The following is a 47,468-nucleotide window of genomic DNA, read 5'->3' as shown; positions in this document are numbered from 1 at the left end:
CTTCTAAAGAGATCCTAATAGTCGTAATCAGACCTTTTTCAAATAACATCATCAGTACAGAAACCAATGATGTTTGCTATAATGAAAAACCGGCTCCCCTTACAGGCACTACTCCTGAAGAAGGAATAAAGCCTTATAAATATCAATGGGAAGTGAGCTTTGATAATGTTACTTATAATATAATTCCAGGTGCCACAGCAGAAAGCTATCAACCGGGAGAGCTGACTACAACTACTTGGTTTAAACGTACTGTGCTTGCTGAAGAAGTATGCGGTAAAGACCTTGCAAGTAACGCATTAAAGATACATGTAGATAAGCCAATTGCAGGAAACGACATACTAACAGCAAGCAGTGTGACTTGTAGCGGTACACAGCCTCTTTTACTACAAGGTTCTGAACCAGCGGGAGAAACTGCAGGCTATACTTACCAGTGGCTTTACAGTACAAAAGGTCCTGATAAAGGCTTTTCGCCAGCTCCTGGTGTAAACACACTCCCAGACTATCAGCCACCTGTACTTTACCAGACTACCTGGTATAAGCGCGTTGTTAATTCAGGCTTTTGCCAACAGGACACCAGTTCAGACATTAAAGTAGAGGTTATACCTCTACCTGCAACGCCACAAAGCTCTAATAGTACCAGTACAGTGGTTGTTTGTGCAGGCAACACTGTTACCTTAGGAGCGGATGTGTCACAAAATGAAAAAGCAGAATGGTATGATGCTCCTCAGGGAGGCCAACTACTATATACTGGTACAAACTTTACTACGCCTAAACCATTATGGTCTGATGCCACATATTATGTTCAGGCTGTAAACACCCAAGGCTGTAGCAGTACTGAGCGCGAAACATTTAAAATACATGTGGTTACTCCAAAGGCCGTTGCCAGTGAGGATGCCACTATTATAGAAGGAAAGCAAATACAATTAAGTGCCAAGGGAGGAGAAACTTATTCATGGTCACCTGCCGTGGGCCTGTCAAGCTCAACCAGTCCAAGACCTATGGCCAGCCCAACCCAGACTACCACTTATACTGTTACCGCTACCACACCCGAAGGCTGCTCAGCCACAGACCAGGTAACTATTACAGTAATCCCCAGAATTATACCAGCCAATGTTATCACAGCCAATAATGATGGATATAACGATAGGTTTATCATTAAAAATATAGAGTATTACCCGGAGTGCTATGTTGAAATTTATACCCGCTGGGGCGAAAAGATATTTGAATCGCACGGATACAAAGAGGCCTGGGACGGTACAAAAAATGGTAAACCTATGCCTGTGTCTGCATACTACTATATCATCCGTCTGAACAACCAGGAGGAGCCTGTCTCCGGAAGTATAACCATAATCAAATAACAGCAAAGTGTTTATCTATATGAAACGTTTCTTACTAAGCGCTATCGTATTTCTTACTGCACTTGGGGCTGTTATGGCACAGCAGCGACCTCAGTATACACAATATCCGCTGAACAATTATATTATTAACCCTGCTGTGGGAGGTATAGAAGATTACGCAGATCTTAGAATGGGTTACAGAGCCCAGTGGGTAGGTATAGAGGGTGCTCCCAGGAGCTTCTATGCTTCCGTACATGCCCCTATTGGGAAGTACAATGTTGCCCGAGCTACTGGCAAAGAATCCCTGAACCGCTATGGCTTCTCAAGTATAGACAAATATAAGAAGGCTAAGCCCCACCACGGTGTAGGTGCTATGGCACAGGTTGATAAAGCAGGATTGCTGCAAACCTCCACGCTTAACCTGAGTTATGCTTACCATCTGCCTTTAAACAAGTACCTGATGCTATCGAGTGGCATCTACGGCGGCTTTACACAATTTAAAGCTAATACAGAAGAGGCTATTGCTTTTGATCCTAATGACCCTTACCTGGCCGGAAATATCATGAATTCATCTAACCTGGATTTGGGAGTAGGCTTCTGGCTTTACAGCCCTGACTTCTACATTGGAGTGTCGGGTGCCCAACTGGCAGGTAAGAACAGGGACTTTATTCAAAATGAAGAAACAGTTGAACCTTATAACAGGCAACAGCCACACTTATACACAACAGCTGGCTTACGCCTTCAGCTCACCCGCGACCTCAGCTTCACCCCTTCGGTTATGGTGAAAGCAACCCAATCGGCATCTCCTTCTATAGATGTAAATACTAAAGTAACTTATAATCAACAACTTTGGGGTGGTGTTTCCTACCGTCATAAAGACGCAGTAGCTGTTATGGCAGGTATCAACATAAACTACCTGCTGGATGTTGGCTATACCTATGATGTGACTACCTCAGGATTAAACAAAGCCACCCGAGGCAGCCATGAGGTAGTAGTTGGCATCAAATTAGGTAATAAAGATAAAGTTATCTGCCCACAGTGGCTGTGGTAAGTTCCTAAAGCCACTACTGATTTATATTCATCAGCTTTCGGATAAAGAAATCCATAGTAGCGTTTCCTGCTTTTAAAGAATTTGCATGCCGCATCCAGTGATGCGTGTCATCCACAATTACAAGCGTTTCCAGCGGCACTTTCTTTGCTTCCAGGCGTCTTACCAGATCTGTGCTTTAGCTAAATGGCACATTCCGGTCATCATCACCATGAATAATCAAAACAGGTGAGGTCCAGGTATCAACATAAGCAACCGGAGAAGATTGCCATGCTACCTTAGTTCCTTCGTCAGCGTCGGGTGCACGCTCAAATTGATCTGGAGAAACAAGGCTTTGTATGCGGTTTATGGTACGATCATGTACACCATGAATATCAACTCCTGCGGCAAACAGTTTTGAATCGCGCCCTAATGCCATAGCCGTTAAATAACCACCATAAGAGCCTCCATAAATGCCAATACGTTTAGAGTCGACCTGCTTCTGACTTGCAAGCCACTCCCCTGCTGCTTTTACATCCTGATATTCAGTAGCTCCACTTGTTCCTCCACCTTTTGCCTGATGAAAATCATACCCATATCCAATGCCAAGCCTGTAGTTTACCGATAGTACGACAAAACCTAAACTAGCCAGGTACTGGTTTTGCGCATAAGCGTTAGCATAGTAATCAGAGTAGTTCCAGCCTAAGAGCATCTGGCGAGGTGGGCCACCATGTACATAAACAATAGCTGGCTTTTTAGATGGTCCTCCTGCAGCCTCAAATAACTGCCCGTGTATGGTAACTCCGTCAGGTGCTTTAAAAATAACCTGCTTCGGTGTAACCAGTTGCTTTTGCGGAAACTGTGCAGGTATCAGGTTCTCGCCCAGCAGCTTTAATTTTCCCTTTGCAAAAGGCATTACGGCTGCAAGAGGAGGACGTTGAGCGGTGGTACTTATCATGGCTATGTATAAACAGGTGCCCATTTCATGCCTGAACCTGGTGTAAGCACTTCCATAGCAGCCTTACCTACCGGAACACGCACCACGTGGCGCCTGTCAACATCCAGTTTATCAGGCCCAGTGTTAGCACTAAATATTACCCATTTACGGTCAGGGCTTAGGCGTATGTGTTCTGCCATAAACGAACCGGAGGTTAGCAACAATGGCTTTCCTCCAGTCGAAGGCATAGCATATAAGTGAGGCCACCCATCCTGATAGGAAAGAAAAATAATGCGTTCATTGGCTGCCCAATGCAGGTTAGTTCCGCCATGAGTGGTAGGCACAGAGCCTGCCAAAGTTTCTGGTGCCTTCCACTTCCACAGCTCAGTCGCTTATCCTGAAGTTACTTCCGCTGCCCAGATAGCCCAGGGCCGATGCTGCCGCACTAATACACCACCATCACCTGGTGTACGGACAAACACAATCTTTCTCCCGTCAGGTGAGCGATCTCGTGCGAAGGAAGGTGCAAGCCAATTAATGGCCGCTTCTTTGTTTGTATATACGCCCACCAGAGCATGGTCTCCCCTGTTCGATACAAAAGCCAGCTGAGAACCATTTGGCGACCATTCTACAGCACTGTTTGTTCCTCTTGTAGTGAAAAGAATTTCAGCCGTCGACGAAGCATCCAGAGGAGAAGCCCAGACCTGGCCGCTCTTAATAAAGGCGACCTTATCGCTGCTTGGAGAAATGACTGGTTCATCGCCTTCGGCTATGGGCCTTGGGCTCACCACCTGCAAAAGGAACACTCCATATTTGCACCTTTGGTGGTACAGGACTAAATACAGCATTGGCAGGTACATTATCGCTCCAGTTAGACCCATGATCTCCCCCTCTTACATAAACAACCCACTGCCCATCTGCAGATATAGATAAACTGGTTATCTCCTGACCGTCATCATCATTATAATTAGTGAGCTTTCAGGTCACAAACTCCGGTCCTTCTGCTACGTAGATGTTCCGTTTCCCTTGTTCGTTAAGTGCCCACGCGAGCTTTGATCCACTTGCATAACTTGTTAGATTGGTAGGAAAAGGATAGCTCATTACATCCTCTAAAGTAAAATTTTGTGCTTGAACCTCGATGTAGTGCGTTAAAAAGAAATTAATGAGCAAGCAGGTAGTTAAAAGTTTTTTCATTCTGTCTTGGTTAAAGCCCACGTAAGCATAAACAGTATAAAGTTGATAATCTCTTTTTCTTCAGCACATGCAATCCTGCTCCTTATAGAATACTTTAATACATACAAGATATATCATTTATAAATACAATAAATTAATAGATCAAATTATAAAAATTTATCAATAAACATATACTGTTTATCCTTTTGTAGCTTATGTAACAGATCTATGTTATCTTCGTTTTATAAAAATGTTAAATATAAAAGTTAACAGAGGCTTAACAAGTGCAGACAGAGGAGTTAATAAAAGAAACGGCTAAGAACGTTTTCTTTCAGAAAGGGCATCTAAGAGCAACTACGCAGGAAATAGCAGATGAGGCAGGCGTGAACCGTGCACTTATCCACTACTACTTCCGTAGCCGCAACCAGTTATTTGACACTGTGCTGCAGGAAACGATGTCTGAACTTATGGGCAGAATTATAGGCGTGTTTAAATCAGAAGCTACTTTTAAGCAAAAGATCTGCAGTTTTATAGATCTTTTCATAACTTCTCAGTATCCTTACCTGCAGACCTTTATTGTGACCGAAATGGTGAAAGACCCCGAAAAAATGAAACTGTTTCACCCAAAGGATCTGGATGAAGTGCTTACATCTTTCAGAAAACAACTGGCAGTTGAAGTGAGAAAAGGCACCATAGCACCCGTAAGTATGGAGCAATTAATTGTTAACATTATGTCTTTAGGCAGTTACCCTTATTTGGCAAAGCCTATTATCCAGACTGTTTTTATTTTAGATGACCAGGCTTATGAGAACTTTCTGAAAGAGCGTAAGAATCTTATATACAGAAGCATTTTTAATGAAGATATACAGGAAGAATAATTTTTTTGCCTACACTTTAACAAAAATGTTAAACAAGAATGGTGATAAATAGGCCTTTCAATAAAATGACCGTAAACCTACAGAAGCAGAATAAGTTATGCGTATGAAACAGTTCGCCATTATCCAATTGCTTTTCTTGCAGTTGCTTCTCCTATTCTCCTGCCATTCCTCAGATACCACCGAGGGTAAGGCCATAACTGAAAACACAGCAGGCACAACAGTAATAGTCACTCCGGTAAAAGAAAGCCTTGAGCCACAACAAATTCAACTAAGTGGTTCGACAGAGGCTGAAACCTCTGTCGATTTAGGATTTATGGTTAGCGGAAAGGTTAACCAAGTAACCGTGCAGGAAGGAGAACAGGTAAAAGTAGGGCAGTTGATAGCCAGCCTCGACCCTACTGATTACAGCATAGGTGTAGACATTGCCAATGCAAACCTATCCAGGATTGAAGATGAGTATAACCGCCTGACTATTCTGAACGAACGCGGCAGTATTACTCCAGCAGATTACAAAAAAGCTGAAACGGCACTGCAGGAAGTAAGAGCCAGACAGAAGTTAGCCGCAAAAAACCTTCGTGAAACAAGACTATATGCACCAATTTCAGGTACAGTTGCACGCAGGGGCACCGACCCTGGAGAAATTATTTCACAGGGAATGCCGCTTTTTTCCATTGTAAATACACAACCTATCAAAGTACGGGCCGCTGTGCCGGAATCCGAAGTAGGGCAGGTGAGCATTGGGCAGGAAGCTGAGGTTTACATCACAGCACTTGACTCCACCTTTAGTGGCACTATTTCCCTGATTGGCGCTGTGGCAGACCCGGCTTCACGCACTTATACCGTTAAAATAGATTTGCAGAACCAAAACAAAGTGATTCGGCCTGGTATGGTGGCAGAAGCCAGTATAGCATCCGAGACAAGAGCCCCTGCTTTAGTAGTGCCCATAGCAGCCGTTCAGCATGATACAAACCAGCAGAGTTATGTGTTTGTGGTAGACAGGCAAAAGAACCAAGCATTTAGACGCACAGTTACTGTAGGCCGCCTGATTGGGAATAATATAGAAATCATTTCAGGCCTGAACCAAAATGATTTAGTGGTAACTGGTGGCCAGCAACGGTTAACTGACGCTTCCCATGTTCAAATTAAAGAGATACAGCAACCATGAACATGATCAAATCCTCCCTTAAATTTCCACAGATAACGCTTTCTGTATTATTCCTGGTTGTGGTGATAGGTGTTTATTCTCTATTAACGATGCCGCGCCGTGAGGACCCCAAAATTACTATTCGCCAGGGACTGGTGCTGGCCTATTATCCAGGAGCCAACTCAGCACAGGTAGAAGACCAGGTAACAAACAAACTGGAGCAATACCTCTTTCAGTTTGCCGAAGTCCGCAAAGACAAAACTTACTCTACTACGCGCGATGGTGTTGTAGTCGTAAACGTAGAACTGGAGGAGTGGGTAGAGACGCCGGATGTATTCTGGTCAAAGCTTCGCCACGAAATGAATTTGGCAAAAGCATTAGATCTGCCTCGGGGCGTGCAAGGCCCTATTGTGAACACTGATTTTGGAGATACTATCGCCATGCTCATCGGGGTTCAGTCAGACAGCTTGAACTATAGCGAACTGCGGAACTATGCACAAAGAATAGAAGATGGGCTCAGAACTGTAAATGGTGTTTCCAAGATAAAACGCTACGGAGAGCGGAAAGAGCAGATTGTTATATCATCCCGCTCCGAAAAACTGGCCCAGTATGGTATTAAGCTGACACAGGTAATTCAGGTGCTGCAGGCACAAAATGCTGTTGTTCCGGCAGGAAATGTAGATACCGACGAGGCCGAAGTTCCACTATACGCCCAGGGCTACTATAATACCGAAAAAGAGATCAGCAACCAGATCGTGGGGACTTCACAGACAGGGCAGGTAATCCGTGTAGGTGATGTAGCCCATGTTCAGCGGGAATATGCCGAGCCAACTACCGAACTGGCTGTATCTGGTCATAAAGCCATGATGATCTCAGTTGAGATGCAGGAAGGTAACAATATAGTTAAGTTCGGGGAAGAGGTTCAGGAAGAGTTACAGCAAATATCCCAAAACCTCCCTAGTACCATCACCCTTACCACCATTGTAAACCAACCCGATGTGGTGGATGAAAGCGTCAGCAACTTTATTCATGAGTTTATGCTGGCCATTATTTCAGTTGTTATTGTGACGGTACTGCTGCTGCCCTTTCGCATTGCTGCCGTAGCTGCTATGGCTATTCCGGTAACCGTTGCTGTTACCTTTGCCCTGCTGCATGCTTTTGGTATAGAGCTTCATCAGGTTTCGCTTGCTGCTCTTATTGTAGTGCTAGGTATGGTTGTGGATGATGCTATTGTAATTGCAGATAATTATGTAGAGTTGCTGGACGAAGGGGTGGAACGCTGGACTGCCGCTTGGCGCAGCGCCAGCGATCTGGTTGTACCTGTACTAACCGCCACAGCCACTATTATTGCAGCCTTCCTGCCTATGGTTATCTTAACCGGCTCTACTGGTGAGTTTATTTTTGCCTTGCCTGTTACCGTTACTATTGCGCTGGCTTCCTCATTTGTGGTAGCCATGTTTCTGACACCTTACTTATGCTACCGTTTTATCAAAAAAGGACTACATAACCCTAAGGCACAGGCAGAAGCAAATAAAGAGGAGCGTAAAAAGAAATCGCTGCTGGACCGCATGCAGAACGTTTACGACAACGCTTTAGACTGGTGCATGCGGTATCGTAAAACAACCATTGTTGCCTCCCTCCTGTCTATAGTGCTGGCGGGAGTGTTTTTTACTCTTCTGAAACAAAAGTTTTTTCCGGCTGCGGAACGGAGCCAGTTTGTGGTAGAACTGTGGATGCCGACAGGCACTAAGCTGGAAAAAACGGCAAGTGCTACACAACTTATCGAACAGCAACTGCAATCAGACAGCCGTGTGGTAAATTACGCTACATTTTTAGGAACGAGTGCCCCCAGGTTTTACTATAACTTTGCCCCAGAGCCACCGGTAACAAACTTTGCTCAAATACTGGTAAATACGCACACTAACGAAGAAACCGAAGAACTGGCGGCAGACCTGTACCAGGTGGTAAGCGACCTTGTTCCGGAGGGGCAGCCACGGGTCAGGCAAATGCAGCAGGGCGCTCCTACCGTTACACCTGTAGAAGTAAGAATAGTAGGCAATAACCTGACAGAACTAAGGCGCATTGGCGAACAGGTAACGCAGATTATAGAGGATGCACCAGGCAGTTCGCTTGCTTATTCCAATTTTCGGGAAGACTACTATGGTGTTGGCATTGCTTTGAAAGATGAGGCTAACCGCTTAGGTTATACAACTTATGATGTGGCTTCTGCCATTAACACAGGTTTTACAGGTACACCAGTTTCTGTAATGTGGGAAGGTGACACTCCCGTTAATATTGTGTTGCGTCTGGATGAAGAAAGCCGGCAAAACTTCAATGATTTAAAGAACACATTCATTACCTCTTCTGTAACAGGGGCACACCTACCCCTTCGACAGCTGGCAAACCTGCAACCGCAGTGGCAAACAGGGCGCATTGTACATCGCAATGGTATACGCACACTTACTATTCAGGGCGAAGTAGCACCAGGTGCCCTTGCCTCTGAAGTCCTGAAGAATATACAGCCAAAAATAGCGCAACTTTCCTTACCAGCCGGTTACCGTATTGAGTATGGCGGAGAGATCGAAAATCAGCGTACCACATTTAGCCAGATGGTAGTAGCACTGGGCATAAGCATTGTGACCATCTTCTTTATTCTGCTATTCCAGTTCCGCAATTTAAAAGAAGCATTGCTGGTAATGGCCTCTATCCCCTTAAGCTTATTTGGTGCGTTGCTGGGACTTATCCTTACGGGCAATCCTTTTGGATTCACGGCCTTTATCGGTCTTATCAGCCTTTCAGGTATTGTGGTGCGCAACGCTATTATTTTGGTGGACTATGCTAACGAGCTTATCAGGCACGGTATGAATATTCCTACTGCGGCTGCCGAGGCAGGTAAACGCCGTTTAAGACCCATTTTCCTTACCGCAATGGCCGCTGCCATTGGCGTACTCCCAATGATTCTCTCTGGTTCGCCGCTGTGGAGCCCGCTGGCAAGTGTGATTGCGGTTGGTGTGGTGTTTTCTATGGTAATGGCCCTACTGGTAGTGCCAGTGCTATTTGCCACCTTCATAAAGCCCAAAGATAAAGCAGACCTTGTTTCAGCCAGTCATTCGTAAATCCGAAACAGAAGAAAAACATGAAGCAACTACTTTCTATACCGTTCAACATCTTCTTTTCAGAAAATAAAAAAAAGGAAAGCTCCGGTAAACTTTATATGCTTAGCCTGCTTATCCTACTGCTGGCATTTCATTCAGCAGCCTTTTCTCAGAATACCCGCACTATTTCTTTACAGGAAGCCAAAGAACTGGCCCTGGAACAGAATCGCCTGCTCAGCATTGCCCAGGAAAAAGTAGAAGAAAGTGAACTGAAAGTAACAGAGGCACGAAGCAGACAGTACCCGCTAATCTATGCGAACGGAGGCTATGTGTACAATGGTTTTAGTAAGGATGTGACACTTCCAAGAGGATCGTTGGGTGTCTATCCAGACCAGAATGTTGTTGTTCCGCAATACGATTTTCCCCTTCTGGAAAGCAGGCACAGCTTGATTGCCGCCAACGTAGTGGCACTTCAACCTATCACACAATTAGGCAAGATTAAAGCCGGGGTTAGAGTAGCACAAAGTGATGTAGCCATTGCCGAAACAGAAGTAGCTAAAGCTGAGCAACAAGTAAAACAAGGGGTGGAACAGTTGTATTATGGTTTACTGATCACGCAGAAAAGACAAGAGGAAGCCCAGGCCAATATTCAACTTACGGAGGCCAGGTTGTATGATGTAGAAAGTGCTTTACTGGCAGGTAAGACCGATGAAGTAAACAAAATAGGACTTCAGGCAGAACTGGCCAGCCAGCAACAAAAGCTTTTGGAAATAAGCAATCAACTGGAAGACTACACTTTTGACCTAAACGAAACGCTGGGCCTGCCTGCTAACACAAAGCTGAACCTTACAGAGGTGCAGGAAACTACCACTGCGCTACAACCTGTAGAAGTTTACCTGCAACAGGCACAAAAATCAAATTACGATGTACGCTTAGCTGAGGAAAACACACAAAAAGCTGCGCATGGTGTAGAAGCCGCCAAGCAGGATTATATTCCTAGTGTAAGTGCTGTAGGAGGATATATGTACCAGAGTGTGGTCTCCATTCTTCCTGAAAACAATTATTTCCTTGGTGTGCAGGCTAATTGGAACATACTTACTTTCGGAAGGAGAAAAGCTGTTTTAAACCAGCGGCGATCGCTGCAACGGCAAGCTGAAATAAACTTAGACCGAACCAAAGAACAGGTAGAAGGACGTATAGCAAAAGCGTATCGGAAAATACGCCAGGCACAAGCTATGGTTTCTGTTGCCCAAAAGGCAGTGCAGTACAGAAGGCAGGAGCTTAAACTAAAAGAGGATCGTCTGGCTGCTGGCCTTAACCTTAAAAAGGATCTGCTGGAAACACAGGCAACACTTGCAAAAGCAGAAGCCGATTTCTACAGCGCTCAACTAAACTACAATTTGGCTCTATCAGAACTGGAATCTGCTACAGGAGCAGCAGAGTAACCTATGAAGTACTGTATCTTCATAGGTACCAGACAAACGAAATTCGGGTACAAACGAGACAGAGAATTTTATAAGAATAATCTATGAGTATTCAGGCAAAGTTAATTAAAGCATAACTTCATGCTATTGACGCAAAGAGTAAACTGGCTGATAAAACTACTGAAGAGTTACAGGAATATAACGTACCTGATCCTCCTAAAGACATATAGGAACAATTAACTTGTGAAAAAATAGACATTGATGGCTCCTTAGGTTACTGGATAAGCTAACCTAAGGCAGCAAAACATTACAGGCCCGTTAAAAGCTCAATGGAAACCATTACCTTTACTCCCCAAATCCTGAATAAAAAAGAAAAGCATGAGTGCCAAGAGCTTTGAATTACTTGTAGAACAAGCCTATGCCCCGGAAATGCCAATTGCCTTTGGGGCTAGTACAGCTACTATATATAAAAAGTTTGAAGAGGAGTTTAAACTCACCCTTAAAAAAGGGGGAAGACCATCTGATGAGTTAAACTTTCGTTTCGAGAGACTTAGACTCGGTATTGCCTTGGCATTTGTAAAAGCTTACTCACGCCTGTCTGATAATGAAGGTGTAAAAGAGGTGCTGGCACTACTACAGGAAGCACTACAAGCTAAAAGCACCCGGGAAATTGACAAGATCATTCAGAAAAAGATAGCTGCTTTTGACCACCTGTACCACGAAATATTTGTAAATGAGCAACGGGAACAACTACTGGCACTTTTTGAGCAAACCATAGATGCGGGCTCTAAAGAAGAACTGGATGAATTGATTATGCAAGGGCTGGAACTGTTACAGGAGATTGATTTTAATGCAGCTTCTGAAGATGAGGACGATGAGGACTCCATTGATGAAGATTTTATCAAAAGCATTACGTAAATCCTTAAATGGCTGACGCTGTATGGAACTGACTCTAACAACTCCCGGGCTGCTTTTCCCGGCACTTTCGCTCTTACTACTGGCCTACACCAATCGCTTTTTATCATTAGCCAGCCTGATACGAGGGCTGAAAGACCGTTATGCCACAACGCACAGCCATCTTGTTTACGGTCAGATTCAAAACCTGCGCACCAGGCTGGTGCTTATCCGGAACATGCAGGCTTTTGGTATAGCCAGTTTGTTTGGCTGTGTGCTGTGCATGTTTGTACTTTTTGCCGGCTACAATACCATTGGTAAATATGTCTTTGGGTTTAGTTTAATACTCCTGATGATATCACTGGGCCTGGCCCTCCGCGAAATTCAAATCTCTGTTAATGCACTAACACTCGAACTAAACGACCTGGAGGGAGCTGAGGAGCAGCAGAAATAATATACCTTAACAAGAACTTGGAAGTTAAAGCGCAAGCTGCAGGCCTTGATTTTCGTGCGGTAGAAATCAGAAATACTTACCGCACTGGCACAACCGAGTATGAGCCAGTGTTCATTAATATAAAAGACTTACAATATTACAATCAGAGATATTGGAGCAGGCAACGAAACAACACTACATATAACATCTGATCATTCATACCTCAAACGTATTTTACATGAATAATGAGATATTGCTCAGCAACATCTCAAAGGCCTTTTCCCTTTCAGTAAACTGACACAGATGAAAAGCAATGCTAACCAACAGCAGTCCCAATAGTACACTTCTGACTTCCGCACAAACCCTTACTTTTTAAAATAACTGCATTACCTTTGCATGATAATTCGATTTATCATGATGACCAATCCCAAACAGCTGGCTATAAAGGATTTTGTGTACGAGCTGCCAGACGAGCGAATTGCCAAGTATCCGTTACCGGAACGTGACCAGTCTAAGCTATTACTGTACCGCCAGGGCAATATAGCTGATCATCATTTTACAGACCTGCCGCAGTTGCTTCCGGCTCAAAGCTTACTTGTTTTTAACGACACTAAAGTAGTGCAGGCAAGATTGCTTTTTCAGAAAGAGACAGGAGGCATTATAGAAATATTCTGCTTAGAGCCTGTAGCTCCACACCGGGAGGTACAATTGGCTATGCAGCAAACAAACAGCTGCACCTGGAAGTGCTTAATAGGCAACAACAAGCGCTGGAAAAGCGGTTCGTTAAGTTTACACTTTGAAGGTGGCACACTTACGGCAGAACGGGAAGCTCAACAGGAAGGGCATTTTCTGATTCGGTTTAGCTGGCAACCTGCTGCCCTTACGTTTGCCGAGGTGCTGGAGCAATGTGGCAAGCTACCACTCCCCCCTTACCTTAACCGTGATCTTACACCTGATGACCGTACCCGTTACCAGACAATCTATGCCCACCAGGAAGGTGCCGTGGCTGCCCCTACCGCAGGTTTGCACTTTACTGAGCGGGTATTGGAAAGCCTGAAACAACAGGAAATAGACATTGCTTACCTCACGCTACATGTAGGGGCAGGTACTTTTAAGCCTGTGAAAGCAGACGTAATGGAAGCACACGAAATGCACGCAGAGCAACTGTATGTAACACGACCTCTTATAGAACGCTTGGTTGCTCAGTCAGGAAAGCCCATAATACCAGTGGGCACAACCAGTATGCGCTCTTTGGAAAGTTTATATTGGTTGGGTACAAAGGTTCTGGAACAGCCTAAGCTGCCTTTGCAGGAGCTTTTTGTAAGCCAGTGGCAGCCTTATGAAACTACCAGCCCTCCGGATTCGGCAGATGCTTTAAAGGCCCTTTTGCAGTATATGGACCAGAACAAGGCAGATCACCTTCATGCCAGCACACAGATTATTATTGCTCCAGGTTATAGCTTTAAAATCTGCAGTGGCTTAGTTACAAATTTCCATCAGCCAGAAAGTACGCTGCTGCTATTAGTTTCTGCCCTGATTGGAGAAAGCTGGCGCAAAGTGTATCAGCATGCCATGGCGAATAGTTATCGCTTTTTGAGTTATGGCGATAGTTCGTTGTTGCTGCCGTAGCTACAAACATTATTTTGCTTAAGCATCTGTTTATACAACTTAAAATGTCTTTAACTCCCAAAGCCACATTAGAAATTGTTAAACAAAAACGCCTGCCTTGGTTATACAAGGCAGGCGTTTTTGTTTAATGTTTAAACTATTATAAACCGTATTCAGAAATCAGGTAAACCAAAGAAGCCATACCGGCAGCGCCTAACTGCATCTCGCGGCGGTTTACATTTTCAAACACATCAATTTTTGTGTGGTGATAGTCAAAGTAGCGTTGTGAATCTGGCTCATAACCTATCAGAGCTACATTCCCTTGTCCTTTAAGCGGTCCTATGTCGGCACCACCGTGGCCGTAGTCTATGTCGTGAAGGCCGTAAGGAGCCAGCAGTGGCTTCCAGGTTTGTAGCTTTCTAAGCTGCACATCACTTCCTTCCAGACCGAAACCACGTGGCGTAAATCCACCCATATCAGATTCTATGGCTGCGACGTGCTTCTCGCTGTTTTCCTTAGCCATTTCGGCATATTTTGTACCTCCACGCAAGCCATTCTCCTCGTTCATGAACATTACGGCACGAATCGTTCTTTTAGGTTTGATTCCTAAATCCTTAAACAGGCGAAGCACCTCTATAGACTGTACGCAGCCAGTACCATCATCGTGCGCACCCTCTGCCAAGTCCCAGGAATCTAAGTGACCGCCCACCACAATTATTTCATCCGGTTTTTCGGAGCCTTTGATCTCTCCTATCACATTATAAGAAAGCACATCTGGCAAGGTTTCACAGGTCATACGCATATAGAGCTTCAGCTTTGCATCGTTCTTCAGCAACTTACTTAAAGTTTCGGCATCTCTGGTGCTTATAGCAGCCGCTGGTATTTTCTCTACACCCTCCTGGTAACGGGTACCACCAGTATGCGCCACATCCTGAATGTCGTTTGTCATGGAACGCACAATAACGCCTACAGCACCAAGTTTAGCTGCTGCCACAGGGCCACCACCACGCTGGTCTACCGCACCACCGTAAGCAGTTCCTGTGTTTATCTGCGTATTATCGAACGGTCTGTTAAAGAATACAATTTTCCCTTTTACATTCTTCTTACCCAGTTTCTCCAGTTCTTCAAAATTATGCACTTCAACCACTTCGGCACTTAGCCCCTGATCGCCTGTGCCTACAGAACCACCTAGCGCCACAATATTTACATCTTCAGAACCAATCTGCTTGGAGTTATAAATACGGGCTTCTTCTTTATCGCCACGCACCCAATGAGGCACCATTACCTCTTGCAAGTAAACACGGTCCAGGTCCATTTTATCCATTACCTGCTTACTCCATTCTACAGCCGCAGCCGCTTGTGGAGATCCGCTCAGGCGGCCACCAATGTTCTTGGTCAGGTAGCGCAGGTTATCATAGCTTTCGTAGCTGGTAAGGGCATCATCATAAATCTTTTTGATAACAGCAGAATCAGAAGCAGCATTTTGCTGTGCCATGGCAGGCAAAGCCACTATTGCTGCTGCCACCACTGTTAGTTTTCGTAGTTTTTGTGAAAGTTGCATTTCAGGTGGTTGGTATGTTAGATTAGTTTGAGGCCATGAAGTTAATAAATCATTTTCAGAAGAAGCACGGACTTCAGCTTAATCTGATACCTAAAAACAATAAAGGCTATACCTGCATCAGTATAGCCTTTATTGTTTCTGTTACTTTGTATAATGCTTACTTTACATCCAGCACCCTCTTCAGGTTTTGTGGCGAAAGCTCCAGTAGACCTACCTCAGGTAGTCTGGAGGTCAGTTCTTTCCAATTACTGTCTTTGCGGTAAACTTCACGGAGTATCTTTACGGCCTCTTCTATCTGTCCGTTATTAGCCAGCGTAATACCATGCCAGTACTTCATTTCGAGGTTATTCGGGAACATTGCTTCGGCTTTACCATATTCTTCCATTGCCTTTTGCATCTGCCCGAGTTCTACGGCCACGTCACCTTTGTTCATGTGTTCGTAAGCGCGGTATACTTTCAGCAGGCGAGCCAGTTCCTCCAGGGGCTGCTCATGGTCATCTACACGCAGGTCAATGGTTCTATCGTTCCAGGGCTCATCTGATGCTTTTCCTTTTACCACAACCATGGCTGCAGACTGCCTGCCCCTAATGTCTCCGCCTTCCTGTTCTGCAGCCTGCATGGCCATTAACACGCGCTCTGCCAGTGGCTGCCCTTCGCTCTTCTCAAAAGACTTAGCCATAGCTGGCCATACTTTGTCTGACAGCATCATGTTAGCCTGCACCGAAAAGTTCTGCCCGGTAATATGCCCGGCATAGCGAATGCATTGTTTACCAGTGTGAGCCGCCACTCTGCCTTGCGCATCCAGTATAGCCACTTGCCGCACTTCCCTGCCTTCATCATCACTTAACAGTATCTCCAATGCTTCTTCGGCTGATTTACCTTGTTTGAGTAACTCCAACCCTCTTGGCCCGAATGATTTGTTTGTGAAAGATTGTGTAGCTATTGCACCCACTCCTGCTTCTGCCCAGGAAACAGCCGTACCTACAGAAAACCAGTGGCTTTGCACGCCTACGGCCATTTCACCGGTTTTAGCATCTCTGGCTACAATGGAATAAGTATGTGCCAGTGGCTCCTCTGCTTTAAAAACCTGTGCCTGCACAATGGTAAACGCTGCCATACAAGAGGTAGTCAAGGTTAAAAATATGGTTCTAAGTTTTCGCATAGACGCTAAAATAAGCTTTCCTTTTTATTGTTGCAACTCCGCTGTTATACAGCATCCGCATCCTTGAGCTAACATCTCCTTAAACCAGATAAGTTATCTTTCATGAATCCCGAAACTATCATTATACAGCCTTTTAAGAAGATAAAACCTTTGGGACTGACTATGGTCACAACCTGAGTTAAAAACAGAAGTATAAGTATAGACAAGGTGCTATATCTGTAACACCAACATAATTTTTCTTCCTTACATGAAAAACACGTACCGCGAAAAGAAACCCAGCCGCATGTCCTTACTAATTGATGGAGATAATGCACAACCCAGTTTGATAGTGAAGTTGATGGCAGAAGCGGGCAAATATGGCTCTATTACTATCCGGCGCATTTACGGCGACTGGACCACTCCCCAAATGAACGGATGGAAAGAATGCCTGAACAACCACGCCATCCAACCCATACAGCAGTTTCGCTACACAGTAGGTAAAAATGCCACTGACAGCGCTTTGATTATTGATGCCATGGATTTATTACACAGTGAAGTCGTGGATGGTTTTTGTATTGTATCTTCTGACAGTGACTATACCCGCCTAGCCACCCGCATACGGGAATCTGGTGTGTTTGTGATGGGTATCGGACAACGAAAAACGCCAAAGCCTTTTGTTAATGCCTGTAATGTTTTTATCTACACAGAAAACCTAACCGATGATATAGATGACAAGTTAATTGCGGAAACAGATAAACCTGAGGCAGATGAAAACGGTCAGGACAACCAACGCCTAAACCCTGTTCCTATGCTAAAAGAGGCTTTCAGTATGGCAGCTGACGAAGACGGCTGGGCACATCTTGGTTCTATGGGCATGAGCCTGCGCCAACTCGACCCGAGCTTTGACCCGCGTACGTTTGGTTACGGTCAGTTATCCCAACTAATAGAGGCGCACAAGAATCTCTTCATCATCCGAAAGGAAAATGACAAAGGGCCTTCTGCTGTATATGTAAAGCAACAGGTAAAGCCACATAGTAAGCGCCGCAGCAATGGCAGGGCAAACAAAGTAAAAGATAAAGAGAAGAGGCCTAAACGGCAGCCTAAAAGTAAAGTGGAATAGATTCTGTACATACCAAGACAAAAGCCCTTCTTCCCGAATAAATCCAACAGGAAGAAGGGCTTTGAAATGAGCTATCAGCATAAGCCTTATCAGGCATAGGAGCTTTTAAGTAAGTAGTGCTACCTACTGCTATACAGCTTTCTGTTATCCGGATAAAGAACATACTTCACCTGATAACTCTGATGCAACTATTCCAGGCTTGCCCGATCTAAAGACGAATATTCTTTTACAATATTTAAAGGCACCGACTGTACTTTTTTACTATAAGTAACCCATTGGGTACTGAAAAAGCGATTTATTTTATTGAGTGTTTCTTGCGTCAGCACTTCAGCCTGTTCAATTAATTCGGTTTCTGTCCTGGTTGGCGTTTCCTGGCGTCGGCTTATGTAAGCACCTGCCTCCTGAAGCTTTAGCATGGGCGTGAGCATATAAGGACGCCCCAAGCCTTGTTTTTCGCTTTTCTTTCCAACTATCATCTCTGTTACTGATTTAAGGGAGTCCTGCATGGCTAAAGTAGCTCGACGAAGCTCTTCATACTCTTTCCCGCTTTTGTTCTTCAATTGCCCCATCACTACATTAGTAGCTTCAGTAGCCTCCACTATTCTGTCGGATGCCATTGTTAGCTCTGAGATACTTTTATTTACACGCTCCTGCATAGCATAGCGAGCCACAGCGGCTTCTTTGTTGAACGGCATTCGGGGATCAGGATTCACCTTCACGAAGGTTGAATCTTTTGCGCCGGCATAACTGAACACCACCTTGAAACGGCCCGGCACTACCTGACTTCCTGTAGGCTCTCCGTTACCTCTTCTGCCAAGCATACCACTTGGCATCCTGATACCTTTCTCCGTTAAGTCCCAGTTTAAACGTTGCACTCCCATTACAGTATCCGGCACTTGTTTTAGGGTCCGGATAAGTTTGTTGGTATCATTGTAGATGTTTACATAGAGTGTATCAACGGCAGATTTTACTGTTTTGGTTTTGGCAACTGCCTCGTTACTTACAGCTTTTTTAGATTTCTTAGAGGATTCAGCAGCTTTAGAAGTTGTTATGCTCTGCTTCGGTTTGATATAGTATGTAAGGTTAGCACCTGCCGGACGATTTTCGGCCTGATACATGCTTTCGGCATCTTTCCCATATCCTTGCGGGCCACGGTAAGTCGCCAGGTAAGCGTCTGAAGGTTCAAATGCCACTAGTTGCTTATCTAGCACTTTACCACCCGTAGCTGCTATTTGGCGCAAAGGACGGATATTATCCAGCACATAAACAGAGCGACCAAAGGTACCTATCACTAAATCAGCTTCACGCTCCTGAATAGCCAGGTCCATCACTGGTACAGAAGCAGGTATGCCATGGTCCCACTTTGCCCAGTTTTTGCCTTCATCTGTACTAACCCATAAACCGTTTTCGGTACCGGCAAACATCAGGTGTGGCTCTGTCGGGTCCTGTAGAAAAGAGAGTGCATAACCTTTTATTTTCTTATCGTCCACTAAACGTGTCCAGCTTTTGCCGTAGTCGGTTGTACGATAAATGTATGGATTAAAGTCGCTGCCCATGCGGTATAGATTAGCTACCACAAAGGCTTCGCCTGCGTTATGGCGCGAAGCGGTGATCTGGGCAATCCAGGCTTCTTTCGGTAGATTTGGTATGCGGCTGCTTAAATTTACCCAAGCCTTACCTCCATCGCGTGTCAAGTGCACATTGCCATCGTCTGTGCCTACCCAAATTACACCCTGTTGCAGTGCACTTGGTGCAAGGGTGAGTATGGTATTATGATTTTCTGCATTGGTAGCATCTAAGGTAAGACCACCACTCTCGTCCTGCTTATGGTGCTCCGGATTGTTTAGTGTAAGATCCCCTGATATGGTTTTCCAGGTCATCCCCTTATCTGTAGATTTATGCACAAACTGGCTACCGGCATAAATGGTATTTTTATCAAAAGGATCCTGGGCAATACCAGTGTTCCAGTTAAAGCGTACTAGGGTGTTTGCATCGGCAACGGTTGGTTTTACGAAAGAAGCTCCTCCTGTTACTTTGTCATAGCGCACGATGTTACCACCTTGTGACATGGCATACCCATAGCGGGCATCTTCCGGATCAGGCATCACATCAAAACCATCTGCTAAGATTAAGGCCTGCCAGTGAGAGTTGCGGATGCCTCCGTTGTAAAAAGTATAGGCAGGGCCTGCCCAGGAGCCATTGTCCTGTAAGCCGCCATAAATGTTGTATGGTACTTCGTTATCCACATTTATATGGTAAAACTGCCCTACAGGTATGCCTTCCGGGTTCATCCAGGTTTTGCCATGATCACGGCTGATCGCTAACCCTCCGTCATTTCCGTCAATAAGCAGGTTCGGGTTCTCCGGGTGTACCCAAAAAGACTGGTGATCTGAATGCACCTGGTCGGGGGTAGCTAACACTTTAAAGCTCTTCCCTCCATCTTCGCTATAAGACAAGGGCGCACTGAGTTTATAAATACGATTTTCGTTTTTAGAATCTACATAGATTTCATTGTAGTAGAAAGGCCTGTCAGTAGCAATTGAAGGTTCATCTGTCACTAATGTCCATTTTCCACCTCCATCGTCAGAACGATACAAGCCATTTTTAGTGGCCTCCACCATGGCATAAATCCGGCCAGGCATGCTACGGCTAATGGCTACACCTATGCGACCTAAGTCTCCTTTAGGTAATCCATCGGTTTCGCCTTTCTTCTTCCAGGTTTTCCCACCATCATAGGTAATATATAAACCTGAGCCAGGCCCTCCCGAAGTAAAGTCCCAGGGAGTACGCCGGTGCTGCCACATAGCCACTACCAACTTACTCGGGTTGGCAGGATCCATGACCATATCAGCCACTCCTGACTTCTCATTTGTATAAAGCACCTGTTCCCAGGTTTTACCACCATCAGTTGTTTTATAGACTCCCCGCTCTTTATGATCTCCCCAAGGCAAACCAATAACACCAGCGTAAACTACATTGGGGTTGGTTGGGTCGATGATGACCCGATGAATGTTATGTGTTTTCTCCAGCCCCATATGCTTCCAGGTGAGGCCACCATCCACACTTTTATAGATGCCGTTTCCCATGTTTACAGAATTGCGGGGGTTTCCTTCTCCTGTGCCTGCCCACACCACACTAGGGTTACTTTGCTGAATGGCAATAGAACCTATGTTAATATTTGACTGCTTGTCAAATATTGGAGCCCATGATGCGCCACCATTTTCGCTTTTCCAAACACCACCAGAAGCGGCACCTACATACATTATATCCGGGTTCCTAACCACTGCATCAATAGCTGTAATGCGGCCACCCATTACGGCAGGGCCAATGCTACGAGCCTTCATATTTTTAAAAACAGAAATTGGCAACTGTTGCGCATGAGCTGCACCCATACTTAACACTGCTGCCAGAACTAAATGAGGTAGCTTTTTATACATAATAGAAAAGTTTATAGATTAACAGGACTAGCTAAATAGCAAAAAACTCCCAGGCAAAGGCACTTAGTTTAACCTGTGTTAAGATAATTAATTTAGGCTGTGTCTAATGAATCTAAATCTGATTGTAAAATAGTCTCTAACTCTATCATCAGAGCAATTAGAGAACACTTAGGTTTTGGTTTTTCCCTTCAAAAGGTATTCTCATCAGACACAGCCTAGGTAAAGCGAAAAAGACATTGGATAAGCCCGCTACCCAATGTCTTTGATAAGCTCACTATTAAAAGCTGAACAGTATTTTATTCATAAATAGGTAACTTTGAAAAAATACCGGGCACTACTGACGGAGCATTTAAGTTAGAGTTAAGCTCATTCTGTGGGTAAATAAAGCGCCACGGCAACTCAGTACCCGTATTTGGTGCTAAGTTTACTCCAAATACTTCACCCCGTGTACGGCGTTCATCATTCCAGCCTAAGTGTGTACCATAGAAAGTAACATAACGCTCCTGCATAATTTCCCTTAATAAAGCATCCTCCTGTGAGATACCATCCTCATTTTCGATTCCACCAGCGGCAAAATCTGCTGCTACATAAGGCTCATATTTCAATGTTGCTGTTGACTCGTAGGTAGGGTCAATATAACCTCCTGAACTCAGAAAGCTTCGGTAGCTATTAAGATATTCCAGCGCTTGGTCAACACCCATACCTGACCTTAAAGCGGTTTCAGCCAGCGTCAGAATATTCTCCTGATACGTAACTAACGGGAAACTGGCATTCATTGCAAAGAAACCTCTGGCTGTAGCAGAACTAGAGGTGTTAGGCTCTGTAACACCAGATGTATTCACCCCGTCGGGTCTGTAATAAAAAAGGAACCTTGCTGACTCATCTGTTTTTGCATTACCACGATAAGTTGTGCTCTTAGGATCTAATAAATTAACATTGTAAGCGTTTGCTGCAGAGATATCCCCTGGCCTGGATTGCGTCAGAAAGGCATAAAACTGATTCTGGTTTACACTGGCTATTTCACCATGCGGTGCATATAAGGAGTTTTCGTACGTACTGATCCCATTTTCTGCAGCTGTATAGGCTGCCTCGTACTGCTCTGTGTCTGTCAGTAAACGCGCTTTGAGGGTATAAGCAGCCTGTATCCATTTGGTTGCATCGCCGCCAAAATGAATATCTTCATCCCCAACAGTACCTACTCCTGATTCTAAATCCGCAATGGCATCATCAAGTAAAATCAGCAACTTAGCATACACATCAGCCTGGCTTTCGAACATCGGGTTAGGGAACTCCTCTATTTTCCCAGCCTGCTCAAAAGGGATATCGCCCCACAGTTCAGTGGCTGTTGCCAGAGAGTTAGCCATTACAATCTTAGCTATGCCAGCCATTTTCCTATTATTCAGTTCCATTGCTTTCTCTATGGTGATCTGAGCATTATTGACAGTGCCTCTGAAGACATTGTTCCACTCGCTATCGAAGTTACCAGACGTTATGTTATAGTTATAATAGTCACGCCACTGCCGGTCATGGCCGGTAGCGTACCCACTCCAGATAGATACTAAAAGGCTTGCAATACCTTCCTGCACCACCACGTTGGCTAACTGGGTTCCGGTAAGTGTCAGGTCACCTGGTGCATCAGTTGGGTTGTTAGGGTCAATGTTCATATCATCAACTATCTTTTCGCAAGAGAAAAGGCTCAAACCTAACATCAATACGGCAACTGGTTTATATATTCTCTTCATTTCTTCTTAATTAGGTATTAGTAATTAAATCTAAGGCTGAAAACTAAAGACTTGGTATTAGGACTGTTAAAGTAGTCCTGTCCTCTGGAATTGCTCACACCATTCAGGTTAGTTTCCGGGTCAATACCTTGTATATCAGTCCATAAGAAAGGATTGCGAGCTGTAACGGTAAAGTCAATAGATTGCAGTTTTGTCTTTTGACGGAAGCTTTCAGAGCTTAAAGAGTAGCCTAGTGAAAGCTCACGAACGCGTGTCCAGCTGGCATCGCTTACAAATTGCTCTACCAATGTGCTAAAGCCGCCGCCAATAGAAGTATAGTAAGATTGATCTAACAGTACTGGACCTGCACCAAAATCCTGTATGTTTCCACGAACGGTACTGCCTGCTGGTATCACGTCTCCTGCATAGTTAGTCAGATCCTGTGTCAGGGTTACTTCGTTCGCTACATCAGCATGACGGCCAAAGTTGTAGAGAACTCCTCTTGTGCCCTCGTACATATCACCACCCTGAGAAGTCTCGAAAAGAACATTTAAAGAGAACTTCTTATAAGATAGATTAGTACCAAAACCTCCACGCCAGTCCGGGTTAGGATCGCCAAGCACCTGGAAAGTCGGCGCTACCTGCGGAAAGCCATTGGCGTTAAGGCTTAAAGCACCTGTTTCATCTCGTAAGTAAGCACCACCGTACAGAGATGAAAGTGAATAGCCTACTTTGGCCACTGTACTAGCTGTAGTGCTGAAACCTCCCAATGTAATAATATCAGTACCTGCCAGGTCGGTTACACGGTTCTTGTTACGGCTGGCATTGGCAAATACATCCCAGCTAAAGTCCTCGTTTTGAATCAGGTTGTAGTTCAGGTCTAACTCTAGCCCCTTGTTTTCCATCGTACCAGCGTTAGTATACCGCTGCGTAAAGCCAGTAGAAGCAGCCGTAGAGACGTCCAGTAACAGGTCTTCTATTTTATTCTGATAATAGGTAAAACCTAAGGATAACTTATTATTGAGGAAACGAAGATCGGTACCTAACTCCCACTCTGTCTTACGCTCAGGCTTAAGATCAGGGTCTCCCTGGCGTGCACTCTGCACAAAAGCACCACCGTACCCAGCACCACTCAAGCCACTAGACCAGTCGCTGAAAGATGCATCCACAAAGGTGGTAGTGTTTCTATAAGCTTCTGGCTGTATACCAACAATACCGTAAGAAGCACGCAGTTTACCAAAAGACAGAAAGCTGTTGCCGCTCAAAGCCGGCAACTCTGTAAACTGCCAGGCTACATCTGCTGAAGGATAATAAAATGTGGATCTTGATGAGCTACCAAACGTGGAACCAGCTTCCGCAGCACCTGAAATATTCAGGAAGAGCTGATTATAGAAGCCAAGATTTACCGTAGAATACAAGCGGGCCATACGGCGGTTCGATCTGTTATTGAATGGCTCATTATTGGTTCGGGTAGAGTTTACAAAATTAAGTGGGGCATCTGCAATAACGTAGTTTGTCATGTTACCACCCAATCTGTAATACTTGCGGTCATTTACGTTAAACCCAAGAATAAATGTACTGGTAACATTAGCACCAAAATCTTTTGTAGCCCGACCAATCAGGTCAAAGTTCATTTCGTTTTCCTTGTACATTTCCTCTGTAAAGTTCCCTAAGCCATTAGCACTGGCAGACCACATTGGGTAATCAGTAATGCGCTGATCTGTATAACTATCAATCCCGCCACGCGCTGTAATATCAAACCAGTTCAAGGGACTAATCACGAGTTCGGAGCTAACAATAAAACGGTCTACTTCTGATAGGTTCGTCAACTCATTGATAGCCCATAGAGCATTGTTATAGATAGGATTATTATTTGCACCCAAATAGTTACGATAGGCACGCTGACGATTCGGAATAGCACTGGCAGTAGGAGAAGCATAATAGTCACCGATATACCCCCGGCTGTCAAAGTCGGCTGGCGTACGTAGCATAGCTATGTAAAGGCCGTTTACGCTGTTGCTTCGCTGCACCCTGTTAGATGTTGACCGCACGTAGTTGGCATTGGCTGAAAGCCTGATAATTTCATTAAACTGCCGTTGTGTATTAAAGCGTACAGAAGTTCTTTTATAATCACTCGTTCCGTTCAGTATTCCTTTCTGGCGCAGATCACCCAGGCTAAAGTAGAAATTACCCTGTTCGTTGCCACCGCTTAAACTCAGATTATTATCCAGGTAAGTACCAGTTCTGAACACAGCATCTTCCAGTTCTTCTTCGTAAGTCTCTGTTGAATTCTTTTGAATAATCGGATAGAAGGTCTGTCCATTATAAGCTTCAAAACGAGGGCCATTCATGTCTACTACGTCTTCTCCACCAGAACGCGCAGAAATCTTATCGCCCCAAGAATTGGCCGCAATTGGACTATATACGCCATTTGATCCCTGCCCGTAGGTATTCTGAAGTGGGTGTAATCTGTTAGGGCGGTCTAAAGATAAGGATGAACTAAAGGATAGGTTCATTTTACCCTCAGCCCCTCTTTTAGTGGTAATCACAATCACTCCATTCGCAGCTCTGGAACCCCATAACGCAGCCGCTGAAGCTCCCTTAAGCACCTGCATAGAAGCAATGTCTTCCGGGTTAAGGTCATTTAGGCGTGACTGCTGCGTAACACCAGCGGCTTCACTTCCCAGCGTAGAGTTACTGATAGGTATACCATCGACTATAACCAAGGGCTGATTTGATCCGGTGATAGTATTTTGCCCACGAATCTGAATGGTAGAACCTGCACCAGGGTCACCGGCAGACTTGGTAATTTGCACACCGGCTGCCCGCCCGGATATACCATTAATAACACCGGTTTCTCCACCACGAACCAGAGCAGCAGGCTCTACTACAGAGGCAGTGGATCCTTGTTTATCTTTATCCACTTTAAAACCCAGTGCTGTTACAACAACCTCAGACAGTTGTTTGGAGTCTGTTTCCAAAGCCACGCTTATAGTTGCCTGATTTCCTACAGAAACCTCCTTTTGCAACATGCCTATAAAAGAAAAGACTAAAGTACCACCACTTTCCGGCACTTGCAGTTGAAAGTCTCCTTCAATACTCGTAACAGTACCGGTTCCTGTCCCTTTTAAAGCAACACTAACTCCCGGAAGAGGAGAGCCATCATCTTTAGAAGTAACCTTGCCAGTAACTGTCCGGCTTTGGGCCATTGCATAGCTGCCACACAATAGCCAAAGAATCATTACTGTTAGTAAAGATTTGTTCATATATGGTAAATTTTAAAGGTGTACTATAATAAAATATACTATTATACTAAAGAACCTGGTAAAGGCTTAAGCCAAGGCAAAAGGAAGACTAATGGAATATTACAAAACCATCAATAAAGAGAAACAAATAGATCTTGATATCAATAATAAGATAATGTTTTTAATATTGCAACAAATTAATTACAATTATTTTAAAATTAAAGCTATAAAATAAAAATGTCTAAACATTAGCTAGCATATGTTAGCATAATACTATTACAAAACTCATCTTATGCTTAAAAATATAAGATGTGGAAGAAGGCTGTGGAGAAGAAGTAATATATTACATGCTCAAAACACTTGGCAAGCACAAATACATACATATCAATAAATTATTAATCAATAATCAACAAAATATAGCATTTTTTACCAATTTTTTATTTAAGTTTATAGTAAAATGAATGCAATATAGTTTTATAACACTCTTTTACCTGTAGCCCCATAAAACTTAGATTCTTCATACCCTAAGACAAAAACAAGTTTCAGGTTAGCAAAAGAGGTTAAACGAAGACTGATTTTAATATTAAATCCACAATATTTTGCCAAGTCTGAACAAAAGCAAGAAGCAATAGCTTCTAAAGCCTTGTAATTATTATTTACTAAAGGCTTAATCCAATATAAACTATTTTAAAAATCTAACTTTACCTATATGAAAAGCAATTCTACCTTACTTAAACGCACCTTACTTTCTACTATAGGGCTAGGCTTACTGGCTGTTCCCGCCTTTGCACAAAATAGCAAGCTTATAGCTAAAGCCAATTCCATGGCCGATAAACTAGAGCCAAAGGTAATTGAGTGGAGGCGCTATTTTCACCAGTACCCTGAGCTGAGCAACAGGGAAGTAAAAACAGCCGATAAAGTAGCGGCACATCTTAAAAGCCTGGGCATGGAAGTAGAAACAGGCGTAGCACATACCGGGGTGGTAGGCGTACTTAAAGGAGGAAAGCCTGGCCCGGTGGTAGCCTTACGAGCGGATATGGATGCTTTGCCGGTTACAGAACGCGTAGACGTTCCTTTTGCCTCTAAAGAACGTAGCACCTACAACGGCCAGGAAGTAGGCGTGATGCATGCCTGTGGCCACGATACGCATATTGCCATGCTTATGGGGGCTGCAGAGATACTGGCAGGTATGAAAAATGATTTGAAAGGCACGGTGAAGTTTGTCTTTCAGCCTGCAGAAGAAGGTGCTCCAGTAGGTGAAGAAGGAGGTGCTCGCTTAATGATAAAAGAGGGCGTACTGGATAAGGGACCTAAACCGGAAGTGATCTTCGGGTTGCATGTGTGGGCTCAGACAGAAGTAGGAAAGCTAAACTACAAGCCAGGAGGTGCAATGGCTGCTGCTGACAGGTTCGTGATTAAGGTAAAAGGCAAGCAGGCACATGGTGCCACACCGTGGTATGGTGTTGACCCGATTGTCGTTTCTTCACAGATTGTTAACGGACTGCAAACTATCATTAGCCGGCAAACAGAACTAACGCAAGAAGCTGCCATTATTACGGTGGGAAGAATTACTGGAGGTGTTCGCAATAACATTATACCGGAAGAAGTGGAACTGGAAGGCACTATACGGTCGCTGGACCCTGAAATGCAGAAAAAAATACATGAAAAGATAAAGCTTACCGCCACTAAAATAGCTGAAAGCGCCGGAGCCACGGCCGAGGTGACGATCAATATAGGAACTGCGGTTACATTTAACGATGTGGCCCTGACAGAGCGAATGCTGCCCACCCTGCAGGCTACAGCCGGGCAGGAAAACGTAGTGCTTGCCAAAGCTACCACAGGTGCGGAAGACTTTTCTGCGTACCAGGAAAAAATACCAGGGCTGTTCCTCTTTTTAGGCGGTATGCCCAAAGGCAAAAAACCTGACGAAGTAGCCCCACATCATACCCCTGACTTTTACATTGATGACAGCGGCATGAAACTGGGTGTAAAGACGCTTACAAACCTTACCTTAGATTACATGGAAGGCAAAGGGAAGCTTACTACTGTACAATAACAAAGTAAGGCCTGCTCCATCTGGTATAGATGTAAGCAGGCCTTTATTTTTTCCTTTTCCATAAGGGCACACAGCTGACTAAGATATTTAAGTGCAACTGCTATCCTACTTAAGTATAGCGAGAACTTATTTTCGGTAATCCAGCGCAGGCTTTCTATCTCCTAGAAGCGCTTCATACTTAAAGTCATTTCCTCTCTTCTGAGCCAGCTCCTGGCTTGCTTCTTTCACTACAGCAGGATTTTTAAAAATATCATATGCTGTAAGAGCCAGAGTTTTAGCAGCCACCATCATACCTTTAGTACCAATACTGGTACCTCCAGCCGCAACAGCCTGCCAACTATGTGCAGAGGTTCCTGGCACCCAGGTAGCCGAGGTCATGCCAGCTGTAGGCACAGCCCAGCTTACATCTCCCACATCCGTAGAACCTCCACTCCCTTTTAGTTCCACCTTGAAAGGCTCAATTTCGGCTGCTTCTGATACGGTAGGCACATTACCTGTAAAGGTAGTCTGAATTTTAGCCGCAAAAGCTTTTTCATCTTCTGTGTATGAGACACCTCCAATCAAGCGCAGATTGTTATCCATCAGCTTAGAAAGTGTCTCATTTGGTAAGACATTGTAAATGCCATGAATAACTTCATATTCCATCTTAGTGTCTGTGCCTAAAGCGGCTCCTCTGGCAGTTTTTTCTACCCTGTCAAAAATATCTTTAACAGTTTGCATCTCCGGGTGCCGCACATAGTAGTATACTTCAGCAAAGGCAGGTACTACATTAGGCGCTTCTCCCCCTTTGGTAATCACATAATGGATTCTGGTATCAGAAGGAATATGCTCGCGCATCATATTCACCATGTTGTTCATAGCCTCCACACCGTCCAGTGCAGATCGGCCTTTTTCTGGTGATGCCGCCGCATGGGCAGCTGCTCCATAAAACCTGAACTTGGCAGATTTATTGGCCAGAGAAGATGAGGCGCTGGCACTATTGGCACTGCTAGGGTGCCAGTGCAGTACGGCATCTACATCATTAAACAAGCCGGCACGCACCATATACACTTTACCGGCACCACCTTCTTCTGCCGGTGTACCATATACTCTAATAGTACCTTTCGTGCCTGAGCTTTTCAGCCAGTCCTTGACGGCTATACCTGCTGCTACTGACCCTGTTCCAAATAAATGGTGCCCGCAGCCATGCCCGGCAGCTCCGGGTGTTATTGCTTTCTGCTCAGGCGTATCGGCCTGTGACAAACCAGGCAGAGCATCATATTCTGCCAGAATAGCTATAACGGGCTCACCATTACCATACGTTGCAGTAAAGGACGTGGGCATATCCGCCACTCCGGCCTTTACTGTAAAACCGGCTTTCTTTAACTCTTCCTGTAGTAAAGCAGCACTTTTCTCCTCCTGATAGCCTACTTCAGCATAATCCCATATTTTTCTGGCTACTTTAGCATAAGCTGCTTCCTGTTTGCTAATAGAAGTTATGAGTTGATCTTTACCAGCATCTTGTTGCGCTAAAGAGGCAACAGACAGGCAGCATAAAAGACTTAACAGGGTAAATTTCTTTTTCATGTATAAGTAAATAGGTTCGATTAATAAAATGTATATTCTTCTATCTTAACAGGAACCTTGAGAGAAGCGATCTGCTATACTCAATCAAATAGGAGAAGTAAGAATAGAAAGGCACGTCTTCATGCCCATGCGCAAGTTTCCCAGCCTGAGGTTTTCGTTGGGGCTATGTTGGTTATTATCAATGTTTACCAAGGGTACCAGCACTGTAGGCACATTCAGCGCCTGCACAAAAGGCACCACAGGCACAGTACCGCCCATTATTCGGATAACTACAGGATCTTTATCGAAGTTTTTTGCCAAAGCTTTGCGAAGCCAGTTGCTTATCGGAGTGTTAATGTCTGTTCTGAAAGCAGGTGTTCCGGCATTGCCCTGCATGTAGACTATTTGCGCGTACTTCATTCTTTCTTCTGTGCCTGGCTCATGGTCCAGCACAGCAAAGCCCTGCTTCTCGATATGCTTTTTTACCAGATCAACCATTCGCTGCCCGTCTGTCTCGGGTACCAGGCGAATATCGAAAGAGGCCACCGCTTCTTCCGGTATAATGGTACCGCCTCCCTTACCTACCACAGCGGAGCGCATCCCCCTAATGTTAAGGGAAGGATACTGTAACGACTCCTGATAATTGCTTCCTACTTTTTCTTCCTCGGCAATTACTAACCTGGCATTTATATCTCCTTTATTATCCGGTACTGCTGCCATAACGCTTTTAGCTTCCTCGTCGAAAGAAATGCCATCATAAAAGTCCTCTACCAGCACACGCCCCTGCTCATCCTTCATAGAGGCAATTACCTTTGCCAGACGAAACCCCGGATTGGGAGCATAATTGCCGTAGTGCCCACTGTGTTGTGGCGTGATGGGGCCATAGGTGGTAATGGTAAAGCCAGCGCTTCCTCTACAACCCAGCGTAAGCGTAGGCCTGTTAGAGGAGTGCATTGGGCCATCCATCACAATCATATAATCAGACTGGAACCTGTTTTTATATTTTTCCAAGGCCTCTTCCAGACCTGGAGAGCCTTTTTCCTCAGCAGGGTCCAGCACTACCTTTATGTTGAACAGTGGGTTTTGATTTTCTGACTGCAGTATATCGAGTGCCTGCAACAGCATAATAATAGGGCCTTTGTCGTCAGAGGTGGAACGGCCAAAGACACGCCAATCGTCGTTTATGTTGGCTTGCAGCGCGTTCCAGTTCAGGTCTTGATAAGCGCCATCTTCTCCTTTGCCTCTCAGTACCATTTGATATGGGTTTTTCTGCTGCCATTCGTTTGCCCTTACCGGCTGGCCGTCCAGATGAAAATAAAACAGGATTGTTTTAGAGGCTTTAGGAAAAGACTTTTCAGCCAGTAACAAGGGGAGCTGCGTATTCTGTAGCACAGTAGTCTGAAACCCTCGCTTACCAAAGGCATTCTCGGCCCATGTTACATTTTTCAGAATGTCATCCGGGTTTACGGCATCGTTTGGTAGCGCGACATAATCTTTTAGCTCTTCTACAGCTGGCACCATATGCTTTGCCACCAACACATCCATTCTTTTAGGGCTTAGCTTTTGTGCTGAGGCGCTACCGCCGAACAGCAGCACCGAAGTAAAGAGGAACGACTTAAGAAAAGTATGTTTACCTGCTTTGGTATACAGGCAGAAATCAAAGTTGTTGAATAACATTTTTGTAGAAGAGAAAAGTATGTTCTTATATTCTGATATAAAAATAAATCGTGTTAAGTAAACACAAAGGTTCTACACGATTTCTAATCAAGAGGCTTAATTACCAGAAGGCCTTTTAAGCAAATCCTCTATCTGGTGAACTTCGCCGTTTTTCAACACTGTTTCCACATTCCAGGCATCTTGGATATGGGCCAGGGGATCACCGTTTACAATTACCAGATCCGCCAGTTTACCCGGTTCAATAGAGCCCAGGTCTTTGCTCACCCCTACAGCTTCGGCGGCCCAAAGTGTGGCTGAGCGTAAGGCCTCATAAGGAGAAACGCCACCGTCTACCCAGCTTTGTAACTCCGTGTGCAAACCCATGCCGTAAGGTATAAAAGGGCTGTCGGTACCTGTGGTTACCCTGGCACCTGCCACTAACAAGGCTTTTACAGTTTGCTGAATATTACCGAAGTTAGAAATATAGCCCGGGAACATCTTAGTTACCTGTGTGGCACCCTCTTTAAGCTCTTTAGCATAGGCTTCTGAGTAAAAAGCTTTAAACTGCCTGTTCTCAAAGAAGTTCGGGTCTTTCCCTGCCATTACATAAAAGCCTCCTTGCAAAGAAGCTGTTGGGGTTATATTCATGCCAGACTTTGCCAGCAGTTCAGTCACATCCTGATAAGTATGATTTGTAGACGTGATTTTAGGTGAATACCCCCGGCGGCTGGTGCCGCCAATATGCTCCACGGCATCTACGCCATAACGTGTGGCAGGATAAATTTCATGGGAAGAAACAGGTATACCGATGGAGTGGGCATAAGCTGTAATACGTTCCTGCATCAGGTCTGGCATACGCACGTAGGTCTTAATAAGGTCGTAGCCCAGGCGCTTTGTTCGCTCCAGTTCCAGTTCTAGTTGTGCACCGGAGTTAATGCTGGTAGCAAGGCCATAGTAAATGCGGCTGCCATCAGTCAGGCCACCTGTAAAAAATTCGCGAGGGCCTTTGCGGGCACCGCTGTTCCATGACTCTTTCCGCTCTATTGCATCATAAGGATCGGCACCTGTTTCGCGCAGAGAAGTAATACCGTAAGACAACCACAGACGCCCCAGCTTTTCTCCGGCCATTTCGCTCTGGTGCGTGTGCATTTCGAACAAGCCGGGAATAACTGTTTTATCAGAAGCATCTATTAAAGTTCCTTGTCGCCCAGCCTGGTGCGGCAGAATTTCCTTAATACGGTTGCCTTCCACAATAATATCTACATTAGTCTGGTAAGTTGAAGCGCGCCCATCAAAAAGCTTACCTGCGTGAATTACTTTACGGCCTGTTGGTTGCTTATACTGCCAGGTAAAATCCATAGGAATGGACTCTATATGCCCGTCAGCCAGGTAAACCTGTTTCAGAGCATCCGTAGCCAGAAACACAATGCTCTTAGAATCTGCAGCCCAGCCAGGTACTTCTGCCAACTCGTTTGTCAGCCGTTTAGGTGGCCCTGTTATAGTTCCAAGTTTATCTACCGGCACTACCCACAGCACACCGTCTAAAGTATAAGCCATCATGCTGCCGTCCGGTGACCACACAGGCCCATTTTTACCTCTTGTACCAAGCGAACGCTCCGGCACTGGAGACACATACCTATCCGGCTGCCCGTCAAGCGAAACTAGAAGAAACTTACTTATGCCTTCTCTATACCTTGAAGAATAAACCTCCAAAGCAGAAATAGCAATGGTTTTTCCGTCGGCAGACCAACTCGGCTGCCCTGGCACAAACATCGACTCATGCAGCTTAACTACTTTACCGGAGCCCACCTCTACTGCATTTAAGGTTCCCCTCCCCCAGGCATTGCGCAAGTCTCCCTCGTAAAAGGCAATGCGTGCCCCGTCCGGCGACCAGGAAGGAAAGTTCAAATCATTTGGCAAGTCTGTTAACAGGCGCTCATCCCCTGTTTCAAGGTCCCGAATCCACAAATCCATGCTCCCGTTCCGGTCTGACACGTATGCCAGTTTCGTGCCATCCGGTGACCAGGCAGGATCAACCTCCACATATGCATCATGCGTAAGCGCAACAGGTTTCCGTTTTCCTTTCTCCAAAACCCACAAATCGCTTAATGCAGAAAAAACAATACGCTTCCCATCTGGAGCAACAGAAGCTCCTCTGATACCCTGCACTGGCTGTGGTGCTACATTATCGAAAGTGTAAGCTTTACGCGGATAGGCAGGTCTGTACAGCGCAACAACTGCTTTGAAGGGAACAGTCTGGGTGCTTTTCTTACCCAACTTACGCCGCTTGATTTTACCATCAGCCGTGTAAAGGAACTCTATCGGAGATATCCAGCTTACCCGAAAAGGAAAAACATCTTCGGATGCATCAGATATAGTTTGCCCTCCGCCATCTCCTAACATAGCAGCTTCCAGTCGGCTTTGGCCATGCTGTGAGAGGGCATTGTACAGTACCTGTGAATTGTTAGGATGCCAGGAAGGAGCTGCCAATTTAGACTCGCTTGGAATAAGTAACTGCTCCTTTCCTTCCAATGAAAGAGCATATATACCCGGTGCTTCTGTACGCTCTGACACAAAGGCTATCTGCTTTCCATCGGCAGCAAAGGCAGGATAGTAGTCATTGGCAGGATTATCAGTAAGTTGTTTCAGATTGCCCGAGGCCAGCTCAATCTGCCACACATCATAGTTTCCACCACGGTCAGATGAAAACACAAGACTTTTGCCATCCGGCGACCAGTGCGGCTCCCGGTCGTCATAAATTCCAGTAGTAATTTGCTCTAGGCCAGTCCCGTTTTTGTTTACTGTCCATATATGGTAATTTCCATCACGGTACGAATGGAAAGCAACACGGCTGCCATCCGGTGACCAGGCAGGCTGCCGACTGTCTCCCAAAGCATCTGTCAGCGCCTTTGCGTCTCCCCCACCCACAGGCATTGCCCAGATAGTCCCCTGTAAATCCATTACAATTGTTTTCTTGTCTGGCGAGAGGTCTATGGCCATGTTCGTCCCCTCTGTGAGGGTAACCCGAATAGAATCATCAAGCGGTGAGCTTGTCGGTGAAAAGGCAAAAGCAGAAACGCTACACATGTGTATTAACAGGACAGGTAAAGCTTTGCCTAATGCTTTACGACTAACAAACAGCGAGGAATTTTGCAGTAATCTTCGATTCATAAGCAAACTATTAATCTGTTAGAAGATAATTCGGGGCCTCCTGAAGACAAGCTACCTCATCCTGGTAAGGATGATTATCTAGACGCAAGCAAATCTTGCAACTCTGGAGCCAAGCGTACCTGCATTCAAAAGGGTTATGGTTTATTCTGTGGAGCCTTGGGCTTTACCCGTTGGTTGTAGTGTAGGGTACTCGATTCCCAGCTGTTCCAGATAAGTTTTGTACTTGGAAGGATCGTAGTAATACTTTTTCATTTCAGGACGATACGTTGTCATAATCTCTTTATTCAGGTGAATGGCAGGCTTATCAGTTTCTGAAATCAGTGGCGTATATTTGGTGTCTTTTGTCTGTACATTAGAATGATATGCCCAGGCATTTTTTACAATTTCGGGCTTAATCAGCATGTCCAGTATAGTCATAGCCTCCGCTTTGGCACCAGCCGTCACGCCTTTATGTGCAATTGGCGTAGCCATAGAAATGGCATTGGCCCAATGGTGGCCAGGTAAACCAGGTATGTTAGAAGGAAACCGTAACACAACTGTTGGCACATTCCAGGCAATGTCAGCAATATCATCAGAACCACCTCCCATCGAAAACTTCACCGGCAAGCCAAGAGAATCCAGTTCTGTAGCCAAGCCGTCTATCGGCTCCCCATCTCTGTCTGTTTTAGGGGCATTCACCTCTTTCTGCACAGCACGGGCTAATGTCTGGTCTTCTTCGCTCCACTTAGGCAAGCCCACCTTTTTCATGTTTTCATACATCGCTTCGGCAATAGGTTTGTTAAAATGCCCAGGCCATGCACTACCTAAAACCCTATAAGACATAGTAGTACCAGTCATCATGGCAGCTCCCTCTGCAATTTTTACGGCATCATCATACATAGCCGTAATCTTGGGGTAAGTACGCTCTCTGAAATAGTACCAGACAGAAGCTTTAGATGGCACTACATTAGGCTGATCCCCGCCATCGGTCACCACGTAATGGGAACGCTGCGTCGGCTCCAGGTGCTCCCGATGGTAATTCCAGCCGACATTCATCAGTTCCACAGCATCCAGCGAACTCTTACCGCGCCATGGTGCCCCAGCTCCGTGTGCTGCCTGCCCGTCAAAGCTAAACTCAACAGACACTAAACCATTATTACCGGCATCGCCATAAGACACACCCAGGTTGTTGCCCACATGTGTAAAGATGCAGGCATCTATATCTTTAAAATATCCATCACGAATAAAATATGCCTTCGTGGCAACTAACTCTTCTGCTACCCCAGGCCAAAGAACCAGTGTACCAGACAGGCCTTCACGTTCCATAATCTTTTTTAGCGCCAGCATCGCTGTTACATTTAAAGCCTGTCCGGCATTATGGCCTTCTCCATGCCCTGGGGCACCCTCCACTATTGGGTCATGATAGGCTACGCCTGGTTTCTGTGAGGCTTTTGGAATGCCGTCAATATCACTACCTATGGCAATGACAGGTTTACCGGAACCCCATTTAGCTGTCCAGGCAGTCGGTATGCCGGCTATACCTTTCTCTATGGTAAAGCCATTCTTTTCCAGAATATCGGTGAGATAACGTGATGTTTCCTCTTCCTGAAAGCCAAGCTCTCCGAAGCTGAAAATCATATCTACCATCTCCTGTGTCAGCTTCTGTTGCTTGTCAATTTCAGATGATAGCTCCTTCTTCATCGTCTCAAGCTTGGCTGACGAGACTTTTTTATTTTGCGCAAGCAGCGAAGCAGGCATAAACAAGAGCATACACAACAGCGCAGTTCCAACAGATACGATGTTGCGCCAATCAGATAGAGTAAAGCTTTTTTTCATAAAACATTAAGATTAATTGCGTAACAGAATCATTAATCAGTACTATAAAGGTAAACTAGTACAGCCCATAACATAAGTTAAGTGGCATTTAGCTATTCCTTTTACCTGAGATGGTTATTGAATTAACCTATTGATCAAGAAAAGCTCTCCTCAATAAGGTCAAGCAAACTATTATTTATAAAGAGATACCCGCGCTATTAAATAGAGGAATGTTTTATAAATACTATATTCAGAATCAACTTAAGCAACACTTCCAAACTATTTAGAATTGAAAGCATATAATTCCTCTATAAATTTTATTATTGTTAAAGTTTACTCATATTTACTAACAAAAAATTAATTAATCAATAGTAATTTGAAAATATCTAATTTATTGTTTATCAAAAAGGCTTTGCATAATGTCTTTACAATAACAAATTTCCAATTTTTAACCATTAAGAATCACCTTATGATAACAGCATTACGCGCAAAATGGAAATCAAAATACCTTATAGCTCCTGCGCTAGCGCTACTTGTTGCTGTGCACCCGAGCGAGGCACAGCAGCAAAAATCAAAGAAGAACAAAGCGGCTAGCACCACCTTTGCACCTGAACTTTACAATGGCCTGGCATGGCGCTCTATTGGCCCATACCGCGGTGGCCGCGCAGGTTCTGTAGCGGGTGTATCGGGCAAACCCAACTTATACTATTTTGGAGCAACAGGTGGAGGCGTATGGCGAACAACTGATGGGGGCTCTACCTGGGAAAATATATCTGATGGTTTCTTTGGAGGCTCCATTGGGGCAATAGCCGTTAGCGAATCAGACCCTAATGTTATTTATGTGGGGGAAGGCGAACAAACGGTAAGAGGCAATGTTTCTTCAGGCTTTGGAGTCTGGAAATCAGTGGATGCCGGCAAAACCTGGCAGCATGTTGGTTTAAAAAATACAAGGCACATTGGCCGCATCCGAATTCACCCGCAAAACCCGTATATTGTGTATATAGCCGCCATGGGTGATTTGTACAAGTCCAGCGAAGAACGAGGCGTTTATAAGAGCACCGACGGTGGCAAGACCTGGAAACGCACCTTATTTACGAACAAAGATGCCGGCGCTGTAGACCTTGACATTAACCCGTCAAACGAACGCGTGTTATATGCCAGTACCTGGAATGTGCGCCGTACACCTTATAGCTTTTCTTCCGGTGGACCTGGTTCCGGCCTTTGGAAAAGCACGGATGCCGGTGAAACCTGGAAAGAAATATCCCGGAATGAAGGCTTACCTAAGGGAACGCTTGGCATTATTGGAGTAGCTGTTTCTCCGGCAAACTCAGAGCGCGTATATGCCATGATAGAGGCCGAAGAGGGCGGCATGTTCCGCTCTGATGACAGCGGCCTTACCTGGGAAAAAGTAAATGATGATCGCAACCTGCGTCAGCGTGCCTGGTACTACACCAGAATTACTGCCGATCCGAAAGATGAGGATGTGGTTTATGTCATGAACGTATCCTACCACCGCAGTAAAGACGGTGGACGCACGTTTGAAAGTGCAAACGCGCCTCACGGAGACCACCATGACCTGTGGATTGCCCCCGAAGACCCGTCGCGAATGGTTATTGCTGATGACGGTGGCGCGCAGGTTAGCACAGATGGAGGCATGAACTGGAGCTCCATGATGAACCAGCCAACAGCTCAGTTCTACCGTGTCGTTACGGATAATCATTTCCCGTACCGCATCTACGGTGCCCAACAGGATAACTCTACCGTTCGTATCTCGCACCGCTCCGGCGGCTACAGTATTACTGAAGAAGACTGGGAAGAAACGGCAGGTTCCGAGAGTGCGCATTTGGCAGTAGACCCTACGAACCCTGATATTGTGTATGGTGGTAATTATGGTGGATTCCTGTCTCGTGTTGACCACAGTAATGGTCAGGAGCGTGTCATTAATGTGTGGCCCGACAACCCTATGGGAGCCGGTGCCGAAGCCATGAAATACAGGTTCCAGTGGAACTTTCCTATTCTATTCTCGCCAAACGATCCTAAAAAACTTTACACTACTTCTAACCATGTGCATGTAAGCACCAACGAAGGGCAAAGCTGGGAAACGATCAGCCCGGATTTAACACGCAACGATTCTACCAAGTTAGGCTCTTCCGGAGGCCCCATTACGCAAGACAACACGAGCGTGGAGTACTATGGCACTATCTTCGCCATTAATGAGTCTGCCGTAGAGCCTGGTATTATCTGGACAGGCTCCGACGACGGTTTAATTCATTTAACACGCGACGGTGGCAAGACCTGGACCAATATAACACCTAAAAATATGCCTGAATGGATTATGGTGAACAGTATCGATCCGCACCCAACCGTCAAAGGAGGAGCATACGTAGCCGCTACCATGTACAAATCCGGAGATTTCAGACCTTACCTGTACAAAACCACTGACTATGGCAAAACCTGGACAAAAATAACGGACGGGATTGCTGATACACATTTCACCCGTGTTGTACGTGCCGACCAGAAACGCCCAGGCCTACTATATGCTGGTACAGAGTATGGCATGTATGTTTCATTTAATGATGGTCAAAGCTGGCAGCCATTTCAGATGAACCTGCCTATGGTACCTATCACAGATCTCACCATCAAGAATGACAACCTGATTGCCGCTACGCAAGGTCGTGGTTTCTGGCTTATTGATGACATCACTCCCCTGCACCAGTTAAATGCAACGGTGGCAAACAGTAAGTTTCATTTGTACAAGCCACTGGACAGTTATAAAATGAATGGTGGCAGCAGAGAAGCCTCTAAAACAGCTGGTGAAAACCATCCGGGAGGTGTAATGATACATTACTACCTGCCACAAAAACCGGATACGACCACTGCGGTTACACTCGATATAATGGATCAGCAAGGCAAACTAATCCGTAGCTTTGCCAGCAATGCCAAAGAAAAAAAAGATAAGCTAGAGGTAAAAGAGGGCCTGAACCGATTTGTGTGGGACATGTACTACCCTGATGCCAGCCGCTTTGATGGCATGATTCTATGGGGCGCACGTGGAGTGCTGGCACCTAAAGCTGTACCGGGCACCTATAAGGCAAAGCTGACGGTCCATAACGAAAGCAAGGAGACAGACTTTGTTATTGTGAAAGATCCCCGCACAAAGGCTACACAGGAAGACCTGCAGGCACAGTTTGCATTCCTTATGGAAGTGCGCGACAAGCTAACAGAAACGCATGATGCGATTAAAGAAATCCGCACTATGCGTGCGCAACTAAACACCTTAAAAGTTAATCTGAAAGGCCAGGGGAATAACCAAGATATTGTAGACGAGGCCAATGCGATTAACAAAAAAATCACCTCGATTGAGGAGGCACTTTATCAGACGAAAAATCGCAGTAATCAGGATCCCCTTAATTTCCCTATCCGCCTCAACAACAAACTGGCAAACCTGGTAAGTCAGGTAAGTACAGGAGACTTCCTGCCTACCGACCAGGCGTATGAGTTTAAGAAAGAGTTAACTGCCAAAATTGATGAACAACTAAGCCTTTTCAAACAAGTGCAGCAGCAGGATGTGCCAGCGCTTAATAAGTTAGTTAAGGCTAAAGGCGTAGATTACATCAGTGTAAAAGAGAAAGCAGCACCTATGCCAACGTCGTCTCTAAATTAGCATAAGTCCAAGAAATACAATCTTTTATAAACCTTAAAAGCGAAAGCCTTACCAGGAGTTGGCAAGGCTTTCGCTTTTAAGCCCCTGTACCTTTTACATTTTCTCCACCACAAGCTTTGCCACTTTCTTTTCTCCATCTTTCTCAAGCCCCGGAAACGGAACAACTTCTTTAAGTGTGAACCTGTAGCTTGTTTCTCCAACCAGGGTTGTAACTGTATGTGTATCACGAATAGGCTCTGTGTCACATTTCCCTATACATAACTCGATAGCTTTATTTGCCCCCTGACTGTTTGAAGCTGACAAAACCACAGCTGCATTACCGTATGTCACACAAGCAGCATTAGCCGGGCACCTTGAGTCAAATAATTGCTCCAGTGTAACATGTAGTTTTCTGGGAGCTTCACCACCATTGCTATACACGGTAACAGGCTCTCCTTTTTCTAACACAATGCTCTGCCCAAACTTAACGCCATCGGTGTAAGATTCTGTTACTGTACTTCTTTCATAAATAGTATCTTCTTGGCACTGCCACATGAGCAACACCAACAACAACGGATAAGTGTAATTCAACATAGTTTTACTCTGTACTAATGGTTTTTCTTTGTACAGAGAAGAGTCTTTAGCAGGATAAAGGGTTGCATTTGTTTGCCAGATGAGGACTTCCTATTAAAACAACAGTTTATTATGATAGTATCCCAAAGGTTGTATTTATAACAAATTTTCAATAAATTACCCGTAATAATAATTTACTTAAGCCGTTTAACTCTCTTTACTTACTTTCTATTAATTTCTGTGAGTACTACTCAGGCAGCAAAAAGTAAAACAAACAGGTTAGTTGCCAACCTTCGTAATTACCGGGTATTCCACAAGTACCTGGGCCTGATCCTGATGCTTTTACTTATTATAAGCAGTGCAACCGGATTTTTGCTTGGCTGGAAAAAAGATGTTGATCTACTGCAACCTCCCACACAGAAAGGCCAAACAACTGATCTAAAGCAGTGGATACCTTTAGCCCAAATGGCAGCTGTAGCCTACATGGCGTTGGATTCTGCAGTACATGTCAGTAACAACCCCATTGACCGCATAGAAGCCCGGCCGGAAAAAGGTATGGTAAAAATTCTTTTTGGACAAGGCTATTGGGAGGTTCAGTTAGATGGAAGTACAGGTAAAGTATTATCCGTAGCACGACGCCATTCCGACTGGATCGAAAAGGTACACGATGGCTCTATCGTTAGCGACTTTATCAAGCTTTTGTCGATGAATGTATTAGGGCTGGGCTTATTGGCACTAACAGTTACTGGCTTTACGCTCTGGTTTTACCCCAGAAGAATAAGACAGCTAAAGCAGTAACAACTTTGGTCATAGATTTAGTACCGGCTAACTTATATGCGTAGGATTACTTCTATATGGCTCCTTTTTGTTTTCCTTCTGCCCATCAGCAGTACCTATATTTCTTTTAAGTTTAGGCAACATCATATCCGTAAAGAAATAAAACGCCAGCTTAAGTCAGGAGTAAACGAAGATAAACTTGTTTTACTGAAGATTCCTGTTTCGAAGGAAGTAAGCCCTGGCAAAGACTTCAAGCGCATGCATGAACGGGAGTTCCGGTATAAAGGCAACATGTATGATATTGTTAAACAGGAAAAGCGCGGAGAGATTACCTGGTATTGGTGTATCTGGGACAAACAGGAAACAGCTCTTTTTGTGCAGCTTGATCAAATGGTTGACCGGGCAATGCGTAATAGTCCAACACAACAAGCCAATGACAAATTGTTGGAGCAGTTCCTCGACTCTCTATATTATACAGAAATAACACTTAAGCTCAACCTCCCTCTGCAAAATCCATCTCAGCCTAATACCTACTTCTCTGAAAAGGAAGTCATCGTTACAACCTCTCCCCCTACTCCTCCTCCCAAAGCCTGACCTTTATAAAGCACTAGTTTATTAACAGGGCATACCTTCGTAGAGCTCCTGAAACGTTATTGTCTTCATCTTTATAAAATTCACCTTATCAAAAGCATGCATACATGAAAATAATTATACCACTAGCATTCATGCTGGTGCTTGGCTTTATTGCGCAGGCACAGGTATTAACTATAAAAGACCAGGTAACGCACCTGCCGCTTCAAATGGTGATAATCCAGAGTCAGCATCCTCCATTAACAACTATAACAGACACAAAGGGGCAGGCAGAGATTTCAGCTTTTCAGAAAGCTGACAGTATTTACATTCGTTTCGTAGGATACGAAAGTGAAGCCTTTACTTATGCGCAGCTTCAAGAAAAACAGTTTAAGCTGTTCTTAACAGAAAGCAACATTTCATTAAATGCCGTTGTCGTTTCTGCCACCCGTTGGCAACAAGAGAAAAAGGAGGTTCCAAACAAAATTCTTACGATCAGATCCAAAGAGGTGTTGCTACAAAGCCCTCAAACCGCTGCTGACCTTTTAGGGCAGTCCGGCGAAGTGTTTATTCAGAAAAGCCAGTTGGGAGGAGGCAGCCCCATGATTCGTGGCTTTGCGACAAACCGGGTGCTGCTGACGGTAGACGGCGTGAGAATGAATACAGCTATTTTCCGCAGTGGCAACCTACAGAATGTTATTTCACTTGATCCGTTTGCTTTAAAAAAAACAGAAGTGCTTTTCGGACCGGGTTCTGTTATCTACGGCAGTGATGCCATAGCAGGTGTCATGAGTTTTTATACGCTCACTCCTACGTTTTCTCCCGGTGAGCAAGCGCAAATAAGCGGAAGTGCTGTCGGCAGATGGTCGTCAGCCAACACTGAGAAAACAGGGCACTTTGATTTTAATATAGGGCTGAAAAAATGGGCTTTTGTCACCAGCGCCACCTACACCGACTATGATAACCTTAAAATGGGATCGAACGGACCTGAAGAGTACCTGAGGCCCAGCTACGTGGAAACCATTAATGGGCATGACGAAACAGTACCCAACCCCGACCCTTTGGTACAGATTTCTACAGGGTACAACCAGCTTAACCTGATGCAAAAGGTTCGCTTCAAGCCAAATAATAACTGGGGTTTCAACTATGGATTCCACTACTCTACTACATCCGACACCCCCAGGTATGACCGACTGCTCAGACAAAAAGGAGAAAATTTAAGATCAGCTGAATGGTACTATGGACCGCAAGTGTGGATAATGAATAGCCTGAATGTCACACACACGGCAGAACGAAAAGCCTATGATAAGCTAAGTATAAACCTGGCACAGCAGTTTTTTAAGGAAAGCAGACACGACAGAGACTTTGGCGCTGCCACAAGGTTTAACAGAACTGAAAAAGTAAATGCTTTATCAGCTAACGTAGACTTAGAAAAAGCAATTAGCAAAAAGCACCTGCTCTTTTATGGAGCAGAAGCTATCTACAACAAGGTTAACTCAACAGGAAACGATGAAGACATCCTTACCGGAGAAGTGGTGCCAGGCCCTGCCCGTTACCCGGATGGTGCTGACTGGAGTTCTTATGCCGCCTTCCTGACATATCGTTATAAAGCAAGTGAAAAGTTAAGCGTACAAACTGGAGCCCGATACAACTACTTCCTGCTGAATGCTGCCTTTGATGATACCTTTTATTCTTTTCCGTTTACCTCAGCTGATATAAAAGCAGGGGCCTTAACCGGAAGTGCTGGCTTAGTGTATAGCCCGTCTCCTACGCTACAGCTAAGCACCAACCTTTCTACTGGTTTTCGTTCCCCTAATGTAGACGATGTAGGAAAAGTGTTTGATTCCGGTCCCGGATCTGTGGTTGTACCTAATCCGGGTCTGAAACCGGAATATGCTTATAATGTAGATGTAGGGATAGCCAAAATTTTTGGTAACTTTCTGAAACTAGACGTTACTGCTTTCTACACTTACTTAGATGATGCCTTGGTAAGAAGAAACTTTACCCTGAATGGGCAAGACAGCATCATCTATGATGGTGAGATTAGCCAGATACAGGCCATTCAGAATGCAGCTCATGCAAATGTATGGGGCGTTCAGGCAGGCATTGAGGCAAAGCTTCCAATGGGCTTTGGTATTTCCAGCCGCTTTAACTACCAAAAGGGAGAAGAGGAAGTGAAGGATGGCACAAAAGCTCCGTTGCGTCATGCTTCCCCTTTCTTCGGGGCAACACATCTAACATACACCAGGAACAGGTTCAAAGCAGATTTATATGCTGTTTACAACAGTGAAGTCAGTAACGCTGATCTTGCTCCAGAAGAACAAGGAAAAGATTATATGTACGCCATCGATGAAAACGGTAACCCTTACAGCCCCGCCTGGACTACCTTAAACCTGAAAGCACTTTACCGGCTTACGGATTACCTGATGTTAAGTGCGGGTATTGAAAACATAACTGCCCAACGCTACAGACCTTACTCATCGGGTATTGTTGCTCCAGGCAGAAACTACATTCTCTCCGTAAGAGCTTCTTTTTAAGACAGAAACTAAAAGTTGTTAAAACATGAGTATTTCATATTCCTTCAGTTAGAGTTCCGGGAATAAAAAACAGAACCTGCTGCTTTGACGGCACATCAACTACACCATTAAAGCAGCAGGCTCAGTTTTTCACTCTACAGGATAATTCATACTTACCGGACACATTGGCACTCCTCAACCTTCTGAATGACCTCACTCCTACTCCCTCATTACAGACTTAGGGATGTTGTTCACCACTACTCAGAAGGCCTTAGCCACGGCTATTTACTGTTTTCCTGAATATGCTTAAGTATCTTTACCGCATGCTCTCTGGAATTTTCTATAAACCAAACATGAGTATCCATACCGCCACAAACCACTCCTGCCAGATATACATGCGGTAGGTTTGTTTCCATGGTCTCAGGGTTATAGGCAGGATACCTTTTAACATCATCGGAAAGCTTAATACCTATTTTCTGCAGGAAACTAAAATTAGGCTGGTAACCGGTCATAGCCATCACGTAATCATTGGCGATGGTTACTTTGCCCTCAGGCGTTTGTATGTCAACTTCGTTTTCGCGAATTTCAGTCAGGCTTGAGTGAAAATAGGCTTTGATAGAACCTTCTTCTATCCGATTTGCTAAATCAGGCTTTGTCCAGTATTTAATGCGGCCCAGTTCAATGTCCCTAATCACCATAGTTACTTCAGCCCCTTTGCGCCACGTTTCCAGTGCTACGTCGGCAGAAGAATTATTTGATCCCACCACCAGTACCTTCTGTTTGTAGTAGAAGTGTGGATCATAATAATAATGCCTTACCTTTGGCAGTTCCTCTCCTTTAATGCGCAGCAGGTTCGGAATATCATAAAAGCCGGTGGCAATAACCACATTGCTTGCCCTGTATTCACTCTTAGTAGTGTTAAGCTTATATATCCCATCCTCAGAAGTTTCCATACCTGTTACTTCTTCGAAAAGGTTAATGTTAAGCTCACCGCTATCTGTTACCCGACGGTAATATTCCAGCGCCTCTACTCTGTTGGGTTTAGCGTGTATGGAAGGGAAAGGATAACCACCAATCTCCAGACGATCAGAGGTAGAAAAGAAGGTCATATGCAGCGGGTAGTTGTAAAGGGAATTTACCAGGCACCCTTTCTCTACAATAAGATAACTAAGGCCTGCCTTTTTAGCTTCCAGTCCACAGGCAAGGCCTATAGGTCCACCACCTACAATGAGTATATCTAAGGTATTATTCAACATGGTCGTATCTGTAACAGTTGTAGCAACAAGTAATGCTCAACGATTACCCCTTGTATTTAGATTCAACATCACAGCCAAGCCATGCATCTATAGTGCTCCGCCTACTGTACAGGCACAAAAATACCGCTAATATATTAGAATGGCAGGGAAAGTTCTCCTTAATCGACTCCCGTTTAGAATCTGCATTATGGATAAAAAAAGAGACCATTAATACTAATTGCCCATTATTTATTAAACAACTCCTTCGAGGTGCTACAGGAATAAAGAATCTGTGTAACTTTCATTTGGGTACTCACCAGTTATATAAAAATCTTTCCCGCCATGAAATTCGTGACACTGTGATACCATTTGATAACTTCCTCCTTCGTAGGTGCTTTCATTAAGATTGGCACCTGTATTAACATACCACTCACCAAACCACTTCCAGTAATCAGGCAAATGTTTTGTAGCAGAGTGATTTCTATAAACTATCTGAACAATAACTTTCTGCTGTTGTGGATGGTTATCAAAACAAGAACCGATGAGCTATACCAGGGCCAGTTTTGTTCCGTATCGGTGGCAGCATGTGTCCCTAGAAGCCTTTCCTTGCCTATATGTATTGCTGAAAAGCTTCCTGTTGTGCAACATCAGCATATATTGTATTCATAAACAATACTGCCTGTGTCCTTCCCCAAAGTAAAACCGACTTTATTATCATCTCTTTTTTCTAATCTTAAGCTATTCATTAGTAATTCTGTATTGCGTGTCAAACAAGCGCTTCTACCATTAATTACTTAAGCCTTAATGTTTGGTCACTAATTGATTCGGTCTACTGACTCGTTTTTTCATACACCTCTCCAAATTTCAAATGTGCTCTTAACTTATAATGTATATACTTGTAATGTTCTATGAAACTAGTTGTTAACATTAATTACTAAGCGGTTTGTTTTTATTTACTTCTAGTTATTTAGCAGAAACCAAGCTTCATATAAGAATCAATCAAGAAGTGTAAAGAACTGCGCTGTAGTAGAGACTTAAATTTTAAACTGATTTATATAAACAAGCTATCTTACTAATGAATAGTATGAATATAATCAAAAACAGAAAAATGTATCACAGCAGAATTACAGAAGGCTTCATGTATTTTGCAAGCAAGCGCTGTACTCGAACCCTTAACATAAAACAGGGAACGGGTGACCAAGATACTGATACAATGCGCATTTCTCGGATGTTGTCAGTGCCTGTAAACAGACAATAATTCCTGTTCAAGGGTATACTGCAGCTGCCTTAAAGCGAGATAACTACCAGTTTTTCAAGGTCTCTGCTGCATCATCAGACAACGTGAGTCTTACATGGAGAAAAATCAAATCTCCTTCTTTGATTAAAGAAACAGGTAACAGTTTCCCTTTTCTCATTATCGCTACAACTGTAACCTCTCATCATTACCCTTGCAAAGGGTAAATCTAAAACCCAGAAAACAAACATTTAAACTAAAACAAGAACTCAAACTTTTATAGAGATTATTTCCATACTTAAAAAATAAGCAAAGTATAAAATCAACCCATCCCTAAACAGGATACACTATAACTTAAATGCAATTTCACATTTAGGACACTATTTCTGTGTTTTACGCAAAGACACAAACTATTCTTCAATCACATAATATCAATTATAAGCTTATAAAAGATGTTTCTTTTAAATTCCATAAACACCAAAAAGCCTTTGCCACACCTTAAATAATCCTAATAATTTCATTA

Annotated in this window: 30 protein-coding genes; 15 read left to right on the top strand and 15 right to left on the bottom strand. The window is 44.4% G+C overall.

Features of this window, described 5'->3' with window-relative positions; genetic code table 11:
- Positions 1-1,358: gliding motility-associated C-terminal domain-containing protein (locus LN995_RS18685; protein ID WP_229962607.1), on the top strand; the 1,358-nt coding region annotated here is incomplete at its 5' end.
- Positions 1,359-1,377: 19 nt separating this feature from the next.
- A complete protein-coding gene (locus tag LN995_RS18680; protein ID WP_229962606.1) occupies positions 1,378-2,388 on the top strand; it encodes a PorP/SprF family type IX secretion system membrane protein in 1,011 nt (336 codons plus the stop codon).
- A gap of 175 nt (positions 2,389-2,563) precedes the next feature.
- Here LN995_RS18680 and LN995_RS22095 read toward each other — a convergent pair whose 3' ends face one another.
- Genes LN995_RS22095 through LN995_RS22085 form a run of 3 tightly spaced genes read right to left on the bottom strand, consistent with a single transcriptional unit; the run spans position 2,564 to position 4,182 of the window.
- The gene (locus LN995_RS22095) at positions 2,564-3,322 is read right to left on the bottom strand and encodes an alpha/beta hydrolase family protein (protein WP_317206977.1); all 759 of its coding nucleotides are present in this window, start codon (positions 3,320-3,322) and stop codon (positions 2,564-2,566) included.
- A 2-nt stretch (positions 3,323-3,324) separates the two neighbouring features.
- Entirely contained in the window at positions 3,325-3,657 is a 333-nt protein-coding gene (locus tag LN995_RS22090) for a TolB family protein (protein WP_317206976.1), read from the bottom strand.
- 36 nt (positions 3,658-3,693) lie between these two features.
- The gene (locus LN995_RS22085; protein WP_317206975.1) at positions 3,694-4,182 is read right to left on the bottom strand and encodes a TolB family protein; all 489 of its coding nucleotides are present in this window, start codon (positions 4,180-4,182) and stop codon (positions 3,694-3,696) included.
- Positions 4,183-4,758: 576 nt separating this feature from the next.
- On the opposite strand from LN995_RS22085, the gene LN995_RS18670 reads away from it, so the two are divergent.
- The 7 genes from LN995_RS18670 to LN995_RS18640 all read left to right on the top strand — a co-directional run bounded on the left by LN995_RS18670 (position 4,759) and on the right by LN995_RS18640 (position 13,971).
- Positions 4,759-5,352 carry a TetR/AcrR family transcriptional regulator gene (locus tag LN995_RS18670; RefSeq protein WP_229962605.1) on the top strand — a complete coding sequence of 198 codons (594 nt, stop codon included), beginning with the start codon at positions 4,759-4,761 and terminating at the stop codon, positions 5,350-5,352.
- 103 nt (positions 5,353-5,455) lie between these two features.
- The gene (locus LN995_RS18665) at positions 5,456-6,517 is read left to right on the top strand and encodes an efflux RND transporter periplasmic adaptor subunit (RefSeq protein ID WP_229962604.1); all 1,062 of its coding nucleotides are present in this window, start codon (positions 5,456-5,458) and stop codon (positions 6,515-6,517) included.
- Positions 6,514-9,612 (top strand): efflux RND transporter permease subunit, encoded by a 3,099-nt coding sequence (locus LN995_RS18660; protein WP_229962603.1) that lies wholly within the window; start codon positions 6,514-6,516, stop codon positions 9,610-9,612. Before LN995_RS18665 ends, LN995_RS18660 begins: the two co-directional genes overlap by 4 nt.
- Positions 9,613-9,632: 20 nt before the next feature.
- Positions 9,633-11,036: a TolC family protein gene (locus tag LN995_RS18655; protein WP_229962602.1), complete on the top strand. Its 1,404-nt coding sequence runs from the start codon at positions 9,633-9,635 to the stop codon at positions 11,034-11,036.
- Between the two features lie 357 nt (positions 11,037-11,393).
- Positions 11,394-11,933 (top strand): hypothetical protein, encoded by a 540-nt coding sequence (locus tag LN995_RS18650; protein ID WP_229962601.1) that lies wholly within the window; start codon positions 11,394-11,396, stop codon positions 11,931-11,933.
- Positions 11,934-11,955: 22 nt separating this feature from the next.
- On the top strand, positions 11,956-12,363 hold the full coding sequence (locus tag LN995_RS18645; RefSeq protein WP_229962600.1) for a DUF2721 domain-containing protein: 408 nt from the start codon (positions 11,956-11,958) through the stop codon (positions 12,361-12,363).
- Positions 12,364-12,738: 375 nt separating this feature from the next.
- Positions 12,739-13,971 carry an S-adenosylmethionine:tRNA ribosyltransferase-isomerase gene (locus tag LN995_RS18640; RefSeq protein ID WP_229962599.1) on the top strand — a complete coding sequence of 411 codons (1,233 nt, stop codon included), beginning with the start codon at positions 12,739-12,741 and terminating at the stop codon, positions 13,969-13,971.
- Between the two features lie 139 nt (positions 13,972-14,110).
- On the opposite strand, the gene LN995_RS18635 is transcribed toward LN995_RS18640, so the two are convergent.
- Both LN995_RS18635 and LN995_RS18630 read right to left on the bottom strand, forming a co-directional pair.
- Positions 14,111-15,445, bottom strand: a complete 1,335-nt coding sequence (locus tag LN995_RS18635; RefSeq protein ID WP_229962611.1) for a M20/M25/M40 family metallo-hydrolase — start codon at positions 15,443-15,445, stop codon at positions 14,111-14,113.
- Positions 15,446-15,668: 223 nt separating this feature from the next.
- Entirely contained in the window at positions 15,669-16,628 is a 960-nt protein-coding gene (locus LN995_RS18630; protein WP_229962610.1) for a DUF1028 domain-containing protein, read from the bottom strand.
- A gap of 292 nt (positions 16,629-16,920) precedes the next feature.
- Between LN995_RS18630 and LN995_RS18625 the strand changes: the two genes are divergently transcribed.
- A complete protein-coding gene (locus tag LN995_RS18625) occupies positions 16,921-17,772 on the top strand; it encodes an NYN domain-containing protein (RefSeq protein WP_229962598.1) in 852 nt (283 codons plus the stop codon).
- A gap of 188 nt (positions 17,773-17,960) precedes the next feature.
- On the opposite strand, the gene LN995_RS18620 is transcribed toward LN995_RS18625, so the two are convergent.
- From LN995_RS18620 to LN995_RS18610, 3 genes are all read right to left on the bottom strand, one after another.
- Positions 17,961-21,209 carry a VPS10 domain-containing protein gene (locus tag LN995_RS18620; protein ID WP_229962597.1) on the bottom strand — a complete coding sequence of 1,083 codons (3,249 nt, stop codon included), beginning with the start codon at positions 21,207-21,209 and terminating at the stop codon, positions 17,961-17,963.
- A 296-nt stretch (positions 21,210-21,505) separates the two neighbouring features.
- A complete protein-coding gene (locus tag LN995_RS18615) occupies positions 21,506-22,951 on the bottom strand; it encodes a SusD/RagB family nutrient-binding outer membrane lipoprotein (protein WP_229962596.1) in 1,446 nt (481 codons plus the stop codon).
- Positions 22,952-22,968: 17 nt separating this feature from the next.
- Positions 22,969-26,196, bottom strand: a complete 3,228-nt coding sequence (locus LN995_RS18610) for a SusC/RagA family TonB-linked outer membrane protein (protein ID WP_229962595.1) — start codon at positions 26,194-26,196, stop codon at positions 22,969-22,971.
- Positions 26,197-26,884: 688 nt separating this feature from the next.
- Between LN995_RS18610 and LN995_RS18605 the strand changes: the two genes are divergently transcribed.
- Positions 26,885-28,231: an amidohydrolase gene (locus tag LN995_RS18605; protein ID WP_229962594.1), complete on the top strand. Its 1,347-nt coding sequence runs from the start codon at positions 26,885-26,887 to the stop codon at positions 28,229-28,231.
- 126 nt (positions 28,232-28,357) lie between these two features.
- On the opposite strand, the gene LN995_RS18600 is transcribed toward LN995_RS18605, so the two are convergent.
- From LN995_RS18600 to LN995_RS18585, 4 genes are all read right to left on the bottom strand, one after another.
- Entirely contained in the window at positions 28,358-29,797 is a 1,440-nt protein-coding gene (locus LN995_RS18600) for an amidohydrolase (RefSeq protein ID WP_229962593.1), read from the bottom strand.
- A gap of 84 nt (positions 29,798-29,881) precedes the next feature.
- The gene (locus LN995_RS18595; RefSeq protein ID WP_229962592.1) at positions 29,882-31,453 is read right to left on the bottom strand and encodes a M20/M25/M40 family metallo-hydrolase; all 1,572 of its coding nucleotides are present in this window, start codon (positions 31,451-31,453) and stop codon (positions 29,882-29,884) included.
- A 96-nt stretch (positions 31,454-31,549) separates the two neighbouring features.
- Positions 31,550-34,603, bottom strand: coding sequence for an amidohydrolase family protein (locus LN995_RS18590; protein ID WP_229962591.1), 3,054 nt, complete (start codon positions 34,601-34,603; stop codon positions 31,550-31,552).
- A gap of 141 nt (positions 34,604-34,744) precedes the next feature.
- The gene (locus LN995_RS18585; RefSeq protein ID WP_229962609.1) at positions 34,745-36,352 is read right to left on the bottom strand and encodes an amidohydrolase; all 1,608 of its coding nucleotides are present in this window, start codon (positions 36,350-36,352) and stop codon (positions 34,745-34,747) included.
- A gap of 514 nt (positions 36,353-36,866) precedes the next feature.
- On the opposite strand from LN995_RS18585, the gene LN995_RS18580 reads away from it, so the two are divergent.
- Entirely contained in the window at positions 36,867-40,061 is a 3,195-nt protein-coding gene (locus LN995_RS18580) for a VPS10 domain-containing protein (RefSeq protein ID WP_229962590.1), read from the top strand.
- A gap of 93 nt (positions 40,062-40,154) precedes the next feature.
- Here the strand turns inward: LN995_RS18580 and LN995_RS18575 are convergent, their stop codons facing one another.
- Entirely contained in the window at positions 40,155-40,634 is a 480-nt protein-coding gene (locus LN995_RS18575; RefSeq protein ID WP_229962589.1) for a hypothetical protein, read from the bottom strand.
- Between the two features lie 219 nt (positions 40,635-40,853).
- Here LN995_RS18575 and LN995_RS18570 point away from each other — a divergent pair, with 219 nt between their 5' ends.
- From LN995_RS18570 to LN995_RS18560, 3 genes are all read left to right on the top strand, one after another.
- Positions 40,854-41,411, top strand: a complete 558-nt coding sequence (locus LN995_RS18570; protein WP_229962588.1) for a PepSY domain-containing protein — start codon at positions 40,854-40,856, stop codon at positions 41,409-41,411.
- 36 nt (positions 41,412-41,447) lie between these two features.
- A complete protein-coding gene (locus LN995_RS18565; RefSeq protein WP_229962587.1) occupies positions 41,448-41,984 on the top strand; it encodes a hypothetical protein in 537 nt (178 codons plus the stop codon).
- 104 nt (positions 41,985-42,088) lie between these two features.
- The gene (locus LN995_RS18560; protein ID WP_229962586.1) at positions 42,089-44,497 is read left to right on the top strand and encodes a TonB-dependent receptor plug domain-containing protein; all 2,409 of its coding nucleotides are present in this window, start codon (positions 42,089-42,091) and stop codon (positions 44,495-44,497) included.
- Between the two features lie 260 nt (positions 44,498-44,757).
- On the opposite strand, the gene LN995_RS18555 is transcribed toward LN995_RS18560, so the two are convergent.
- Together LN995_RS18555 and LN995_RS18550 are read right to left on the bottom strand one after the other, a co-directional pair.
- Positions 44,758-45,732, bottom strand: coding sequence for a YpdA family putative bacillithiol disulfide reductase (locus LN995_RS18555; protein ID WP_229962585.1), 975 nt, complete (start codon positions 45,730-45,732; stop codon positions 44,758-44,760).
- 252 nt (positions 45,733-45,984) lie between these two features.
- A complete protein-coding gene (locus tag LN995_RS18550; RefSeq protein ID WP_317206978.1) occupies positions 45,985-46,254 on the bottom strand; it encodes a ThuA domain-containing protein in 270 nt (89 codons plus the stop codon).
- Between the last annotated feature and the right edge of the window lie 1,214 nt (positions 46,255-47,468).

Source organism: Pontibacter silvestris (assembly GCF_020907275.1).
GTDB classification, from domain to species: Bacteria; Bacteroidota; Bacteroidia; order Cytophagales; family Hymenobacteraceae; genus Pontibacter; species Pontibacter silvestris.
This window is presented reverse-complemented; position numbering and strand designations above follow the sequence as displayed.

Excerpts from the sequence above, each read along its gene's own strand:
- LN995_RS18575 (WP_229962589.1), bottom strand. The coding sequence starts at position 40,634 with ATGTTGAATTACACTTATCCGTTGTTGTTGGTGTTGCTCATGTGGCAG.
- LN995_RS18555 (WP_229962585.1), bottom strand. The coding sequence starts at position 45,732 with ATGTTGAATAATACCTTAGATATACTCATTGTAGGTGGTGGACCTATA.
- LN995_RS18635 (WP_229962611.1), bottom strand. The coding sequence starts at position 15,445 with ATGGCACAGCAAAATGCTGCTTCTGATTCTGCTGTTATCAAAAAGATT.
- LN995_RS18655 (WP_229962602.1), top strand. The coding sequence starts at position 9,633 with ATGAAGCAACTACTTTCTATACCGTTCAACATCTTCTTTTCAGAAAAT.
- LN995_RS18560 (WP_229962586.1), top strand. The coding sequence starts at position 42,089 with ATGAAAATAATTATACCACTAGCATTCATGCTGGTGCTTGGCTTTATT.
- LN995_RS22095 (WP_317206977.1), bottom strand. The coding sequence starts at position 3,322 with ATGATAAGTACCACCGCTCAACGTCCTCCTCTTGCAGCCGTAATGCCT.
- LN995_RS18600 (WP_229962593.1), bottom strand. The coding sequence starts at position 29,797 with ATGAAAAAGAAATTTACCCTGTTAAGTCTTTTATGCTGCCTGTCTGTT.
- LN995_RS18665 (WP_229962604.1), top strand. The coding sequence starts at position 5,456 with ATGAAACAGTTCGCCATTATCCAATTGCTTTTCTTGCAGTTGCTTCTC.
- LN995_RS18565 (WP_229962587.1), top strand. The coding sequence starts at position 41,448 with ATGCGTAGGATTACTTCTATATGGCTCCTTTTTGTTTTCCTTCTGCCC.
- LN995_RS18645 (WP_229962600.1), top strand. The coding sequence starts at position 11,956 with ATGGAACTGACTCTAACAACTCCCGGGCTGCTTTTCCCGGCACTTTCG.
- LN995_RS18640 (WP_229962599.1), top strand. The coding sequence starts at position 12,739 with ATGATAATTCGATTTATCATGATGACCAATCCCAAACAGCTGGCTATA.
- LN995_RS18580 (WP_229962590.1), top strand. The coding sequence starts at position 36,867 with ATGATAACAGCATTACGCGCAAAATGGAAATCAAAATACCTTATAGCT.
- LN995_RS18650 (WP_229962601.1), top strand. The coding sequence starts at position 11,394 with ATGAGTGCCAAGAGCTTTGAATTACTTGTAGAACAAGCCTATGCCCCG.
- LN995_RS18660 (WP_229962603.1), top strand. The coding sequence starts at position 6,514 with ATGAACATGATCAAATCCTCCCTTAAATTTCCACAGATAACGCTTTCT.
- LN995_RS18595 (WP_229962592.1), bottom strand. The coding sequence starts at position 31,453 with ATGTTATTCAACAACTTTGATTTCTGCCTGTATACCAAAGCAGGTAAA.
- LN995_RS18605 (WP_229962594.1), top strand. The coding sequence starts at position 26,885 with ATGAAAAGCAATTCTACCTTACTTAAACGCACCTTACTTTCTACTATA.
- LN995_RS18630 (WP_229962610.1), bottom strand. The coding sequence starts at position 16,628 with ATGGCAGCGTTTACCATTGTGCAGGCACAGGTTTTTAAAGCAGAGGAG.
- LN995_RS18625 (WP_229962598.1), top strand. The coding sequence starts at position 16,921 with ATGAAAAACACGTACCGCGAAAAGAAACCCAGCCGCATGTCCTTACTA.
- LN995_RS22085 (WP_317206975.1), bottom strand. The coding sequence starts at position 4,182 with ATGGGTCTAACTGGAGCGATAATGTACCTGCCAATGCTGTATTTAGTC.
- LN995_RS18680 (WP_229962606.1), top strand. The coding sequence starts at position 1,378 with ATGAAACGTTTCTTACTAAGCGCTATCGTATTTCTTACTGCACTTGGG.
- LN995_RS18620 (WP_229962597.1), bottom strand. The coding sequence starts at position 21,209 with ATGTATAAAAAGCTACCTCATTTAGTTCTGGCAGCAGTGTTAAGTATG.
- LN995_RS18610 (WP_229962595.1), bottom strand. The coding sequence starts at position 26,196 with ATGAACAAATCTTTACTAACAGTAATGATTCTTTGGCTATTGTGTGGC.
- LN995_RS18585 (WP_229962609.1), bottom strand. The coding sequence starts at position 36,352 with ATGCTCTTGTTTATGCCTGCTTCGCTGCTTGCGCAAAATAAAAAAGTC.
- LN995_RS18615 (WP_229962596.1), bottom strand. The coding sequence starts at position 22,951 with ATGAAGAGAATATATAAACCAGTTGCCGTATTGATGTTAGGTTTGAGC.
- LN995_RS18590 (WP_229962591.1), bottom strand. The coding sequence starts at position 34,603 with ATGAATCGAAGATTACTGCAAAATTCCTCGCTGTTTGTTAGTCGTAAA.